The sequence below is a fragment of the Falsiroseomonas sp. CW058 genome (assembly GCF_050563535.1).
Classification (GTDB): domain Bacteria; phylum Pseudomonadota; class Alphaproteobacteria; order Acetobacterales; family Acetobacteraceae; genus Falsiroseomonas.
Window position 1 is genome coordinate 1 of sequence record NZ_JBNXUO010000038.1, and the last position, 42,173, is coordinate 42,173.

43 protein-coding genes are annotated in these 42,173 nt (G+C 74.0%); 23 read left to right on the forward strand and 20 right to left on the reverse strand.

The features are described 5' to 3' along the window. The first annotated feature begins 165 nt into the window (after window positions 1-165). Window positions 166-1,386: an LL-diaminopimelate aminotransferase gene (locus tag ACK8OX_RS21945; RefSeq protein WP_430666393.1), complete on the forward strand. Its 1,221-nt coding sequence runs from the start codon at window positions 166-168 to the stop codon at window positions 1,384-1,386. Between the two features lie 72 nt (window positions 1,387-1,458). Further along, window positions 1,459-2,751, forward strand: a complete 1,293-nt coding sequence (locus ACK8OX_RS21950) for a homoserine dehydrogenase (protein ID WP_430666394.1) — start codon at window positions 1,459-1,461, stop codon at window positions 2,749-2,751. A gap of 39 nt (window positions 2,752-2,790) precedes the next feature. Here ACK8OX_RS21950 and ACK8OX_RS21955 read toward each other — a convergent pair whose 3' ends face one another. Both ACK8OX_RS21955 and ACK8OX_RS21960 read right to left on the reverse strand, forming a co-directional pair. Then, window positions 2,791-3,201 carry a DUF6481 family protein gene (locus ACK8OX_RS21955; protein ID WP_430666396.1) on the reverse strand — a complete coding sequence of 137 codons (411 nt, stop codon included), beginning with the start codon at window positions 3,199-3,201 and terminating at the stop codon, window positions 2,791-2,793. Between the two features lie 184 nt (window positions 3,202-3,385). Continuing rightward, window positions 3,386-4,297, reverse strand: a complete 912-nt coding sequence (locus tag ACK8OX_RS21960; protein ID WP_430666397.1) for a polysaccharide deacetylase family protein — start codon at window positions 4,295-4,297, stop codon at window positions 3,386-3,388. A 141-nt stretch (window positions 4,298-4,438) separates the two neighbouring features. Here ACK8OX_RS21960 and glpX point away from each other — a divergent pair, with 141 nt between their 5' ends. The 4 genes from glpX to ACK8OX_RS21980 are packed head-to-tail and all read left to right on the forward strand — an operon-like array spanning window position 4,439 to window position 7,966. After that, the gene (glpX, locus tag ACK8OX_RS21965; protein ID WP_430666398.1) at window positions 4,439-5,443 is read left to right on the forward strand and encodes a class II fructose-bisphosphatase; all 1,005 of its coding nucleotides are present in this window, start codon (window positions 4,439-4,441) and stop codon (window positions 5,441-5,443) included. A 31-nt stretch (window positions 5,444-5,474) separates the two neighbouring features. Continuing rightward, window positions 5,475-7,259: a single-stranded-DNA-specific exonuclease RecJ gene (gene recJ / locus ACK8OX_RS21970; RefSeq protein ID WP_430666399.1), complete on the forward strand. Its 1,785-nt coding sequence runs from the start codon at window positions 5,475-5,477 to the stop codon at window positions 7,257-7,259. Between the two features lie 51 nt (window positions 7,260-7,310). Continuing rightward, complete coding sequence (locus tag ACK8OX_RS21975) at window positions 7,311-7,628, forward strand: hypothetical protein (RefSeq protein WP_430666400.1); 318 nt, start codon at window positions 7,311-7,313, stop codon at window positions 7,626-7,628. A gap of 23 nt (window positions 7,629-7,651) precedes the next feature. Next, complete coding sequence (locus ACK8OX_RS21980; RefSeq protein WP_430666401.1) at window positions 7,652-7,966, forward strand: hypothetical protein; 315 nt, start codon at window positions 7,652-7,654, stop codon at window positions 7,964-7,966. A 12-nt stretch (window positions 7,967-7,978) separates the two neighbouring features. Here the strand turns inward: ACK8OX_RS21980 and ACK8OX_RS21985 are convergent, their stop codons facing one another. Continuing rightward, the gene (locus ACK8OX_RS21985) at window positions 7,979-9,136 is read right to left on the reverse strand and encodes a cytochrome-c peroxidase (protein WP_430666402.1); all 1,158 of its coding nucleotides are present in this window, start codon (window positions 9,134-9,136) and stop codon (window positions 7,979-7,981) included. An 80-nt stretch (window positions 9,137-9,216) separates the two neighbouring features. Continuing rightward, window positions 9,217-10,248: an LLM class flavin-dependent oxidoreductase gene (locus ACK8OX_RS21990; RefSeq protein ID WP_430666403.1), complete on the reverse strand. Its 1,032-nt coding sequence runs from the start codon at window positions 10,246-10,248 to the stop codon at window positions 9,217-9,219. Window positions 10,249-10,310: 62 nt separating this feature from the next. Here ACK8OX_RS21990 and ACK8OX_RS21995 point away from each other — a divergent pair, with 62 nt between their 5' ends. Then, window positions 10,311-10,787 carry a nucleoside deaminase gene (locus ACK8OX_RS21995; protein ID WP_430666405.1) on the forward strand — a complete coding sequence of 159 codons (477 nt, stop codon included), beginning with the start codon at window positions 10,311-10,313 and terminating at the stop codon, window positions 10,785-10,787. Between the two features lie 44 nt (window positions 10,788-10,831). On the opposite strand, the gene ACK8OX_RS22000 is transcribed toward ACK8OX_RS21995, so the two are convergent. The 3 genes from ACK8OX_RS22000 to ACK8OX_RS22010 form a co-directional block, all read right to left on the reverse strand. Then, window positions 10,832-12,874: a hypothetical protein gene (locus ACK8OX_RS22000; protein ID WP_430666406.1), complete on the reverse strand. Its 2,043-nt coding sequence runs from the start codon at window positions 12,872-12,874 to the stop codon at window positions 10,832-10,834. Window positions 12,875-13,074: 200 nt separating this feature from the next. Next, complete coding sequence (locus tag ACK8OX_RS22005; protein WP_430666407.1) at window positions 13,075-14,250, reverse strand: UxaA family hydrolase; 1,176 nt, start codon at window positions 14,248-14,250, stop codon at window positions 13,075-13,077. Between the two features lie 13 nt (window positions 14,251-14,263). Then, complete coding sequence (locus tag ACK8OX_RS22010; RefSeq protein WP_430666408.1) at window positions 14,264-14,548, reverse strand: UxaA family hydrolase; 285 nt, start codon at window positions 14,546-14,548, stop codon at window positions 14,264-14,266. A 97-nt stretch (window positions 14,549-14,645) separates the two neighbouring features. On the opposite strand from ACK8OX_RS22010, the gene ACK8OX_RS22015 reads away from it, so the two are divergent. Continuing rightward, entirely contained in the window at window positions 14,646-15,527 is an 882-nt protein-coding gene (locus ACK8OX_RS22015) for a branched-chain amino acid aminotransferase (protein ID WP_430666409.1), read from the forward strand. 67 nt (window positions 15,528-15,594) lie between these two features. Here the strand turns inward: ACK8OX_RS22015 and ACK8OX_RS22020 are convergent, their stop codons facing one another. The 3 genes from ACK8OX_RS22020 to ACK8OX_RS22030 are packed head-to-tail and all read right to left on the reverse strand — an operon-like array spanning window position 15,595 to window position 18,081. Further along, the gene (locus tag ACK8OX_RS22020; RefSeq protein ID WP_430666410.1) at window positions 15,595-16,533 is read right to left on the reverse strand and encodes an AEC family transporter; all 939 of its coding nucleotides are present in this window, start codon (window positions 16,531-16,533) and stop codon (window positions 15,595-15,597) included. Window positions 16,534-16,546: 13 nt separating this feature from the next. Further along, window positions 16,547-17,179, reverse strand: a complete 633-nt coding sequence (gene gmk / locus ACK8OX_RS22025) for a guanylate kinase (RefSeq protein ID WP_430666411.1) — start codon at window positions 17,177-17,179, stop codon at window positions 16,547-16,549. After that, window positions 17,176-18,081: a YicC/YloC family endoribonuclease gene (locus ACK8OX_RS22030; RefSeq protein ID WP_430666412.1), complete on the reverse strand. Its 906-nt coding sequence runs from the start codon at window positions 18,079-18,081 to the stop codon at window positions 17,176-17,178. Before ACK8OX_RS22030 ends, gmk begins: the two co-directional genes overlap by 4 nt. A gap of 39 nt (window positions 18,082-18,120) precedes the next feature. Between ACK8OX_RS22030 and ACK8OX_RS22035 the strand changes: the two genes are divergently transcribed. Further along, entirely contained in the window at window positions 18,121-18,906 is a 786-nt protein-coding gene (locus tag ACK8OX_RS22035; protein ID WP_430666413.1) for an SDR family NAD(P)-dependent oxidoreductase, read from the forward strand. Window positions 18,907-18,973: 67 nt separating this feature from the next. Further along, complete coding sequence (locus ACK8OX_RS22040) at window positions 18,974-19,936, forward strand: Bug family tripartite tricarboxylate transporter substrate binding protein (RefSeq protein ID WP_430666414.1); 963 nt, start codon at window positions 18,974-18,976, stop codon at window positions 19,934-19,936. A gap of 8 nt (window positions 19,937-19,944) precedes the next feature. Here the strand turns inward: ACK8OX_RS22040 and ACK8OX_RS22045 are convergent, their stop codons facing one another. The 4 genes from ACK8OX_RS22045 to ACK8OX_RS22060 all read right to left on the reverse strand — a co-directional run bounded on the left by ACK8OX_RS22045 (window position 19,945) and on the right by ACK8OX_RS22060 (window position 23,629). Then, window positions 19,945-20,820: a DMT family transporter gene (locus ACK8OX_RS22045; protein WP_430666415.1), complete on the reverse strand. Its 876-nt coding sequence runs from the start codon at window positions 20,818-20,820 to the stop codon at window positions 19,945-19,947. Beyond that, window positions 20,817-21,803 (reverse strand): endolytic transglycosylase MltG, encoded by a 987-nt coding sequence (gene mltG, locus ACK8OX_RS22050; protein WP_430666416.1) that lies wholly within the window; start codon window positions 21,801-21,803, stop codon window positions 20,817-20,819. Before mltG ends, ACK8OX_RS22045 begins: the two co-directional genes overlap by 4 nt. A gap of 84 nt (window positions 21,804-21,887) precedes the next feature. Then, window positions 21,888-23,171: a beta-ketoacyl-ACP synthase II gene (gene fabF / locus ACK8OX_RS22055; protein ID WP_430666417.1), complete on the reverse strand. Its 1,284-nt coding sequence runs from the start codon at window positions 23,169-23,171 to the stop codon at window positions 21,888-21,890. A 218-nt stretch (window positions 23,172-23,389) separates the two neighbouring features. After that, window positions 23,390-23,629 carry an acyl carrier protein gene (locus tag ACK8OX_RS22060; RefSeq protein ID WP_430666418.1) on the reverse strand — a complete coding sequence of 80 codons (240 nt, stop codon included), beginning with the start codon at window positions 23,627-23,629 and terminating at the stop codon, window positions 23,390-23,392. A gap of 168 nt (window positions 23,630-23,797) precedes the next feature. Between ACK8OX_RS22060 and ACK8OX_RS22065 the strand changes: the two genes are divergently transcribed. Continuing rightward, entirely contained in the window at window positions 23,798-24,322 is a 525-nt protein-coding gene (locus tag ACK8OX_RS22065) for a 2'-5' RNA ligase family protein (RefSeq protein ID WP_430666419.1), read from the forward strand. Between the two features lie 14 nt (window positions 24,323-24,336). Here the strand turns inward: ACK8OX_RS22065 and fabG are convergent, their stop codons facing one another. Beyond that, window positions 24,337-25,077: a 3-oxoacyl-[acyl-carrier-protein] reductase gene (gene fabG, locus ACK8OX_RS22070; protein ID WP_430666437.1), complete on the reverse strand. Its 741-nt coding sequence runs from the start codon at window positions 25,075-25,077 to the stop codon at window positions 24,337-24,339. 43 nt (window positions 25,078-25,120) lie between these two features. Then, a complete protein-coding gene (gene fabD, locus ACK8OX_RS22075; protein ID WP_430666420.1) occupies window positions 25,121-26,080 on the reverse strand; it encodes an ACP S-malonyltransferase in 960 nt (319 codons plus the stop codon). Between the two features lie 243 nt (window positions 26,081-26,323). On the opposite strand from fabD, the gene rpsF reads away from it, so the two are divergent. The 8 genes from rpsF (at window position 26,324) to ACK8OX_RS22115 (ending at window position 33,086) form a co-directional block, all read left to right on the forward strand. After that, entirely contained in the window at window positions 26,324-26,803 is a 480-nt protein-coding gene (gene rpsF / locus ACK8OX_RS22080) for a 30S ribosomal protein S6 (RefSeq protein WP_430666421.1), read from the forward strand. Between the two features lie 6 nt (window positions 26,804-26,809). After that, window positions 26,810-27,097 carry a 30S ribosomal protein S18 gene (rpsR, locus tag ACK8OX_RS22085; RefSeq protein ID WP_430666422.1) on the forward strand — a complete coding sequence of 96 codons (288 nt, stop codon included), beginning with the start codon at window positions 26,810-26,812 and terminating at the stop codon, window positions 27,095-27,097. A gap of 82 nt (window positions 27,098-27,179) precedes the next feature. Beyond that, a complete protein-coding gene (locus ACK8OX_RS22090; protein ID WP_430666423.1) occupies window positions 27,180-28,082 on the forward strand; it encodes a hypothetical protein in 903 nt (300 codons plus the stop codon). Window positions 28,083-28,105: 23 nt separating this feature from the next. Next, window positions 28,106-28,675, forward strand: a complete 570-nt coding sequence (rplI, locus tag ACK8OX_RS22095) for a 50S ribosomal protein L9 (protein WP_430666424.1) — start codon at window positions 28,106-28,108, stop codon at window positions 28,673-28,675. Between the two features lie 206 nt (window positions 28,676-28,881). Beyond that, a complete protein-coding gene (locus ACK8OX_RS22100; protein WP_430666425.1) occupies window positions 28,882-30,402 on the forward strand; it encodes a replicative DNA helicase in 1,521 nt (506 codons plus the stop codon). 41 nt (window positions 30,403-30,443) lie between these two features. Beyond that, the gene (gene alr, locus ACK8OX_RS22105) at window positions 30,444-31,523 is read left to right on the forward strand and encodes an alanine racemase (RefSeq protein WP_430666426.1); all 1,080 of its coding nucleotides are present in this window, start codon (window positions 30,444-30,446) and stop codon (window positions 31,521-31,523) included. Between the two features lie 4 nt (window positions 31,524-31,527). Beyond that, a complete protein-coding gene (locus ACK8OX_RS22110) occupies window positions 31,528-32,313 on the forward strand; it encodes an MlaE family ABC transporter permease (RefSeq protein WP_430666427.1) in 786 nt (261 codons plus the stop codon). After that, window positions 32,310-33,086 carry an ABC transporter ATP-binding protein gene (locus tag ACK8OX_RS22115; protein ID WP_430666428.1) on the forward strand — a complete coding sequence of 259 codons (777 nt, stop codon included), beginning with the start codon at window positions 32,310-32,312 and terminating at the stop codon, window positions 33,084-33,086. Before ACK8OX_RS22110 ends, ACK8OX_RS22115 begins: the two co-directional genes overlap by 4 nt. A gap of 6 nt (window positions 33,087-33,092) precedes the next feature. Here the strand turns inward: ACK8OX_RS22115 and ACK8OX_RS22120 are convergent, their stop codons facing one another. After that, a complete protein-coding gene (locus ACK8OX_RS22120) occupies window positions 33,093-34,736 on the reverse strand; it encodes a sensor histidine kinase (RefSeq protein WP_430666429.1) in 1,644 nt (547 codons plus the stop codon). Window positions 34,737-34,905: 169 nt separating this feature from the next. On the opposite strand from ACK8OX_RS22120, the gene radA reads away from it, so the two are divergent. The 4 genes from radA to ACK8OX_RS22140 all read left to right on the forward strand — a co-directional run bounded on the left by radA (window position 34,906) and on the right by ACK8OX_RS22140 (window position 39,294). Continuing rightward, entirely contained in the window at window positions 34,906-36,360 is a 1,455-nt protein-coding gene (radA, locus tag ACK8OX_RS22125) for a DNA repair protein RadA (protein ID WP_430666430.1), read from the forward strand. Between the two features lie 135 nt (window positions 36,361-36,495). Then, window positions 36,496-37,053, forward strand: a complete 558-nt coding sequence (locus ACK8OX_RS22130; RefSeq protein ID WP_430666431.1) for a CvpA family protein — start codon at window positions 36,496-36,498, stop codon at window positions 37,051-37,053. Window positions 37,054-37,066: 13 nt separating this feature from the next. Next, a complete protein-coding gene (gene purF, locus ACK8OX_RS22135) occupies window positions 37,067-38,536 on the forward strand; it encodes an amidophosphoribosyltransferase (RefSeq protein WP_430666432.1) in 1,470 nt (489 codons plus the stop codon). Further along, complete coding sequence (locus ACK8OX_RS22140) at window positions 38,533-39,294, forward strand: SDR family NAD(P)-dependent oxidoreductase (RefSeq protein ID WP_430666433.1); 762 nt, start codon at window positions 38,533-38,535, stop codon at window positions 39,292-39,294. The genes purF and ACK8OX_RS22140 overlap by 4 nt, the downstream gene beginning before the upstream one ends. Before the next feature lie 9 nt (window positions 39,295-39,303). On the opposite strand, the gene ACK8OX_RS22145 is transcribed toward ACK8OX_RS22140, so the two are convergent. From ACK8OX_RS22145 to ACK8OX_RS22155, 3 genes are all read right to left on the reverse strand, one after another. Further along, window positions 39,304-40,215 (reverse strand): FkbM family methyltransferase, encoded by a 912-nt coding sequence (locus ACK8OX_RS22145; protein ID WP_430666434.1) that lies wholly within the window; start codon window positions 40,213-40,215, stop codon window positions 39,304-39,306. Further along, a complete protein-coding gene (locus ACK8OX_RS22150; RefSeq protein ID WP_430666435.1) occupies window positions 40,212-41,123 on the reverse strand; it encodes an FkbM family methyltransferase in 912 nt (303 codons plus the stop codon). The genes ACK8OX_RS22145 and ACK8OX_RS22150 overlap by 4 nt, the downstream gene beginning before the upstream one ends. A gap of 65 nt (window positions 41,124-41,188) precedes the next feature. Further along, window positions 41,189-42,173: hypothetical protein (locus tag ACK8OX_RS22155; RefSeq protein ID WP_430666436.1), on the reverse strand; the 985-nt coding region annotated here is incomplete at its 5' end.

Genomic DNA, 42,173 nt, shown 5'->3' on the forward strand with positions numbered 1-42,173 from the left:
GCGCCGCTGCCGGAGTTGCTGGCGCCGCCGCCCGCGCCCGCGCCGGACCTGCTCGCGCCCCGCCGCAGCTGAGCGGCGCCGGCGCTCGCGCCATGGGCAAGGGCGGGCTAACAAGCGCCCGGACGACCCGCTATCCTGCATCCCGAACGCAGACGGACGACGACGATGACCGAGGAGTTCCACCGCATCCGGCGCCTGCCGCCCTATGTCTTCGCCGAGGTGAACGGGGCGAAGGCGAAGGCGCGCGGCGTCGGCGAGGACATCGTCGACCTCGGCATGGGCAACCCGGACAGCCCGACGCCGCCGCACATCGTGGCCAAGCTGGTCGAGGCGGTGCAGGACCCGCGCACCCACCGCTATTCGATGTCGAAGGGCATCCCCGGGCTGCGGCGCGCGCTGGCCGGCTACTACGCGCGGCGCTTCGGCGTGAAGCTCGACCCCGAGACGGAGGTGGTGGCCACGCTCGGCAGCAAGGAGGGGCTGGCGAACCTGGCGCAGGCCATCTCCTCGCCGGGCGACACCATCCTGGTGCCGAACCCCTCCTACCCGATCCACCAGTTCGGCTTCATCATCGCCGGCGCCTCCGCGCGGTCCATCCCCTACACGCCGGACGACGCGATGCTGGAGGCGATCGACCGCGCGGTGCGCCATTCCGTGCCGAAGCCCACCGCGCTGATCGTGAACTTCCCCTCGAACCCGACCGCGCTCCTCGCCAGCCGGGAGTTCTACAAGGACCTCGTCGCGATGGCGCGGCGGCACGGCTTGTTCATCCTCTCCGACCTCGCCTATGCCGAGCTGTATTTCGACGAGGCGAACCCGCCGCCCTCCGTGCTCGAGATCCCGGGCGCGAAGGAGGTGACGGTGGAGTTCACCTCCATGTCCAAGACCTACAACATGCCGGGCTGGCGGATGGGCTTCGCCGCCGGCAACCCGCGGCTGATCGCGGCGCTGGCGCGGGTGAAGTCCTATCTCGACTACGGCGCCTTCACGCCGATCCAGGTCGCGGCGGTGGCCGCGCTGAACGGACCGCAGGACTGCGTGGCGGAGATGCGCGAGCTGTACCGCGACCGCCGCGACGTGCTGGTGAAGGGCCTGCGCGCCGCGGGCTGGAACGTGCCGAGCCCCGAGGGCTCGATGTTCCTCTGGGCGCCGATCCCCGACCGCTTCCGCCATCTCGGCTCCGTCGGCTTCTCGAAGCTGCTGCTGGAGAAGGCGAAGGTCGCCGTCGCGCCCGGCCTCGGCTTCGGCGAGCATGGCGACGAGCATGTCCGCATCGCGCTGGTCGAGAACAACCACCGCATCCGCCAGGCGCTGCGCGGCATCCGCACCTTCCTCTCCGCCGACAATGCCGGCCCGGTGGACGGCATGGAGGTGGATGCCGCGTGACCCTGCGATGCCCCCCTTCGATGCCGGGCCCCGTCTCCGGCTGCCTCACCGCCGGAACCGGATGCTGACGCGATGAACAAGCCTCTTGCTGTGGGTGTGGCCGGCCTGGGCACGGTCGGCGCCGGGGTGCTGACCCTGCTTCGTGACAATGCGGCAACCGTCGCGGGCCGCGCCGGGCGGCCGATCGCGGTCACCGCCGTCTCGGCGCGCGACCGCACGCGCGACCGCGGTGTTCCGCTCTCCGGCCTGCGCTGGTACGACGACCCGGTGGCGCTGGCGCACGACCCGAATGTGGACGTGGTGGTGGAGACCATCGGCGGCATCCAGGGCCCGGCGGCCGACCTGGTGCGCGCGGCCATCGCCGCGGGCAAGCCGGTGGTGACCGCCAACAAGGCGCTGCTCGCGGTGCACGGCGCCGAGATCGCGGCGGCGGCGGAGGCGAAGGGCGTCCCCCTCGGCTTCGAGGCATCGGTCGCCGGCGGCATCCCCGCCATCAAGGCGATCCGCGAAGGGCTCGCGGCCAACGACCTGTCACGCGTGCTCGGCATCCTCAACGGCACCTGCAACTACATCCTGACGCAGATGCGCGAGCGCGGGCGCGAATTCGCGGAAGCCCTGGCCGAGGCGCAGAAGCTCGGCTACGCCGAGGCCGACCCAGGCTTCGACGTGGACGGCATCGACGCCGCCCACAAGCTCGCCATCCTCGCCGCGCTGGCCTTCGGCCGCCCGGTGGATTTCGGCGCCGTGCATGTCGAGGGCATCCGCAGCATCTCCGCCCTCGACATCCGCCTGGCCGAGGAACTCGGGTACCGCATCAAGCTGCTCGGCATCGCGCGGCGCGGCGACCACGGGATCGAGACGCGGGTGCATCCCTGCATGGTGCCGATCGCGCATCCGATCGCGCGGGTGGACGGCGTCTTCAACGCGGTGGTGGCGGAAGGCGACTTCGTCGGCCGCGTGGTCCTCGAAGGCCGTGGTGCGGGCGCGGGACCGACGGCTTCCGCGGTGGTGGCCGACCTCATCGACATCGCGCGCGGAAGGCTGACGCCGGTCTGGGGCGCGTCCAACGGCGCGCTGTCGGCGCTGCCCTCGATCCCGATGGAGCACCGCGTCGGCGCCTACTACCTGCGCCTGATGGTGGTGGACCGCCCGGGCGTGATCGCCGATGTCACCGCGGCGCTGCGCGACCACCAGATCAGCCTCGAGAGCATGCTCCAGCGCGGGCGCAAGCCGGGCGAGGCGGTGCCGGTGGTGGTGACCACGCATGACTGCGAGGAGGCGCAGATGCGCGCCGCCCTCGCCCGGATCGAGGCGTTGCAGACCGTGCTCGAGAAGCCGGCGCTGATCCGGATCGAGAACCTGTAGCCCAGGGCGGCGCGGCCCGAAGCGGCCGCGCCCCGCGCTTCAGCCGCGGCGCGCCTTGCGCGCGGCGTAGCGGGCGTCCCGCGCCGCCTTCTGGTCGGCCTTCAGCGTCTCGGCCTGGACGAGTTCGTCGGCCGCGCGCGCAGCCTCGGCGGCCTGCTGCTGCGCCGCCTGCACCTTCCGCTCCTCGGCCTCCACGGCCTGCTGCGCGGCTTCCGCCTCGCGCACCGCGCGGCGTTCGGCCTGCCGCGCCTCCCGCGCCTCGCTGACCGCGACCTGCGCGGCCTGCTGCTCGGCCAGGGCGGGGTCGTCGGCATCCCGCTTCGAGCGGAAGCGCGCCAGCATGGCTTCCTTGGCGCTGCCGGAGGCGTTCATGCGCTGGTTGAAGCTGTCGCCCTTGAAGGCCGGGCTCTGCTGGGGGCGGGAGAGAGGCGTCTTGTTGAATGAGCTCATGCGCCAAGCATAGTCAGTATCCGCGGAGACCGACAGAAAAAACGATCGGGTCCGTCCAGGGAACCGGATCGAACCGCGGAAATCCGCCCGCGAATTCCGCGGTCGCGGTTGCAGAATTCACGCAGGATCGGCGCCGCGCGACCGATGCGGGACCTTGCCGAACCCGCCGGCGATGCCCCGGGGATCATGCCGGCGCCAGCATCTCCGACCCCGGAACCACGCCGCGCGGCAGGGCGGCCACATGGTCGAACATCTCCCCCGGCCGGGCGAGCCAGACCCGGTCCCGATGGTCCAGGATGTGGCGCAGCGCGTCGCGCAGCGGGCGCAGGCGGAAGGGCTGGCCGACCACGAAGCTGTGCAGGACGATGCTGCACACCAGCGGGCGGCGCGCGGACTGCGCCAGCATCTCGTCGAACTGGTCCACCACCATCCGCGCGAAGTCGCGCGCGGTTGCGTGGCGGAAGACGATGGCCGGGCTGTCGTTCAGCTCGATGCCATAGGGGATCGACAGGATCGGGCCGGCGCGGGTGGCCATCCAGAAGGGCTGATCGTCGGCGGGCCAGTCCATCATGTAGCCGAACCCCTCCTCCCTCAGCAGGTCGGGCGTCGCGTTGCTCTGCGCCAGCCAGGGGCCGAGCCAGCCGCGCGGCGCGGCCCCGGCATGGCGCGCGATGCCGTCCCGCGTCTGGCGGATCAGCAGACGCTCATCCTCCTCCCACATGGTGTCCTGGCGTTCGGCGTTGGTGCGGCCATGGCCCACGAATTCGTCGCCCCGCGCGGCGATCGCGCGCCCGATCTCCGGCATGTGGTCCAGCACGCTGCTGTTGCAGTTGTGCGCGGCCGGCAGGCCGAGCTCGTCCAGCATCTCCAGGATGTTCCAGATGCCCACCCGGTTGCCGTAGTCGCGCCAGGCGTAGTTGCGCTGGGTCTGCGGCGCGCCGTGCATCGTGCTGTCGCTGCCGAGGCCGGCGCGGAAGGCGTGGTGCTCGATGTTGGTGAAGACCTGCACCGCCAGCCGCGCCCCGCCCGGCCAGGCATATCCGGGGCGGGAGGTGATGGCGCTCGGCGCGTAGCGCGCATGGCTCGGCAGCTTCATCTGGCGGTCCCTCCCCGGATCGGCGCCGCATGATGCCGCCCCCCGGCGCCGGGCGCGAGGGGCGTGGCCCGGATGCCGGAAGGGGGGCAGCAGACTCCGGCGGCGCTGGTATAAGGAAGGTCGATCCGCAGGAGGAACCCCATGGCCGACCGTCACGACGAGGTCCATGTCGACCGCAACCTCGCCCTCGAACTGGTGCGCGTGACGGAAGCGGCGGCGCTCGCCGCCAGCCGCTGGATGGGCAAGGGGGACAAGAACGCGGCCGACGGCGCGGCGGTGGAGGCGATGCGCAAGGCCTTCGACACCGTCGCCATCTCCGGCACCGTGGTGATCGGCGAGGGGGAGATGGACGAGGCGCCGATGCTCTACATCGGCGAGAAGGTCGGGCTCTACGCCCGCGCCGGCGGCGGGACCGAGGTGGACATCGCGGTGGACCCGCTGGAGGGCACGACGCTGACCGCCAAGGGCGGCCCCAACGCGATGGCGGTGGTCGCGCTGGCGCAGAAGGGCGGCTTCCTGCACGCCCCCGACATCTACATGGAGAAGATCGCCGTCGGCCCCGGCCTGCCCGAGGGCGTGGTCCACATGGATGCGGGGGTCGAGGAGAACCTGCGCAACCTGGCGAAGGCCAAGGGCCGCGACGTGTCGGACCTGGTGGTCTGCCTGCTGGACCGCGACCGCCACAAGGAGATCGTGAAGCGCTGCCGCGCGGCGGGCGCGCGCATCATGATGATCTCGGACGGCGACGTCTCGGGCGTCGTCGCGGTGTCGCAGCCGGAAGCGGGGGTGGACATCTACATGGGCTCGGGCGGCGCGCCGGAAGGCGTGCTCGCGGCCGCCGCGCTGCGCTGCATCGGCGGGCAGATGCAGGGCAAGCTGCTGTTCGAGAACGAGGAACAGGTGGCCCGCGCGCGCCAGATGGGCATCGACGACCCGAACCGCATCTACGGGCTCGAGGACATGGCCCGGGGCGAGGTGATGTTCGCCGCCACCGGCGTCACCACCGGCCCGATGCTGAAGGGCGTGCGCCACTTCGGCACCGGCGCGGTCACCCATTCGATCGTGATGCGCAGCAAGACCGGCACCGTCCGCTACGTGGAGGGCCACCACAACTTCGCGCTGAAGCCCTCGGCCTTCCGCGCGTGACCGCGCGCCCGGTGGCCGGCGGGGCGGGACGATGATGGACGGGGCGGACCGCGACGCCCCCGCGCTCGGCATCGCGCGCAGCGCCACCGGCCGCCGCTGGATCTGGCGGCAGGGCGATGCGCGCGTCGGCCTCGGCATCGCGCAGCGCCTCGGCCTGCCGGAACTGGTGGGGCGGCTGCTGGCGGCCCGCGGCGTCGGCGTGGAGGATGCGCCGCATTTCCTGGAGCCCACGCTGCGCGCGCTGATGCCGGACCCGTCCTCCCTGCGCGACATGGACATCGCGGCGGCGCGGCTGGCCGATGCGGCGCAGCGCGGCGAAAGCGTGGCGGTGTTCGGCGACTACGACGTGGACGGCGCCTGCGCCGGCGCGCTGACCGTGCGGCTGCTGCGCGAACTCGGCTGCCGTGTCAGCCACTACGTGCCGGACCGCATCGCGGAAGGCTACGGCCCGAACGCCGCGGCCATCGCGAAGCTCTGCGACCGCGGCGCGACGCTGGTCGTCACCGTGGATTGCGGCATCGCCGCCCCTGCGGCGCTGGCCGCGGCCGAGGGGCGGGCGGATGTCGTCATCCTCGACCACCACAAGGCGGAAGGGCCGCTGCCGGCGGTGCGCGCGGCGGTCAACCCGAACCGGCTCGACTGCACCAGCGGGTTGCGCAACCTCTGCGCGGCCGGCGTCGCCTTCCTGACCGGCGTGGCGACGCTGCGCGAGCTTCGCCGCCGCGGCGCCTTCGCCGCCCGGCCCGAGCCGGACCTGAGATGCCTGCTCGACCTCGTCGCGCTGGCCACGGTGTGCGACGTGATGCCGCTGACCGGGCTGAACCGCGCGCTGGTCGCGCAGGGGCTGAAGGTGATGGCCAGGCGGGACCGCGCCGGCCTTGCCGCCCTGCTGGACGTGGCGGGCGCGAAGGACGCGCCTTCCGCCCACACGCTCGGCTTCCTGCTCGGCCCGCGCATCAACGCCTCCGGCCGCATCGCGGAAGCCGATCTCGGCCTGCGCCTGCTGCTGGAGGATGACGCGGTCGAGGCGCGCGCGATGGCGGAGACGCTGGATGCCGTGAACAAGCGCCGGCAGGAGGTGGAGGGCGAGGTGCTCGGCGCCGCCCTTGCCGCCTGCGAGAAGCAGGCGGCGCGCGGCCATCCCGTGCTGCTGGTGGTGGGGGAGGGCTGGCACCCCGGCGTGGTCGGCATCGTCGCCGGCCGCATGAAGGAGAAGTTCAACCGACCCGCCTGCGTCGCCGGGCTGGCGGGGGGGGTGGCCAAGGGCTCCGGCCGGTCCGTGCCGGGCGTCGACCTCGGCGCCGCCATCATCGCCGCGCGGCAGTCCGGCCTGTTGGAGACCGGGGGCGGCCACGCCATGGCGGCCGGCTTCTCCTTCCTCGCGGCGCGGGAAGGGGAGCTGCACGCCTTCCTCGACGAACGCCTCTCCCACGCCTCGGACCTGCCGGGTGCGGCGGACCTGCCGGTCGAAGGCGCGCTGGCCGTGGGGGGCGCCACGGTGGAGGTGGCGCAGCAGGTCGCGCGGCTCGCCCCCTTCGGCGCCGGCAATGACGAGCCGGTCTTCGTGATGGCCCGCGCCCGCGTGGTCCGCGCCGACCGCGTCGGCAAGGAAGGCGCCACCGTGCGCTGCTTCCTGGAAGGGGAGGGCGGGAGCGGGCGGCTGAAGGGGATCTGCTTCCGCGCCAAGGAAGGGCCGCTTGCCGCCGCGCTGCTCGGCGGGGGGCACCTGCACCTGGCCGGGCACCTGCGCGCCGAAAGCTGGAACGACAGCGTGACCGCCTGCCTGCATGTGGTGGACGCGGCCCCGGTCGCGTGACGGAACGTCACCGCCCTTGAAGCGCCGGCCGGGGCGGGCAACATGGGCGGCATGGACACGCAGAGACGCCCGCCCGTCCTGGACATGACGCCGGACGGCGAGTTCCTGGAGCCGCCGGGCGCCCGCGGCGGGCCGCAGGCGAAGCCCGCCTCGGCGCTGGACCGCGCGCTGGCGCGCATCGGCGGCGTGGCGCTGCTGGTGGCGCTGGTCGCCGGCGGGCTGGTGCTGGCCGGGGTGGCGCTGCTCTTCGTCGGGCTGGTGCTGCCGGTGCTGGTCGTGGCCGGGCTGGTGGGCGCGGGTTCGCTGTGGTGGCGCCTGCGGCGCGCCCGCAAGCAGGGCGGGCTCCGCTTCGTGGTGATCCGCCGCTGACGGCGAAGCCGCCGCCCTTCCGGGTGGATGAGGCGCGGCTCTACGATGTGGGCGCCGGCGGCGCCGCCTGGACCGCGCACGAGGACCCCGCCCTGGCCGCCCGCCGCCTGGCACGGCTGCGCTGGCTGTTCGGCATCGGCATCGCGGCGAATGCGGCAAGCTGGACGGCGGCGGGCGCCGCTCTGGCGCTCGGCGGCCGCGCCTGGGGCGCGGGCTTCGGCCTGTTGGCGCTGCTCACCCTGCCGCTGCTCGCCCTGCCCGCCCTGGTGGAGGCCGCGGCAACCCGTGCCCTGCGGCGGCGCCACCGGCGGCGGCCGGGGAACTTCCCCCCGGCCTGAACCTCCCGCTGCCTATCGCTGCGGCCCGGGCGTCTGCTGCTGCGACTGCGGCATGGCGCCGGGCGAGGGGCGCGGCGTTTCCGCCGTGCTGGCGGGCAGCACCGGCAACTCGACCCGCGGCTGTTCCCCGGTCAGCGTATGGAGGAAGGCGGTGATCGCATCCACCTCCGCCGGGTTGAGCTGCGCGCCGAGCTGCGCGACGCCCATCACCGCCACCGCCTGCCGCAGGTCCCACACCTTGCCGGAATGGAAATAGGGCATCGTCAGCGCGACGTTGCGCAGCGGCACGGCGCGGAAGACGTATTCGTCGGTGGCGGTGCGCGTCACCTGGAAGCGGCCGCGATCCTCGGGCGGCAGGATCTCGGCGCCCGGACGTTCCACCACGCCGAAGGGGTAGTAGTCCTGCCCGCCGAGGTTCCGCCCGGCATGGCAGGCGACGCAGCCGGTGCTGATGAACAGCTCCAGCCCCTGCCGTTCCTGCGCGGTCAGGATGTTGCGGTTGCCTTCCAGATACTGGTCGAAGCGCGAATTCGGGGTGATCAGCGTCGCCTCGAAGGCCTCGATCGCGCGGGCCAGGTTGTCGAAGCTCAGCGCCTGGGATTCGCCGGGGAAGGCGCGGGTGAAGCGGTCGCGGTATTCCGGGATGCTCGTCAGCACCGCCATGACGAATTGCGGCGTCGCGGCCATCTCGACGCTCGCCTGGATCGGGCCGGTGGCCTGGCTCCGCAGGTCCGCCGCGCGGCCGTCCCAGAACTGCGCGACGTTGAAGACCGCGTTGAGCACGGTGGGCGAGTTGCGGCTGCCGCGCTGCCAGCCATGGCCGATCGAGGTCTCGACGTTGTCGGCCCCGCCCATCGCCAGGTTGTGGCAGGAGTTGCAGCTCAGCACCCCGCTCGCGGACAGGCGCGGGTCGAAGAACAGCATCCGGCCGAGCTCCACCTTCTCCCGCGTCACCGGGTTGCCCTGGACGCTCGGCACCATCGACGGGATGGGTTCGAAGAACTGGCGCGCCTGCTGGTGCAGCGCGTCGTCGTCGAGCGCCGCCGGCCGGGCCTGCGGCTGCGGCTGCGCCTGCGGCGTGGTCGGGCGCTGTCCCTGCCCCTGGGCCAGCACCGCGCCGCCGGCCAGCAGCAGCGCGGCGAAGCCCGCCGCCATCGCCTTGACTGTCATGTCGCCCCTCGTCCCGCTCGTGGCACCTGCGGGCCGGCAACGCGGCGCGCGGCGCCCGCGTTGCCGCGCGGCGGGCGACGTTACGCGGCCGCCGCCAGGGCGGCATTCGCCTCCGCCAGCAGCCGGAAGCTCGCCTGCCGCGCGGCCGGGTCGTGGCAGGGCGTCAGCACCGCCACCTCCGCCGCGCCATGCGCCGCCGCCACGGCGCGCAGCTTCGCCACCACCTGTTCGGGCGCGCCGACAAGGGCGCGGGCGCGGTTGCGTTCGATCTTCGTAAGCTCGTCCGGCGTGCAGGGATGTGCTTCCGCCTCCGCCACGCTCGGCAGCGGCGGGAAGATCCCGCGGTCGCGCGACAGCCGCCAGATCTCGCGCGAGCGGAACAGCCGCCAGGCCTCCGCCTCGGTGCCCGCCGTCAGCGCGACGACCGCGATCGCGCCATGCGGCGCCGCCAGCCGGCCGGGCGTGCCGGGATGGGGGCGGAAGCCGTCGCGGTACAGCGCCATCGCCTCCTCGCTGCCGCGGCCGTCGGTGATGAAATGCGCGAAGCAGTAGGGCAGGCCGAAATAGGCGGCGAGCTGCGCGCCGAAATCCGAACTGCCGAGGATCCAGACCTCCGGCCGCGTCGGACCTTCCGGCTGCGCGGAGACGGCGCGGAAGGGATGGCCTTCCGGCAGCCCGTCGCCGAGCCAGCCCATCAGGTCCTGCACCTGCTGCGGGAAGCGGTCGCCGGCCGCGGCGGCATCCGGGTTCAGCGCGAAGGCGGTGCGCCCGTCGCTGCCCGGCGCGCGCCCGACGCCGAGGTCGATGCGCCCGGGGGCGATGGCTTCGAGCACCTTGAACTGTTCCGCCACCTTCAGCGCGGCGTAGTGCGGCAGCATCACGCCCGCGCTGCCGATGCGGATGCGGCTGGTGGTGGCGGCGATGGCGGCGATCAGGATCTCGGGCGCGCTGCCGGCGTGGCTGGCGCTGTTGTGGTGCTCCGCCAGCCAGTAGCGGCGGTAGCCCCAGCGATCGGCCAGCTGGGCCAGGGCCAGCGTCTCCCGGATCGCATCGGGGGCGGTGCGGCCGGAGGCGATGGTCGACTGGTCGAGGATGGACAGGGCGAGCGGCATGCAGATACCTCTTGCGGCCCCCGATCTTGCGGCGGCACAGCTTTTCCGTCGAGGCCGGGGCGATGCAGCGGGACGACCAGGACTTCATGCGCCAGGCGATCGCGCTGTCACGGCGGGGCATGGCCGGTGGCGCGGGCGGTCCCTTCGGTGCCGTCGTCGTGCTGGACGGGCAGGTGGTGGCGGAGGGGTGGAACCAGGTCACCTCCGCCAACGACCCGACCGCCCATGCCGAGATCGTGGCCATCCGCCGTGCCTGCGCTGCGCTCGGCCGCTTCGAGCTGAAGGGCGCCACCGTCTACACGAGCTGCGAGCCCTGCCCGATGTGCCTTGCCGCCTTGTACTGGGCGCGCGTCGATGCTGTGGTCTACGCGAATGACCGCGCCCAGGCCGCGGAGATCGGCTTCGACGACGAATGGCTGTACCGCGAGGTGCCGAAGCCCATCGAGGCGCGCAGCCTGCCCATGCGCCGCCTGCTCGGCGCCGAGGCGCTGGAGGTCTTCCGGGACTGGGCGGCCAAGCCGGACAAGGTGCCCTACTGAGGGCGCCGCCGGGGCGGGCGGCGCAACGCCCGCCCCGGCGCCGGTCAGATCAGCAGGTCCTGCGGCGGTGCCGGCGGGGACAGGTCGAGGACCGGCATCTCCGGCACCGGCGACGTCTCCGCCACCGCCGCCATGGGTGCGGGCCCGCGGCCCCAGCCCAGCACCACCTCGATGGCGGCGGAAGTTTCCGTGCCGGCCACGGCCCGGGCGGCGGTGTCGGCGGACGGGCCGGAACCGGCAGCCCCGTCTGCCTGGTGCGCAACGCCACGCTCGGCCCGGACAAGGGCCGCGATGGCCGGTCCCGCGGGTCCGGACCCGTCCGGCGGCGACAGGCGCGGGGGGGCTGCCTCAGGCAGCGCCGCCACCCCGTCCTGCGCTGGCGCGACGACATGGTTGTCACCCGCCCCCACCGCAACCTCCGCCACGGCCCGGCCCGGCGGCATGTTGTCGTTGCCCGGCACGGCGGCACCCGCGCCACCCTGGCCCGGAAAACCGCCATCGACTGCCGTCACGACGCCCGCGACGATCTGCCTCGGCGGCACCGCGGGCGCGTTGTCATTGCCCGGCACGGCGGCACCCGCGCCACCCTGGCCCGGAAAGCCGCCATCGACTGCCGTCACGACGCCCGCGACGATCTGCCCCGGCGGCACTGCTGGCGCGTTGTCATTGCCCGGCACGGCGGCACCCGTGCCACCCTGGCCTGGCGCCGTGCCATCGGCAGGCGTCACGGCGCCCGCGATGACCTGCCCCGGCGGCACTGCTGGCGCGTTGTCATTGCCCGGCACGGCGGCACCAGTGCCACCCTGGCCTGGCGCCGTGCCGTCGGCAGGCGTCACGGCGCCCGCGACGATCTGGCCGGGCGGCGTGGGGATGGGATTGCCGGCGGCGGGACCGGCCCCATCCGCGGTGACCTGCCCGGGTGCAGCCGGGTTCGTGCCGCCGGGCCCGGGCATCCCGGCGGGCGCGGCCTCGGCGACCGGCGGAGGCGCGGCGCGCGGCCCGGTCTCCTCGGCCGTAGGCGACCGGCTGCCGCGCCCGGGGCGTTCCGCCGCCACCTCCACCTCCGGCTGTGCGATGACCTCGACCAGCCGTTCCAGGACCGGCGCGACGCGGGCGGGCGGCGCGCGCTCCGCGACCAGGCTGGGCTCGGGCGCGGCCTCGGCCGGGCTCTCCGTCGCCTCAGGGGTCGGGTCCGCGGCCTGGCGCGCTTCCGCCCAGCCGCGCTCGGCGCGGTCCGGACGCTCGCCGAAGCGGGGCAGGGAGGCGACGGCCTCGGCCATGGCGGTCTGCGCGGTGGCGCCGTCCACCGGGCGTGCGGCGGGCGACGCATCGGTCCCCGCGGGACGCGGGGCGGGCTGTTCGGCCGGCAGGCGGGCCGCGGGGGCCGACGGCTCGGCCGGGGCGGCAACCGCGCGTGCCTCGGCGCGTGCCTCGGGCGCGCGGATGTCGGGGCGCGGCGCGCCGGCTGCCACAGGGTCCATCCCCTCTGCCCCCGGCGCCGGGCGTGCCTGAACCTCGACGCCCGGCGCCGCGGCGATGGGCGCGGCCTCCGCCACGGGCGCGCCACGCAGCGCGGCGGGCAGGGTCGCGGCCTCGGCCCGGCCGATGAGGTCGCCCATCGCCCCGAAGCCGGTGGAACTGCCGAGAGCGATGCGGAACGGTCCCCAGAGCGTGGCGCCCGCGCCGGCCATCCCGTCGCTGTCCCAGCCCGGGCCGGGGCGCCAGCCGGGCGAGTAGACGAAGCTGGTATCGGAGGCGAACTGGGCCATCGGCCCGTCGCCGCCCGCCCCGGTCGTCGGGTCCTCCGGCGGGTCGAGCCGCGCGGCCGCCTCCTCCGTCTCGACGGCGCGCTCGATCTGCGTCAGCGCCAGCAGCGCCGCGGCGTAGAGGCTGAGCGTGCCGAGCTCCCGCGAGGTCGGCGCATCGGGCCGGCGCTGGCGCCGCTTCGCGCGGCGCCAGATGACGAGGCTTTCCGCCTCCTCCTTCGCGCTGATCCCGGGCGGGGCCTCGCCCTCCTCGAGGAAGGGGGCATCGGCTGCCTGCCGCCGATGCGCGATGCGGATGCGTCCCCGTCCGATGAAAGCCATGCGCCGTATCCCCTGCAACTGCCGCAAGGAAGCGCGCTTCGGGGGCAATCGGTATACGATTCAGCTTGGTCGTTACGCCCGCCCTGGCCACAGCTGCGTGATCCGTGACCCGGGCCGGTGACAGCGGCGTGGCCGCGTGCCGTACAGACGAAGGGCGCCGGATCGCTCCGGCGCCCCCCGATCCCGCCCCGGCGTGCGGTTCAGGCGCTTTCGTAGAGTCGCGTCAGGCTGAACTCCCGGTGGCCGAGCAGTTCGGCCGCGGTCAGCTCGCCCTCGGCGGTGCGCAGCATGCAGTCCAGCAGCGCCTCTCCCGCGTCGTCCATGTTCATCCGCTTCTGCAGCAGCCCGGTGACGTCGACGTCGATGTGCTCGCTCATCGTCCGCTGCGTGCGGGGGTTCGCCGTCAGCTTGATGACCGGCAGGATCGGGTTGCCGATGACGTTGCCCTGGCCTGTCGGGAAGAAGTGCACCGCGTAGCCGGACGCCGCGCACAGCGTCACCATCTCGGCGGCGGCGGAGGAGCTGTCCATGAACCACAGCCCGGCATGGGTCGGCGCCTCGGCCTTGTCGAGCACGCCGTCCACCGTGCACTTCTTGCCGATCTTCTGGATGTTGCCGAGCGCCTTCTCCTCGATGGTGGTCAGGCCACCCTCGATGTTGCCCTTGGTCGGCTGGCTCTCGGACAGGTCGTTGGTCTTGTTCGCCTCGATCATCCGCTGGTAGCGGTCGAACATCGCCATGAACTGCGCCGCGACTTCCGGCGTCTTGCAGCGCTGCGCCACCAGGTGCTCGCCGCCCGTGATCTCCGACGTCTCGCCGAAGACCAGCGTGTTGCCGTTGGACCAAAGCTTGTCGAAGGCGTTGCCGACGGTGGGGCAGGAGGCGAGGCCGGAGGTCGTGTCGCTCTCGCCGCACTTGGTGGACACCCACAGCTCCACCAGCGGCGCCTTGGTCTTCTTCAGGCGGGAGGCGTGCTTCACCATCCGGTAGGCGGCGCGGGAGGCATTGGCGATCGTGTTGATGTCGCCGTTCTGCTCGATGGCGAAGCCCTCGACCGGCTTGCCCGACTTCGCGATGCCCTCGACGATCCGCCCCGTCCAGCCCGGCTCGATGCCGATGACGACGACGCCCGCGACATTCGGGTTGGCGCCGGTGCCGATCAGCGTGCGGAAATGCAGGTCGAGGTCGGCGCCGAACTGCAGCCGCCCATAGGCGTGCGGGATCGCCAGCGCGCCCTTGATGTTGTTCGCCACCGCCTCGGCCGCCGCGTTGGACAGGTCGTCCACCGGCAGGATGATGACGTGGTTGCGCACGCCCATCCGCCCGTTCTCGCGCCGCCAGCCCTCGAAGCTCGCGCCCTTCAGGTTCATGCCCATGGTCGCCTTCCCCCTACCAGCGCTTGGTCTTGACGTTGTGGACGTGCAGGTGCTCGCCCGCGCCGATCGCCGCCACCGCGCGGCCGATGTCCACGCCGTACTTGATGATGGTGTCGCCCTGCGCGATCGGCTTCACCGCCAGCTTGTGGCCGATCGGGATGTCCGACTTCGCGTCGAACTCGATCATCCTGTCCTGGTCCATGATCCAGCCGTTGAGGCGCTGGCCCGACTTCAGGCCCTCCACCACCACCACGCCCACGCTGTCGCCCTCGTCATGGACGACGAAATGGATCGTCATCGCGCTTCCCCCGCAAAATCCGAGGCGGGCAAACTAGGCGCCGTCCGCGCCCCCTTCAACCTCCCCCCCGGACGTGCTTTCTAGTCGTCCTCGACGGGTGGGGACCAAGATCATGGCCGGCGTCTATTTCTACGATGGCGAATGGCTGACCGAGGAGCCGAAGGTCACCGGTCCGATGGACCATGCCTTCTGGCTGGGCAGCGTGATCTTCGACGGCGGCCGGTCCTTCGGCGGCGTCGCCCCCGACCTCGACCTGCATTGCCGCCGCGCGGTGCGCAGCGCGCAGGCCATGCTGATGAAGCCCACCAAGACCGCGGAGGAGATCGAGGCGCTGTGCCGCGAGGGCATCCGCCGCATGGGCCCGGACGCCGTGACCTACATCCGGCCGATGTTCTTCGTCCGCAAGGGCCTCGGCGCCGCGCGGCCGGACCCGGACAGCACGGACTTCATCCTGGCCATCTATGACAGCCCGCTGCCGCCCTGGAAGGGCTTCTCCGCCTGCCTCGCCCCCTTCCGCCGCCCCGCGCCCGACATGGCGCCGACCGACGCCAAGGCCGCCTGCCTCTACCCCAACGGCGCCCGCGCCGCGTCCTGGGCGGCCGAGCGCGGGTTCGAGGCGGCGCTGGTCTGCGACGCGCTGGGCCATGTCGCGGAATTCGCCCATGCCAACGTCATGTTCGCCAAGGACGGCAAGGTCATCACCCCGGTCCCGAACGGCACCTTCCTGAACGGCATCACCCGCCAGCGCGTGCTGACCCTGCTGCGCGAGGCCGGCGTGCCGGTCGAGGAGCGTTCGGTGAAGCCCGAGGAGCTCGACACGGCGGACGAGATCTTCTCGACCGGCAACTACGGCAAGGTGCAGCCCTGCACCAACTGGCAGGGCCGCGCGTTGCAGCCCGGCCCGCTGGCGACACGCGCGCGCGATCTCTACTTCGCCTGGGCCGAGGCGACCTGGCGGATCATCCCGAAGGCGGCCTGACGCCATCGGATCCCCAGGCACGCGGGCCGGGACCTGCCCATGACGCCGGCCGCGCGGCGCCGGCCCGTCACGGCAGCCCGGCCCGGAACTGCGCGATCAGCGCCGAAAGCGTGAGCACGGAGATGGAGGTGGTCAGCACCACCGCGCTGCCCGACCGGTCGGCCCCCGTCGCGTAGCGGCGCGCCAGGATGAAGGCGTTGGCGCCGGTCGGCAGCGCCGCCATGGTGACGGCCACCGCCTGCTCGATCGGGGTCAGCCCGAAGGCCAGCGACAGCAGGAAGACCAGCGCCGGCAGGACCAGCAGCTTCACCGCGGCGATGGCCAGCGTCTCCCTCCACGCCGCCGCGGCGGCGATGCCCGCCAGGCTGCCGCCGAGGCAGAACAGCGCCAGCGGCGGCGCGGCGCTGCCCAGCAGGTCCAGCGTGCGGCGCACCACGCCCGGCACCGGCAGCCCGAAGGCGGTGAAGACGAAGGCGGCGATCACCGACAGCACCACCGGGTTGCGCCCGATCCCCCGCAGCGTCGAAAGCAGCACCCGCCGCCAGGGCGCCGCCGCGTTCAGCCCGACCTCCGTCAGCACGGTGGCCATGCCCAGCAGCACCATCGTCTGGAAGCCGAGGATGGCGAGCATCGGCGGCACGCCCGGCGGCCCGTAGGCCGCGACGATGATGGGGATGCCCATCATCACCGAATTGCCGAACACGCAGGCCAGCGCGAACATCGACGCCTCCGGCAGGCTGAACCCGCCGAGCCGCCGCGCCCCCGCCGCGGCCGCGGCGAAGACCAGGACGGAGCCGGTCAGCAGCGCGAGCGCGGCGCCGCCCCCGCCCTCATGCGGGCGCGTCCCGCCCGAGAACAGCAGCGCCGGCGCGGCGAGCGCGAAGACGAACAGCGCCATCGCCTTCAGCCCCTCGTCGCCCACCAGCTTCCGCTTCGCCGCGCCATAGCCGAGCGCGACCATCACGAAGACGGGCAGCACCACCTCGAGCAGGGCGGCGACGTTCACGGCGGCGCCGCCCTCACCCGGTCAGCAGCCCGTCCACGAAGCGCGGCAGCCAGGGCTGGCGCGCGCGCGCGCTGCGCGCCGCGTGCAGCACCGCCCGCACCTCCGCCACGCAGCCGTCGAAGTCGCGGTTGACGAGGACATGGTCGAAATCCTCCCAGTGCCGCATCTCCTCCCGCGCCACCGCGAGGCGGCGGGCAATCTCCTCCTCGCTGTCCTGGCCGCGGCCGCGCAGCCGCCGCTCCAGCTCCCCCATCGAAGGCGGCAGCAGGAAGATGCCCACCACATCGGCCGGCATCTTCGCCTTCAGCTGCCGGTGCCCCTGCCATTCGATGTCGAACAGCACGTCGCGCCCCTCGGCCAGCGCCGCCTCCACCGGGGCGCGCGGCGTGCCGTAGCGGCGGCCGAGGAAGCCCGCATGTTCCAGGAACTCGTCGCGCGCCGCCATGGCGGCGAAGTCGTCCGGCGTCTTGAAGTAGTAGTGCACCCCCTCCTGCTCGGCGGGACGCGGGGCGCGGGTGGTGGCGCTGATCGACAGCTGCAGGTCGGGCTCCGTCTCGAGCAGCCTGCGCGACACGCTGGTCTTGCCCCCGCCCGGGGCGGCCGCGAGGACCAGGCAGACGCCGCGGCGCATCCCCGCCCCGCTCATTCCACGTTCGCCGCCTGCTCGCGCAGCCGCTCGATCGCGGCCTTGAGGTCGAGCCCGATGCGCGTCAGCGCCGTCCCCGCGCTCTTGCTGCACAGGGTGTTGGCCTCGCGCACGAATTCCTGGGTGAGGAATTCCAGCTTGCGGCCCACCGCCTCGCCCGAGGCCAGCAGGCTCCGCGCCTCGTTCACATGGGCGGAGAGCCGGTCCAGCTCCTCCCGCACGTCGGACCGCTGCGCCAGCAGCGCGACCTCCTGCGCCAGCCGCTCCTCCGGCACGCGGGCGCGCAGGTCGCCCTCGCCCAGCAGGGCGGCCAGGTTCTCCAGCAGCCGGGCGCGCTGGGCTGCGGGCTGGCCCGCGGCCTCGGCCGCCGCGGCCTCCCGCAGGGCCGCGATCTCGTCGAGCAGGGCGGCCAGGATGGCGGCAAGCTGCGCGCCTTCCCGCGCGCGGGCCTCCGCCAGCCCGTCCAGCGCGCGGGCGAAGGCGGCGGCAAGGGCAACGCGGCGCGCCTCCTCCGCCGCATCGTCGGGTTCCGCCGCCTCGGCGCGCAGCACGCCGGGCAGGGACAGCACGGCCTCGGCCCGCGGCGCGGGGGCGCCGGGGATGCGGCGCGCGACCTCCACCGCCAGGGCGATCGCCTGTTCCAGCGCCGCGGGGTCGGGGGTCAGCCGCGGCGCCCGTTCCTCCCGCCGCAGGGTCAGGGTGGCGGAGACGTTGCCGCGCTTCAGCCGCTTCCCCGTAGCCTCCCGCAGCGCCGGCTCCAGCGCGTCGAGCCCCGAGGGCAGCCGCAGCCGCAGGTCGAGGCCGCGGCCGTTGACGCTGCGGAGTTCCCAGACGAAGGAGGCACCATCCGGCAGCGTGCCGCCCTCTCGGGCGAAGCCGGTCATCGAGGCGAGCTTGCTCATGGGGGTGGTTTCTCCCCCGCGGCGGGCGGGAGGGCAAGCGTGCCGGCATATCCCTGGACATCGGTTCTGGTCACCGGCGCCTCCTCCGGCCTGGGCCGGGCGCTGGCGGAAGGCTGCGCGGCACCGGGGGTGGTGCTGCACCTGGCGGGGCGCGATGCCGGGCGGCTGGCCGCCGCCGCCGAGGCCTGCCGCGCCCGTGGCGCCACGGTGCGGGACGCGGTGCTGGACGTGACCGATGCCGCCGCCACCGCCGCCTGGGTGCGCGGCGCCGGGCGGCTCGACCTCGTCATCGCCAATGCGGGCATCTCCGGCGGCACCGGCACTGCGACCGAACCGGCGGAGCAGGCGGCCCGCATCTTCGCCACCAACGTCACCGGCGTGCTGAACACCGCCCTGCCGGCGATCGAGGCGATGGCCGCGCAGGCGCCGGGGGCAGGGGGGCTGCGCGGGCGCGTCGCCGTCATCGCCTCCCTCGCGGCCTTCGTCGCGGCGCCGGGGGCGCCGGCCTATTGCGCGTCGAAGGCGGCGGTGCAGCGCTGGGCGGAGGCGCTGGATGCCAGCGAACGCGCCCGCGGCATCCGGCTGCACGCGGTCTGCCCGGGCTATGTCCGTACGCCCATGACGGCGCGGAACCCCTTCCCGATGCCCTTCCTGATGGAACCCGCGGAGGCCGCGCGCCGCACCCTCGACGGCATCGCGCGGGGGCGGCTGCGGGTGGCCTATCCGCTGCCGCTCTACCTCGCGGCGCGGCTGGCGGGCGGGCTGCCGCCGGGCTGGCGGAACCGGCTGATGCGGGTGCTGCCGGCGAAGCAGCAGGAGGGCTGACCCCGCCTTGACCGGCGGCGCCGCGCGCCGTCTTTTCCCGGCGCGAAGAAGGTTCCGGGAGACCGCCATGCACCTCACCCGCCGCGCCGGCCTCGGGCTCGCGTTCGCCGCGCCGCTAGCGGCCCGTGCGCAGACGCTGCCCGCCGCCATCACCCTCGTCGTCGGCGCCGCCCCGGGCGGCACGACCGACACGCTGGCGCGGGAGGCGGCGGAGACGATGCGCGAGCGGCTCGGCCGCAACGTGGTGGTGGAGAACCGCACGGGCGCGGGCGGCAACCTCGCGGCCACCGGCGTCGCCCGCGCCGCGCCGGATGGCGGCACGCTGCTCGTCGCCTTCACCAGCCACACGCTGAACGCCGCGCTGATGCGCCAGCTTCCCTATCGCCCGGTGGAGGATTTCACGCCGGTCGCCCTGCTGGCGCGGCTGACGAGCAACGTGCTGGTCGTCGGGCCCTCCGTGCGGGAAGCGGACCTGCCCGCCTTCCTCGCGGCCGCGCGCGCGACGCCGGACCGCTACAGCTTCGCCATCGGCGGCGTCGGCAGTTCGCTGCACATGCAGACCGTGCTGTTCCGCAGCGCGCTGCGCCTGACCGGCCCGGACATCCCGCATCGCGGCACCGCCCCGGCGCTGCTCGACGTCACCGGCGGGCATGTGGACGCGATGTTCGCGCCGCTCGACGTCGCGGCGCCGCTGCTGCGGGAGGGACGGGTGCGGCCGCTCGCGGTGACCGGGGAGGCACGGCTGCCGGCCTTCCCGAACGTCCCCGCCCTGCGTGAAGCGGCGCCGGAGGTGGGCACGGCCGCCGCCTGGTTCGGCGTGCTCGGCCCCGCGGGGATGCCCGCGCCGGTGGTCGCCGCGCTGCACGAGGCGATCACAGCGGCCACCCGCACGCCGCGCTTCGCCGAACGCGTGGCAAGCGGCGGCGGCGAGATCCCGGCCCTCTCGCCCGCCGCCTTCCGGGACTTCCTGGCGCGCGACGCCGCGATGTGGATCGAGACGGCGCGGCTCGGCAACATCCGCCCGGAATAGGCGGCACCTCACCCCTGCGGGCGGGAGGTGGCGAGCCACACCCCCGCCAGCACGATGGCGCCCCCGGCCAGCGCCGCGCCCGACGGCCATTCGCCGAGCAGCGCGGCGCCGAGCGCCGCGGCGAAGGGCGGCTGGAGGTAGCCGACCATCCCCGCATCCGTCGCCCGCGCGCGCGCCAGCAGCATCAGGAACATCGTCAGCGGCAGGGCGGAGGCGAAGACGCCGAGCAGCGCCAGCACGCCGATGACCCAGCCCGGCTGCGCATAGGCCGCGCCGGGGTCGAAGGGCAGCGACAGCAGCCCCGCCACCCCGCCCGACACCATCTGCTGGCCGAGCGCCAGCTTCGCCGGCGCCCGCGGCCTGACCTTCCGCGCATAGACGGTGCCGAGCGCGTAGGACACGCCCGACAGCAGGATCAGCACCCCGCCCGTGAAGCTCGCGCTGCCGGAGAGGGCGGCGGGGCCGAGGATGACGGCGATCCCCGCGAAGCCCAGCAGCAGCCCCGCCACGCCGCGCGGCCCCGGCCTTTCGTCGCGCAGCAGCGGCACCGCCAGCAGCGCCACCAGCAGCGGCGTCGCCGCATGGATCAGCGCCGCCGGCGCCGCCTCGATCCGGTGCAGCGCCAGCGCGGTCAGCAGGTTCGGCACCCAGCCATTGGTGGTGCCGAGCACGAGGGCGTGGCGGATGGAGGCGCGTTCGCCGCCGAACTGCCGCGTCGCCGCCAGGAAGGCCACCACCGCCACCGCCGCGAAGCCGCCCCGCATGGCGGCGAGCGCCAGCGGCGGCATCTCCGCCGCCACCATCCGCAGCAGCGGGAAGGAACTGCCCCAGAGCGCCCCGATGACCACCAGGCGCCACCAGAGCGGCCAGCCCTGCAACGTCATCGCGTGCCGCTGCCGTTCCTCTGGCGCTCCACCTCGCGCCAGCGCGCGACGTTGCGGTTGTGCTCCTCCAGCGTGCGGGCGAAGGCGTGGCCGCCGGTGCCGTCGGCGACGAAATAGACGAACTCCGTCGCCTCCGGCCGCGTCACGGCGCGCAGCGCGTCGCGCCCGGGGCTGGCGATGGGCGCGGGCGGCAGGCCGCGGATGCGGTAGGTGTTGAAGGGGTGGTCGCGGTCGAGGTCGGCGCGCGTCAGCGGGCGTTCCAGCACGCCGCCATCGGCGGCGGCGTAGGCCGCCGTCGGGTCGGATTGCAGCATCATGCCCCGCCGCAGGCGGTTGACGAAGACGCCCGCCACCAGGGCGCGTTCCTCGGCCTTGCCGGTCTCGCGCTCCACGATGGAGGCGAGGATCAGCGCCTCCCGCGGGGTCTGGATCGGCAGGTTGGGGGCGCGGGCGGCCCAGATCTCGGCCAGCGCCGCCTCCATCGCCGCCGTCGCGCGGCGCACCACGGCGGCGCGCGTGTCGCCCCACTGGTAGGCGTAGGTCTCGGGCAGGATCGCGCCTTCCGACACCTCCGGCATCTCGCCGGTCAGTCCCTCGGCGCGTTCCAGCACCGCGGCGATCTGACGGGCGGTCAGCCCCTCGGGGATGGTCAGGCGGCGCTGCACGGGGCGGGCGTTGCGCAGCACCTCGAACACGTCGCGCAGCGAGGCGCCGGCGGGGAAGGTGAACTCGGCCGCCCGCAGCGCCCCTTCGCCCCGGGTCAGCCAGGCGGCGGCGAGGAAGGCGCGGGGGTCGGCGATCACCCCGCGTTCGGCCAGGGCTTCCGCGATGGCGGTCATGCCGCCGCGCGGCACCACGACCTGCGCCGGCTGGGCCAGCGGCCCGGGTGCGGTCCAGGCGGCGCGGGCGTACCACCAGGCCCCGCCGGCGGTGCCGGCGATCAGCAGCAGCAGGATGAGGAGAGCGGCCAGGCGGCGGGACATGGGTGAGGAAGTCCTGCCCTGAGCGGCGGCCGGTCGCAAGCCGCCCCGTGCCGTCCGGCCCGGGGCGGGCGCATCACGCCGCCGTCAGGCGGCCCGCTTGAAGATGATGCTGGCGTTGGTGCCGCCGAAGCCGAAGCTGTTGGACAGCGCCACGTCGATCTTCCGCTCCTGCGCGGTCAGCGCCACGCGGTCGATCGGGCTTTCGCGCGACGGGCTCTCCAGGTTCAGCGTCGGGGGCGCGATGCCGTCGCGGATCGCGAGGATGGAGAAGATGCCCTCCACCGCGCCCGCCGCGCCCAGCAGGTGGCCGATGGCCGACTTGGTCGAGGACATGGCGAGGTTCCGCGCCTCCTCGCCCCACAGCCGCTCCACCGCCTGCAACTCCAGGTCGTCGCCCATCGGCGTCGAGGTGCCGTGCGCGTTGACGTACTGGATGTCGGCCGGCTGCAGCCCGGCGCTGCGCAGCGCCGCCTTCATGGCGCGATAGGCGCCGTCGCCGTCCTCGGTGGGGGCGGTGATGTGGTAGGCGTCGCCCGACATGCCGTAGCCGATCACCTCGGCGTAGATCTTCGCGCCGCGGGCCTTCGCGTGCTCCAGCTCCTCGAGCACGACGACGCCCGCGCCCTCGCCCATGACGAAGCCGTCGCGGTCCTTGTCCCAGGGGCGGCTGCCCCGGGTCGGCGTGTCGTTGAAGGAGGTGGACAGGGCGCGGGACGCACAGAAGCCCGCCATGCCGATCTCGCTCACCGCCGCCTCGGCGCCGCCCGCCACCATCACGTCGGCATCGCCGAGCGCGATGAGACGCGCCGCGTCGCCGAGCGCATGGACGCCCGTGGCGCAGGCGGTGACGACCGAGTGGTTCGGCCCCTTGAGGCCGTATTTGATCGAGACATGGCCCGAGGCCAGGTTGATCAGCGCGGAGGGGATGAAGAAGGGCGAGAGCCGACGCGCCTTGCCCGCCGCGACGATCTGCGACGCCTCGTAGATGGTGGGCAGCCCGCCGATGCCGGAGCCGATCATCACCCCGGTGCGGCAGCGGGCCTCCTCCTCCTCGGGCAGCCAGCCGGAATCCTGCACCGCCTCCTCCGCCGCGACGAGCGCGAGCTGGATGAAGCGGTCCATCTTCTTCTGGTCCTTGACCGGGATCCACTCGTTGACGTCGAGCTTGCCCTCGGCCCGGGTGCCCACCGGCACCTGGCCCGCGATCTTCGCCGGCAGCTGGCTGACATCGAAGGACTGGATGGCATTGAGGCCGGATTCCCCGGCGACCATGCGCTTCCAGACATTCTCGACACCGAGCCCGAGCGGGCAGGCGATGCCCATGCCCGTGACCACCACGCGCCGCGGCGCCGTCAGATGACCGAACACGCGCTGTCCCCTATCCTCGACCTGTCCCATGCAACCTGCCGCGCGATGCGCCGGCCCCGGCGCACCCGGTCGGCCCGCGCCGCGGGCCCGCCGCCGCACCGGGCGCCGCCGCGGAGGCGGCGGGGCCGGATGCGGGCGAATGCCCGCCGCCCGGCGGTCCGGCGGCGCAGGGACGGCTGGCGTCCGTGCGGCCGGGGCCGGGGGAGCGGGCCGAAGGCTCAGGCCGCCTTCTGCTTCTCGATGTAGTCGATCGCGTCCTTCACCGTGGTGATCTTCTCGGCCGCGTCGTCCGGGATCTCCACGCCGAAGGCCTCCTCGAACGCCATCACCAGCTCGACCGTGTCGAGGCTGTCCGCGCCGAGATCGTCGATGAAGGACGCCTCCGGCGTCACCTTCGCCTCCTCGACGCCGAGGTGCTCCACGACGATCTTCTTCACCTTGTCGGCGGTGTCGCTCATAGCCGCGATCTCTCCTGCTGCGGTCCTGCCGTGCCCGGGCGTGCGCGGCCGCCCGGGGGTGGGTCCGGGGGCGCGGGCCTTAACATGGAAGCGTCACTTGGCCTAGGCCCGCGCGGCGCGCAAGCGGGGGCGGGTGGGAAAGCACGCGGGCGGGCCAAGATGGGGGGGATGGCTGGCCCGGATGCCACGGCACCCCTGATCCTCACCCTCGCCCTCGACCCCGCCGCCTTCGCGCGGCTGGATGCGGAGAGGCGGGCGCATTTCCCGCCCGGGCGGAACCTCATCCCGGCGCACCTGACCCTGTTCCACCACCTGCCGGGGGCGGAACTGCCCGCGGTGGCGGCCCGGCTGGCGCAGGTCGCGGCCGCCACGCCGCCGCTGGCGCTGCGCGTCGCGGGGCTGCGCTTCCTCGGCCGCGGCGTCGCCTACGAGATCGAATCGCCGCCGCTGCGGGCGCTGCGGGCCGGGCTGGCCGAGGCCTGGCGGGACTGGCTGACGCCGCAGGACCGGCAGGGTTGGCGGCCGCATGTCACGGTGCAGAACAAGGCCGCGCCGGACGCCGCGCGGGCGCTGTTCGAGGAGATGCGCGCGGACTTCGCGCCCTGGGCGGCGGTGGGGGAAGGCCTGCTGCTGTGGCATTACCGCGGCGGCCCGTGGGATGCGGCGGGGCGCTTCGGCTTCCGGCCGGTCTGACCGGCCGGGGTCCTTCAGACCATCGCCATGCCGCCATTCACATGCAGCGTCTGGCCGGTGACCCAGCCGGCCTCGGGGCTGGCAAGGTAGACCACGGCCGCCGCCACATCCTCCGGCGCGCCCATCCGGCCGGTCGGGATGCGCGACAGCAGGGTGGTGCGCGCGGCCTCGGGCAGCGCGTCGGTCATGGCGGTCTTGACGAAGCCGGGCGCCACGACGTTCACGGTGACGCCGCGCGTCGCCACTTCCTGCGCCAGCGACTTGCTCATCCCGATCAGCCCCGCCTTGGCGGCGGCGTAGTTCGCCTGGCCCGCATTGCCGGTGACGCCGACGATCGACGCGATGGAGACGATGCGCCCCGACCGCCGCTTCATCATCCCCCGCAGCGCCGCGCGGGCCAGCCGGAAGGGGGCGGTCAGGTCCACCTCCAGCACCGCGTTCCAGTCGGCATCCCCCATCCGCAGCGCCAGCATGTCGCGCGTGAAGCCGGCATTGTTCACCAGGATGTCGAGCGACCCCAGCGCGCCCTCCACCTTCTCCACCAGGGCGGCCGGCGCCGCCGGGTCGGCCAGGTCGGCGGGCGCGACCAGCACGCGCCCCCCGCCCAGCGCCTCCGCCACGCGGGCAAGCTCGGCCTCGCGCCGGCCGGTCAGCGCCACGCTCGCGCCGCGGGCATGCAGCGCGGCGGCGATCGCCTCGCCGATGCCGCCCGTCGCGCCGGTGACGAGGGCAACCTTGCCGGTCAGGTCGAACATCATCGGTGGTCCTTGTCGGGATCGGGCGGCGCGGCGGCCGCGCTCAGAGGGTCTTCAGGAAGGCTTCGATGTCGGCGGGCGTGCCGATGGCCTCGGCCTTCGCCTCGGGCGCGAGCCGCTTCATCAGCCCGGTCAGCACCTTGCCCGAGCCCACCTCCACGAAGCGGTCGCAACCCATGGCGGCCATCGCCAGGATGCATTCGCGCCAGCGCACCGTGCCGGTCACCTGCCGCACCAGCAGGTCGCGGATCGCGGCGGGGTCGGTCGCCTTGGCGGCGGTGACGTTGGCGACCACCGGCACCACCGGCGCGGCCATCGCCGCGCGCTCCAGCGCCTCGGCCATCGCATCGGCGGCGGGGGCCATCAGCGCGCAGTGGAAGGGGGCGGAGACGGGCAGCTTCATGGCGCGCTTCACGCCGTCGGCCTTGGCGCCCTCGATCGCGCGGTCCACGGCGGCGGCCGCGCCGGAGACGACGATCTGCCCGCCGCCATTGTCGTTCGCCACCTCGACCACCTCCGCCTTCCCGGTCTCGGGGTCGGCGGCGGCGGCGGCGCAGATGCGGCGCGCCTGGTCGATCTCGGCGCCGAGCAGCGCGGCCATTGCGCCGGTGCCGGGCGGCGTCGCCTTCTGCATCGCCTCGCCGCGCAGGCGCAGCAGGCGGGCCGCGGTCGGCACGTCGAAGGTGCCGGCGGCGGCAAGGGCGGAATACTCGCCGAGGCTGTGGCCGGCGACGAGCGCGACGCGGGTGGCGAGGTCGAAGCCGCCCTCCCGCTGCAACACGCGCAGCACGGCGAGGCTGACGGCCATCAGCGCGGGCTGGGCGTTGGCGGTCAGCGTCAGCTCCTCCGCCGGGCCTTCGAACATCAGCTTCGAGAGCTTCTGCTTCAGCGTCTCGTCCACCTCCTCGAACACCTCGCGGGCGGCGGGGAAGGCGGCGGCGAGGTCCCGGCCCATGCCGGGGGCCTGGCTGCCCTGGCCAGGAAAGGTGAAGGCGAGCGCCATGGGGGGATCGTGACCCTGCGGTGTGACGGGTCCGCGGGCCTAGGGCGGGGAAGGGGGCGCGTCAAGCGGCGGAAAGCGCGGCCGGGGGCGGAACGCCCTTGCCCCCGCACCCCCTCCCGTGCTTTACGCCGCGCTCCCCTGCCGGGACCCGAGGCATCGGTCCCGGCTATGCCCGCTTGCGCGCGTCCCATGGCATGGTGCCGATGGACCGCCCCCGGGATGAGACAGCCGAAGGGAGTACCGATGCCCCTGTACGAATGCGTGCTGATGGCACGCAACGACGTCACGCAACAGCAGGTCGAGGCGATCGCCGACCAGATCGAGGCCACCCTCAAGGAGGGCGGCGGCGAGGTCCGCAAGCGCGAGTACTGGGGCCTGCGTGGCCTAGCCTACCGCATCAAGAAGAACCGCAAGGCGCATTACATGCTCCTTGGCGTCTCCGCCCCGCCCGCCGCCCTGCAGGAGGTCGAGCGCCAGCTCGGCCTGCACGAGGACGTGCTGCGGACGCTGACGCTGCGCGTCGAGGCGATCGAGGAGGGGCCGTCCGCCATCCTCGCCCGCCGCGGCGAGGACCGCGAGCGCGACCGCGGCTTCCGCGGCCCGCGCCCGGCCGGCCGCTTCGGGTCCGGCCGCGGCCCCGGCACGGGGCGCGAGCGCGACGACCGCGAGGAGTTCCGGGCGCGCCCGCGCGAGGAACTCGACATGGGCGTGGACGGGGAGTGAGCCGAGATGTCCGACCGTACTGACGACGCGACCCTGAACCCCGCCGCCCGCCGCCCCGCGGTCGGCGCGCGCCGCCCCTTCTACCGCCGCCGCAAGTCCTGCCCCTTCTCCGGCCCGAACGCGCCGAAGATCGACTACAAGGACGTGCGCCTGCTGAGCCGCTTCCTGTCGGAGCGCGGCAAGATCGTGCCGAGCCGCATCACCGCGGTCAGCGCGAAGAAGCAGCGCGAACTGGCCAATGCCATCAAGCGCGCCCGCTTCCTCGCGCTGCTGCCCTACGTCATCAACGACTGACGGACGGGGGCCGGAGGGCAACCGGGCGATGGCGACGGAAGGCCAGGATGGGCCGGTCGGGACCGGGCCGGGCGGCGGGGGGATGACCTCCGACCCGCGCTGGCTGGCCGCGGCCGCCTGCGGCCTCGGCGCCGCCACCCTGGCGCTCTGGGCCTTCCGGGCGCTGCCGGGCGGGGCCGTCGCGCTGTGGCTGTCGCCGCTGCCGCTGTTCGCAGCCGGCATCGGCTTCGGCATGGCGGCGCTGGCGGCCGCGCTCGCGGTCGCGTCGCTGGCGATCCTGTTCTCCGGCAGCGCGCTGGCGCTCGGCATCTTCCTGGCCGCCTTCGGCGTGCCGGTGGCGATGCTGGTGCTGGCGGGCGACCGGCGCGGGCGGATCGACCTGGCGCTGCCCTTCGCGCTGCTCGGCATCATCCCGGCGGGCGGCATCCTGCTCGCGGCCCTCATGCTCGGCGACGAGCCGGGCGGGCTGGAGGGCGCGATGCGCGGCGCGGCGGAAGCCGGGCTGCGGCGGATGGGCCTGCCGGCGCATGACGGGCTGGTGGCCGATCTCGTCCGCGTGAAGGCGGCGGCGATCGGCTTCTGGGTCTCGATGGCGCTGCTGGTCAACGCCGCCGCGGCGGGCGCCCTGCTGGCGCGCACCCGCGTCATCGCCGGCGCGCCGGCCTGGCGCGAGGCGCGGCTGCCGGCCTGGTACGCCGTGCTGCCGGGGCTGGCGCTGCTGCTGTGGCTTGCCGCCGACGACGAGGCCGACGCCGTCCAGCTCTCCCTGCTGCTGGCGCTGATGGTGCCGATCTTCCTGCACGGCCTCGCCGCCTTCCATCGCGCCACGCGTGCGCTGCGGGGGCGGACGATGGTCCTGGGCGGCGCCTATGCCGCCCTGATCGTCATGTCGGTGCCGGTGGCGCTCTCCGTCACCGGCTACGGCCTCTACGACATTCTCAACGGAACCCGGGCCCGGCGCGGTGCGCCGCCGCCGACCCCCTGAACTCAAGCCGATAAGGTGCGGCCATGATCGAAGTCATCCTGATGCAACGGGTCGAGAAGCTCGGCCAGATGGGCGAGCGCGTGAAGGTCCGCCCGGGCTACGCGCGCAACTTCCTCCTGCCGCAGGGCAAGGCGATCCGCGCGAGCAAGGACAACCTGGCGCGGTTCGAGCGCGAGCGCGTCCAGCTCGAGGCGCAGAACCTCAAGCGCCGCGAGGAGGCCGAGCGCGTGGCCGAGCGGGTGTACGGCCTGTCGGTCGTCATCATCCGCTCCGCCGGCGAATCGGGCAGCCTCTACGGCTCCGTCTCCGGCCGCGACATCGCCGATGCCTGCAAGGGCTCGGGCCTCACGCTCGACCGCAGCCAGGTCCAGCTGGAGCAGCCGATCAAGACGCTCGGCATCCACCAGGTGCGCGTCGCGCTGCACCCGGAAGTGGTGATCCCGGTCGGCGTGAACGTCGCCCGCTCCCAGGAGGAGGCCGAGAAGCAGGCCCGTGGCGAGGATGTCCGCGCCGCCGAGCTGGCCGAGGAGGAGGACCTGGAGGCCGAGCTCGCCGCCGAGCTTGCCGAGCTGGGCGCAGCATCGGAACGCTGAAGGCCGCGCGGCCCGCATCCGGGCCGCCAACGATCGAAGGAGGGGGGAGGGGGCTTCGCGGCCACCTCCCCCTTTCCGCATGCGCCCCGCCGGGCATGGCCCGGCGGCCACAGCGGGGCGCCACGGCCACACTACCCCCGTTATCCACAGCCATCCCCAGCGGAGGGGAGGCGCGCGGCCCCCGCCCGCCGCGCTAGACTGCTGCGATGAACACCTTCGGACCTCCACCGGGCTCCCTGGGCGACGGCCTCCTCGGCCTGTCGCAGCGCCTGCCGCCCGCCAACCTGGAGGCGGAACAGGCGCTGCTCGGCGCGCTGCTGGCCAACAACAAGGCCTATGAGCGCGTCAGCGAATTCCTGGCGGCGGAGCATTTCGCCGATGCCATCCATGGCCGCATCTTCGCCGCCATCCAGCGCCGGGTGGAAGCGGGGCAGCTGGCCGATGCGGTGACGCTGCGCGCCGAGTTCGAGCACAACGGCCTGCTCGACGAGGTGGGCGGCCCGGCCTACCTGGCGCAGCTGCTGGGCGCGATGGTCGGCGTCATCAACGCCGGCGAATACGGGCGCGTCATCCACGACGCCTGGCTGCGCCGGCAGCTGGTGGACATCGGCGAGACGGTGGTGAACCGCGCCTTCGGCGCCGAGCCGGAGCTGGATGCGCGCCAGCAGCTGGAAGCGGCCGAGCAGAACCTGTTCGACCTTGCCAAGGACAACGGCGCGGAAGGCGGCTTCGTCAGCTTCGAGAAGGCGCTGGCGACCGCGGTGCAGCACGCGGCGGCCGCCTTCTCCAACCCCGGCGGCGTCTCCGGCCTGTCCACGGGGCTGCGCGACTACGATGCGAAGACGGGCGGCCTGCACAAGTCGGACCTGCTGATCCTCGCGGGGCGGCCGGCCATGGGCAAGACCGCCCTGGCCACCAAGATCGCCTTCGGCGCGGCACGCGCCATCCTGCAGAAGGCGCGGGAGGCGGACCCGAACGCGGTGCCGCGCGGCGGCGTCGCGATCTTCTCGCTCGAGATGAGCTGCGACCAGCTCGCGACGCGACTTCTCTCGGAGGAGGCGCGGATCTCCGGCGACCGCATCCGCCGCGGCGACATCGCCCAGCGCGACTTCGACCGCTTCGTGGAGGTCAGCCGGGAATTGCAGGCGCTGCCGCTCTACATCGACGACACGCCGGCCATCACCATCAGCGCGCTGCGCACCCGCTGCCGGCGCCTGCAGCGCACGCGGGGGCTCGACCTCGTCGTGGTGGACTACCTTCAGCTGATGCGCCCTGCGGCCGGCACGAGGCCGGAAAGCCGCGTGCTGGAGATCAGCATGATCACCCAGGGGCTGAAGGCCATCGCGAAGGAGCTGTCGATCCCGGTCATCGCGCTGTCGCAGCTCTCCCGCCAAGTCGAGAGCCGGGAGGACAAGCGGCCGCAGCTGTCGGACCTGCGCGAATCCGGATCGATCGAGCAGGACGCGGACATGGTGATGTTCATCTACCGCGACGAATACTACCTGGCGCAGCGCCAGCCGAAGGAGCTGACCTACGACAACGCCGAGAAATACGGCGATGCGCTGGACAAGTGGCAGCGCGACATGGAACAGGCGCACAACAAGGCGGAACTGATCATCGCCAAGCAGCGCCACGGCCCGACCGGCACCATCAAGCTGTTCTTCGAGAGCGAGTTCACCCGCTTCGGCGACCTGGATACGCAGCATGATGGCGGGTATGGGGACTGAGTGACCCCCTGCCGCCTCCCCGTCCCGGGGACCGCCCCGCCATGACCCTGCCCGGCCAGGCCGTCCTCCGCATCGACCTTGGCGCCGTCGCCGCCAACTGGCGCGACCTGCGCGACCGCCACGGCGCGCCGGTGGCGGGCGTGGTGAAGGCGGATGGCTACGGGCTCGGCGCCGCCGCGGTGGCGCGGGCGCTGCGGGAAGCGGGCTGCGGGACCTTCTTCGTGGCGCACCTGTCCGAAGGGCTGGCGCTGCGGCAGGCGCTGGGCGCCGGGGCGGCGGTCGCGGTGCTGAACGGCTTCCCGCCGGGCGCCGACGGCGGCGCCGGCCTGCTGCCGGTGCTGAACCACCTCGGCGACATCGCCGCCCATGCCGCCGCGGCCGCCGGCGCGGCGCGCCCGGCCATCCTGCATCTCGACACGGGGATGAGCCGCCTCGGCCTCGATGCGCGCGAACAGGCGCTGCTGGCGGAGGAGCCCGCCCGGCTGCGGGGTCTCGACCTGCGCTTCGTCATGACGCATCTCGCCTGCGGCGACGAGCCCGCGCACCCGCTGAACGCGCGCCAGCGCGACCGCTTCACGGCGGCGGCGGCGCGGATCGCGCCGGGCGTGCCGCGCAGCCTGGCCAATTCGTCGGGCATCTTCCTCGGCGCCGACTTCCGCTCCGACCTTGCCCGTCCGGGCTGCGCGATCTACGGGATCAACCCCGTGCCGGGCCGGCCGAACCCGATGCGCCAGGTGGCGCGGGTCGAGGCGGAGGTCCTGCAGCTGCGCGACGTGCCGGCGGGCGACACGGTGGGCTATGGCGCGTCCTGGACGGCGCCGGGGCCGCGGCGGATCGCCACCGTTGCCGCGGGCTATGCCGATGGCTACCTTCGCGCCCTGTCCGGCCGGTCCCTGGGGATGCTCCACGGCCGCGCCGTGCCTCTGGTGGGCCGGGTTTCCATGGATCTGACGACCTTCGACGTGACCGACGTGCCGCAGGCACGCCCCGGCAACCGCCTGCTGCTGATCGGCGGCGAGGGCAACACGCCGGACGACATCGCCGCGCGCTGCGGCACGATCGGCTACGAGGTGATGACCGCGCTCGGCCGTCGCTACGCGCGCTCCTACGAAGGCGCCTGACGCCTTGGACCGCACCCTCGACCTGACGGCGGCGCTCGGCCGCGTGGTGATCGGCGCGCTGCGCGGGGCGGGCGCCGTCGCGCTTTTCGCGGCGGAGGCGGCGAGCCACCTGTTCCGCCCCCCCTTCTACGGGCGCCTGTTCCTCAAGGCCTTCATCGAGATCGCCTGGTTCAGCCTGCCGGTGGTGGCGCTGACCGCGGTCTTCACCGGCATGGTGCTGGCGCTGCAGTCCTATACCGGCTTCGCCCGCTTCAACGCGGAAGGCGCGGTGGCCAATGTGGTGGTGCTGTCCATCACCCGTGAACTCGGCCCCGTGCTGGCCGGGCTGATGGTGGCGGGCCGCATCGGCGCGGCCTTCGCGGCGGAAATCGGCACGATGCGCGTGACCGACCAGATCGACGCGCTCGGCACCCTGTCCACCAACCCGATGAAATACCTCGTCACGCCGCGGCTGCTGGCGGGGACGCTGGCGCTGCCGCTGCTGGTGGTGGTGGCCGACATCCTCGGCGTGATGGGCGGCTGGCTGATCGGCACGCAGCAGCTCGGCTTCGCCTCGGGCGCCTATCTCAAGGCCACCTTCGACTTCCTCCAGATCTGGGACGTGGTTTCGGGCCTGGTGAAGGCGGCGGTGTTCGGCTTCATCGTCACGCTGATGGGCTGCTGGTGCGGCTACACCAGCGGCGGCGGCGCGCAGGGCGTGGGGCGGGCGACCACCTCGGCGGTGGTCGCAAGCTCCATCCTGATCCTCGCGACCGACTACATCCTGACCGCGATCTTCTTCAGCCGATGAGCGGGCAGGGCATCAAGATCCGCCTGCGCGGGCTGACCAAGGCCTTCGGGCCGAAGGTGGTGCTGGACGGCGTCGACCTCGACATCCGCGCGGGGCATTCGATGGTGATCCTCGGCGGGTCGGGGTCGGGCAAGTCGGTGACGCTGAAATGCATCCTCGGCCTGATCACGCCCGATGCGGGGGTGATCGAGGTGGATGGCCGCGACCTCGCGACGCTGAACCGCCAGGGGCGCGAGGAGGTGAACGACCGCATCGGGATGCTGTTCCAGAACGGCGCGCTGTTCGATTCGCTGCCGGTGTGGGAGAATGTCTGCTTCAAGCTGCTCGCGCAGCGCCGCATCACCCGCCGCGCCGCGCGCGACAAGGCGGCGGAGGTGCTGGCGCAGGTGGGCCTCGCGCCCTCCGTCGGGGACCTCTCGCCGGCCGAGCTGTCGGGCGGCATGCAGAAGCGCGTCGGCCTGGCGCGCGCCATCGCGGCCGAGCCCGACATCATCTTCTTCGACGAGCCGACGACGGGCCTCGACCCCATCATGGGCGCGGTGATCGACGGGCTGATCGTGGACTGCGTGAGGCGCCTCGGCGCCACCGCCGTCAGCATCACGCATGACATGGCGAGCGCCCGGCGCATCGGCGACGACGCGGCGATGATCCACAAGGGGCGCATCGTCTGGACCGGGGCTGCCGCGACACTCGGCGCCACGGGCAACCCCATGGTGGACCAGTTCGCCCGCGGCGAGCGCGAGGGGCCGATCCAGATGGAGCTGCGGCGGTAGCGCCGCTCAGGGCCGCAGCGTCAGCCCGATCCGAACGGCCACGCCGTCCCGCCGCCATTCCGTCGCGACCTCGCCCGCGGCGCCGGCCAGGGCGCGGCGCAGCAGCTGGCTGCCGAAGCCCTCGCGCGTCGGGGGTGCCTCCACCGCCGGGCCGCCGCTCTCGGTCCAGGTGATCGCAAGCCGCGACGGCGCGGGCAGGGACCAGGTGACGCGGACCCGCCCTTCCGGCACCGACAGCGCGCCGTATTTCGCGGCGTTGGTCGCAAGCTCGTGCAGGACGAGGCCGAGCGCCACCGCCGTCTCGGCCGGCAGCATCACCGCCGGTCCCTCCAGCCGCACCCGCCCGATCCCGCCGCCGCGATAGGGCGACAGCACGCTGTCCAGCAGCAGGGACAGCGGCGCGGTCACGCCCGGCTCCTCCAGCAGCAGCGTGTGGGTGCGCGCCAGCGCGCGCAGCCGGTCGCCGAACTGCGCGGCGAAGCCCGCCGGGTCCTGCGTCGTCCGCGCCGAGAGGGTGGCGAGCGACTGCGCGGTGGCCAGCAGGTTCTTCACCCGGTGGTGCAGCTCCCGCACCAGCAGGTCGCGCTGCCTCTCCGCCGCGTCGCGGCGCTCGGCGGCCTCGGCCAGCGCCTCGCCCACCGCATTCACCTCGGCCACCCCGGTGTCGAGCTGGGGCGGGGCGCGGCGGTCGGCGAGGGCGAGGGCGGCGTCGCGCAGGCTCTCGATCGGCCGGCCGATGCGCCGCGCCGCCAATGCGGTGCTCGTCAGCCACAGCGCCACCACCGCCAGCAGCCCGGGCGCGAGCGCCAGCAGCGACCGGCGCAGCGGCGACCCCAGATCCTCCTGCAGGATGCCGATGCCGACGGCGAGCCCGCTGAAGCCCGACACGGCATGCGCGACGGTCACGTTGGCGCCTGCCGCGCTCCGGCCCCGCCACAGCCCGTCCGACGCATCCAGGATCGCGCGCCGCGCCTCGGGCGGCATGGCCCGGCCGACGAAGCGGTCATGGTCCTGCCAGCGCGCGGCGATCACGCCCTCGGCGTCGACCAGGGCGGGGAACTGCCGTTCGGTGAAGCGCGCCCCGCCGGCCTCCAGCGCCCCGCGCAGCGCCTCCGCCGGCACGCCGAGCGAGAGGAAGCCGCCCGGCATGTCGGTCCAGCACGGCGCGGGCTGCACCAGCAGCACCGCATGCCCGCCCGCCGCCGCATCCTCCACCAGGCGGGAGACGGGGCGCGCCGCGGCCGCGGCGGCGCGCGCCGCATCGCCCGCGGCGGCGCCAAGCGCCTGCCCCTGCGGGCGCGCATCCCGCAGCACCCGGCCATCGGCGGCATGCAGCGCCAGCAGTGCGTCGCCGCCCTGCGGCAGGGCATCCAGGCAGGCGTCCGGCGTGTCGCCCACCATCGCGACACGCCGCAGCCAGGCGAGCCGATCGACCAGCAGCGCATCCACCGCGCGCAGGCTGCGCCAGGCATCGGACTGCGCCACCATCTCCAGCTTCAGCCGTTCATGCGCGACATGAACCAGCAGCAGCGCCGCGCCGAGGGCGAACAGGGGAAGCAGCAGCGCGAGGCTCTGCAGCGCGAGCAGGCTCCGCAGGGTCCGAGCCTTGCCGGCCGGCATGCCGGTTGGGTTGGAGGTGACTGCGGCCATGTCCGGCCAGCATGCACCCAATGGCCGCCGGTGCGGAGCGTGGAACCCCCGGTCACCCGGCACGCTGCCCACACGAACCCGTGATCTCGGGCGGAGCCTGGAGGTTCCGCCGCGCCACGGGCTGCGCTATGAAGCTGCGTTCCCGTTTCGTGCCAAAGGACCGCCTGCCGTGGCGAAGGACCGCACCCGCTTCGTCTGCCAGGCCTGCGGCGCCCCCGCCCCGAAATGGCAGGGCCGCTGCGATGCCTGCGGCGAGTGGAACACGCTGGTCGAGGAAGTGGCCGAGGCCCGCGGCCCCGGCCCCGCCGCCAAGGCCAGCGGCGGGCGGCGGGTGGAATTCGTCGGCCTGAAGGGCAGCTCCGCGCCCCCGGCGCGGATCATGACCGGAATCGCGGAGCTGGACCGCGTGCTGGGCGGCGGGCTGGTGCCGGGCTCGGCCGTGCTGGTCGGCGGCGATCCGGGCATCGGCAAGTCCACCATCCTGCTGCAGGCGGCCGCCCGCATCGCCCGCGACGGACGCCGGGCGCTGTATGTGAGCGGCGAGGAGGCGGTGGAGCAGGTGCGGCTGCGCGCCGCGCGGCTCGGCGTCTCGGACGGGTCGGACAAGGGGCGCTTCGGCCTGGCCGCCGCGACCAGCCTGCGCGACATCGCGGCCAGCCTGGAGGGCGAGCCGGAGGCGGCGCTGGTGGTGATGGATTCCATCCAGACCGTCTGGCTCGACGCGCTCGATTCGGCGCCCGGCACGGTCAGCCAGGTGCGCGCCTGCGCGGCGGAACTGATACGGCTCGCCAAGACCCGCGGCTTCGCGATCGTGCTGGTCGGGCATGTGACGAAGGAGGGCACGCTGGCCGGCCCCCGCGTGCTGGAGCACATGGTCGACGCCACGCTCTATTTCGAAGGCGACCGCGGCCACCAGTTCCGCATCCTGCGCGCCGTCAAGAACCGCTACGGCGCGACCGACGAGATCGGCGTCTTCGAGATGACGGAGCGCGGCCTGGTGGAGGTGCCGAACCCCTCCGCCCTGTTCCTGGCGGAACGCCGGGGCAACGTCTCCGGCAGCGCGGTCTTCGCGGGGGTGGAGGGGACGCGGCCGGTGCTGGTGGAGGTGCAGTGCCTGCTCTCGCCCTCCGCCGGCGGCAGTCCGCGGCGGCAGGTGGTGGGGTGGGATTCGGGGCGGCTGGCGATGCTGCTGGCGGTGCTGGAGACGCGCTGCGCCATGGGCATCGGCATGAACGACGTCTACCTGAACGTGGCGGGGGGGCTGCGCATCAACGAACCGGCGGCCGACCTCGCGGTCGCCGCCGCCCTGGTCAGCGCCGCCACCGACCGCCCGACCGACCCGGAGGCCGTCTATTTCGGCGAGGTGGGGCTTTCGGGCGAGGTGCGGCAGGTCGCCCAGACCGAGACGCGGCTGCGGGAGGCGCAGAAGCTGGGCTTCGGCGCCGCGACGCTGCCGCGGCGCGTGGCCCGCGGCTCCGCCCCGCCCGCCGCCATCCCCGGCCTGCGCCTGACCGAGATCGGCCACCTGGCCGACCTGGTGGCGGGCTTCGCGGCGGAGACGGTGCGGAAGAAGAAGCCGGCGGGCGCGAAGGAGGGCGCGCCGAGGGACCCGGCGCCGGCCTGAAGGCGGCCCACGCGCCACCATGACACCCGGCGCCCCGCCCGCTATACCCCCCGCGCGACAGGTCGTCCCTCAGTCCGACCTCGACCGCCGCGGCCCCCCGCCGCGCATCCGGTCCGACTGAGACACTGGGGCGCGATGACCTGGGTCGATGGCGTGGTCCTGGCGGTTCTGCTGGTCTCGGCAGGGCTGGCCTATTTCCGCGGTGCCGTGCGCGAGGTGCTGGGCATCGGCGCATGGGCGGGCGCGGTCGTGCTCGCCATCCTGGCGGAGCCGGCGGCGCAGCCGCTGGCCGCGCAATACGTCCAGCCCCCCTGGCTGGCCACCGGCATCGCGGTCGGCGCGGTGTTCCTGGTGGTGCTGGTGGTCCTGAAGATCCTGATCGCCTGGCTGGCGGGGCGGGTGCAGCGTTCCGCCCTCGGCGGCGTCGACCGTGCGCTCGGCCTCGTCTTCGGCCTCGCGCGGGGTGCGTTCATCGTGGTGCTCGCCTATATCGTGGGCGGGCTGGTGATGCCGGCGGCCGACCACTGGCCCGAACCGGTCCGCCAGGCCCGCAGCCTGCCGCTGGCCGCCGACGGCGCCCGCTGGCTGGTGGACCGCCTTCCCGCCGATTTCCGCCCGCGCCTGGCCGAAGGCGCGGTGAGCCGCGACCCGAGCATGGACCAGCTGCTCCGCCCCGCGGCGCGCAGCCGGTAGCAGAAAGAACGCCATGGACGACCTCCGCCTGGACCGATGGGCCGATGACGACCACCCGCACGAGGAATGCGGCGTGGTCGGCGTATGGGGCAGCGCCGACGCCGCGGCGCTGACCGCGCTCGGCCTGCACGCCCTGCAGCATCGCGGGCAGGAAGCGGCGGGCATCGTCTCGCTCGCCGCCGGCGGGCAGTTCCACGCCCACAAGGGCCGCGGGCTGGTGGGCGACAACTTCGGCGACGCGCAGGTCATCGCCGGCCTGCCCGGGCGCGCCGCGCTCGGCCACAACCGCTACGCGACCACGGGCGAGACGGCGCTGCGCAACGTCCAGCCGCTCTACGCCGATTTCGAGTTCGGCGGCTTCGCCGTGGCCCACAACGGCAACCTGACCAACGCGCATGTGCTGAAGCGCGCCCTGGTGCGCCGCGGCTGCCTGTTCCAGTCCACCACCGACAGCGAGGTGTTCATCCACCTCATCGCCATCAGCCTCTACACCACCGTCACCGACCGGCTGATCGACGCGCTGAAGCAGGTGCAGGGCGCCTACAGCCTGGTCGCGCTGCACAACGGCGCGCTGATCGGCGCGCGGGACCCCATGGGCGTCCGCCCGCTGGTGCTCGGCCGCCTCGCGCAAGGCGGCTTCGTGCTGGCGTCGGAGACCTGCGCCCTCGACATCATCGGCGCGGAATTCGTGCGCGACGTGGAGCCGGGCGAGATCGTGCTGATCGACGATGCCGGCCTGCGGTCCGTCCGGCCCTTCGGCAAGACGTCGAGCCGCTTCTGCATCTTCGAGTACATCTACTTCGCGCGCCCCGATTCCACGGTGGAAGGCACGCCCGTCTACGACACGCGCAAGCGCATCGGCGCGGAACTCGCCCGCGAAAGCGCGGTGGGCGCCGACGTGGTGGTGCCGGTGCCCGATTCCGGCGTGCCCGCCGCCATGGGCTACGCGGCCGAGGCCGGGCTTCCCTTCGAACTCGGCATCATCCGCAACCACTATGTCGGCCGCACCTTCATCGAGCCGACGGACCAGATCCGCAACCTCGGCGTGAAGCTGAAGCACAGCGCCAACCGCGCGACGCTGGAAGGCAAGCGCGTGATCCTGGTGGACGATTCCATCGTGCGCGGCACCACCAGCCGCAAGATCGTGGAGATGGTGCGCCAGGCCGGCGCGACGGAGGTGCACATGCGCATCTCCTCCCCTCCCACCACGCATTCCTGCTTCTACGGCATCGACACGCCGGAACGCGGCAAGCTGCTGGCCGCCAAGCACGACATCGAGGAGATGGCGCGCATCATCGGCGCCGACAGCCTCGCCTTCATCTCGCTCGACGGGCTCTACCGCGCGCTCGGCCGCGCCGGGCGCGACCCGGCCAGCCCCGGCTATTGCGACGCCTGCTTCACCGGCGACTACGCAATCCCGCTGACCGACCAGCAGGACAATTCCGAACGCCCTCCCTCCCTCCTCCAGGCCGCCAACCAGTGACAGCAACCGCAGGTGCCGCGCCCATCGCCGCGGCCGATGCCCCCCTGAAGGACCGCGTCGCCCTCGTCACCGGCGCCTCGCGCGGGATCGGCGCGGCGCTCGCGCTCGAACTCGCCCGGCTCGGCGCGCATTGCGTGCTGGTCGCCCGCACCCAGGGCGGGCTCGAGGAGGTGGACGACGCGATCCGCGCCGCCACCGGCCGCGGCGCCACGCTGCTGCCGCTCGACCTCCAGAAGGACGCGGACAAGCAGCTCGACCTCATCGGGCCGTCGATCTTCGAACGCTTCGGGCGGCTCGACATCCTCGTCCACAATGCGGGCGTGCTGAACAAGCTGACGCCGGTCGCGCATATCGAGCCGCGCGACTGGGCGGAGACGGTGGCGGTGAACCTTTCGGCCGCCTGGCGGCTGATCCGCAGCTGCGACCCGCCGCTCCGCGCCTCCGACGCCGGGCGGGCAGTGTTCCTCACCACCGGCCGCGTGCGGCGCCCGCGCGCCTACTGGGGGATGTACGGCGCGACCAAGGCGGGGATGGAGCACCTGGTGCTGACCTGGGCGCAGGAGGTCGAGAAGACCGCGCTGCGCGTGAACCTCGCCGATCCCGGCGTGGTCGCGACCAAGATGCGGATGCTCGCCATGCCGGGCGAGGACCAGGACCGCCTGCCCCAGCCCGGGGACGTGGCCCCCGGCCTCGCCGCGCTCTGCCTGCCGTCGGAGACGCGGCACGGCGCGCGGGTGGAGATCGCGCCGGGGGCGTGACGCCGCGGGCTACACCCGCCCCGCGGTCAGCACCAGCATCGTGTCCTCCCGCCGGCCGAGCATCTCGTTCGCGTCGACGGGGCGGACCCGGCCGTCGAGGCGAAGCTCCCGCAGGGCGAAGCGGGCGGTCATCTCCGCCACCAGGCGCGCCGGCTCCCGGCAGCGCAGGGCGTTGAATTCCAGCAGCACGGTGATGCCGGGGTTGGCGTCCAGCACGCCCTGCATCCCGGCCCAGACGGCCTCCTCCGCGCCCTCCACGTCGACCTTGATGAAGTCGACGCGCGGATCCTCCATGTCGTCGAGCCGGAGCGTCGAGACGGCGACCTCCATCACCTCCAGCATCTCCACCGGCTCTGCCTCCCCAGGCTCCACCAGGCGGCCGTTCTTCGGGTCGTCCAGATGGGCGCGGAAGCGCAGCGTGCCGCGGCTGCGGGCGGTCACCGCGGCGCGGATCACGGCAGCGCGGTCCGCCATGCCGTTCAGCGCCAGGTTGCGCTCCGCCAGCAGCGCCAGGCGGGGATTGGGCTCGAAGGCGGTGACGCGGCCCGCCGGCCCCACCGCATCGGCCATCAGCACGCTGAAATAGCCGAGATTGGCGCCGACATCCCAGGCCACCTGCCCCGGGCGCAGGCGGCGCGCGACGAAGGCGGTGGTCCAGTATTCCCAGAAGCCGTCCAGCATCAGGTGCGGCGCAAGGCCGAGATCGCGGCTGTCCACCAGCATCTTGTAGCGGCCGAGCACGCGGCTCAGCACCGTGTGCGCATCCAGCGGGACGTTGTGGCAGCGTGCGCGGATCGCGGCGCTCACCGCCCCGCGCCCGGCCGCGAGGTCCGCCAGCGCCAGGAGCTTCGTCCCGCGCGCCAACGAGGGCGGCCGGCGCAGCAGGGGAAGCCGCGACAGCAGGCCGGGCCAGCCGGTCATGCCGGGTTGCCCCGCGCCGCGACGACGTTGCGGATGCCGCCCTCGAAGGCCGCGAGGGCGGCGGCGGGCAGGGGCTCCAGCGCACCGCCCGCACCCACCAGCCAGAAGCGGAAGCCGAGCGCGGCGAGGTGCGCCGCCACCTCCGGCGCCGGGGTGCCCTGGCCCGCCAGCATGGCGGGCGCCCATTCCAGCAGCAGCCGGGCATCGGGCGAGCGTTCCAGCAGCCGCCGCATCCCCCGCAGCGCGCGGCCCTCCATCCCCTCGATGTCGAGCTTCGCGACGCCGAGCCGCGTGGCGGGGTCCGGCAGCAGGTCGTCCACCGCCACCATCCGCGTGGTGATGGCGTGCCGCCCATCCGCGCGCGGGCCGGCGCCGGGGATGGCGGCATCGAGGAAGCCGCCGCCCGACCACTCCGGCTCGAACAGCAGCGTCGCCGCGCCCGCGGCATCCCCCACCGAGGCGAGGTGCAGCGTCACGCGGTCCGCGAAGCCGTTCACCGCGACGGAACGCCGCAGCAGCCCGGCATGGCGGGGGTTGGGCTCGAAGGCATGCACCTGGCCTGCCGGGCCGACCGCCGCCGCGGCGGTCAGCGCGAAGACGCCGAGATGCGCGCCGAGGTCGAGCACGGTGTCGCCCGGGCGCAGCATGCGTTCGAAGGCGCAGAGCTCGTCCGGTTCCCACGCGCCATGCGTCATCAGGTGGGGCGCGATGTCGGTGCCGCGCGTGTCGAGGTAGAGCATGATCCGCCGGTTCAGCAGCGCCAGCGCGGTGTGGTCGCCGAGATAGGTGGCCTGGGCGAATTGCCGGGGGGGCGTGCGCGCGGCGAGGAAGGCGATCGCCTCCTCCAGCCGCTTCTCGAGACGGGCGATGCGCGCGGGGAGGGTGAGGAGATCGGCGAGGCGAGCCATGCCGGCCGGACCCTAGACCATGCGCGGCGCCGGCAGAAGCGCCGGCGCCGGCCTGCCCGCGGGCGTCACGCCCCCGCGGCGCGCGGCGCCTGCGGGGCGCGCCAGACCTGGGCGCCGCTGCGCGTGGCGAATTTGGGCCGGCGCAGGTCCAGCACGGCCGGCTGCTCCGCCAGCAGCGTCCAGCCCGCCGCCGACAGCAGGCGGATCGCCGTCATCTCGTCGAGCCGCCCATGCGTCGCCAGCGACAGGATGCGCACCCGCTCCGTCAGCAGCGGCATCGCCCCTTGCAGCAACGGCACCAGCGTGCCGGCCGGCGCGACCTGCACCCAGTCCCAGGACGGGGCCTCGGCCAGGATGTCCTGCACGGAGGCGCCGCGCGCGGGGCGGGCGGCGGGTGCGGGGCCGATCTCGGCCTGCTGGAAGCGATGCGCGGCGGGGTCGATGCCGTTGGCGGCCGCGTGTTCCAGCAGGGCGGCGAAGCGGCGGGGATCGGCCTCGCTGGCCTGGAGGACAGGCGTCAGCCCGCGCCGGCGGGCGGCGACGGCGCCGGCCAGCAGCAGGTCGCCGCGCCCGGCGCCGATGGAAAGCGCGTGCCAGGTGCCGGCCGCCGCGGCGACGCTGCGGGCGAGCCCCGCCCATTCGGCCGCGCGCGCGCGGCTGTCGCCGGCCACCGGGGCGGGCAGGACCTTGCCGGCCCCGGCCGCGAGGTCCGGCGCGATGCCGAGCGGCGTGCGCAGGCCGAACCAGTCCACGATGAAGCCGGGCTCCCCGGCAGCCCCGGCGCCGAGCGCCTCGATCGCCGCGAGGTCGGCCGCATCCGGCCCGCGCGCGGCGGCGTCGCGCGGCGGCGCAGTGGCGGGGGCGGAACCAGGGGCGGAACCAGGGGCGGCACCGGCCAGGATCGCCTGCCTCAGCGCGGGCAGGTCGGGCAGCCGGCCGAACAGCCGGAATTCGCGGGGCGTCGGCGCCCGGTCCAGCAACAACTCGACGGCGAAGCGGATCTGCTCCTCGGAGGGCGGCTGGCGCGGGCGTCCGGCCGCGGCTGGCGGG

What these genes read in the sequence shown, in the direction of transcription:
- ACK8OX_RS21945 (WP_430666393.1), top strand. Translation starts at nt 166, where the DNA reads ATGACCGAGGAGTTCCACCGCATCCGGCGCCTGCCGCCCTATGTCTTC.
- ACK8OX_RS21950 (WP_430666394.1), top strand. Translation starts at nt 1,459, where the DNA reads ATGAACAAGCCTCTTGCTGTGGGTGTGGCCGGCCTGGGCACGGTCGGC.
- ACK8OX_RS21955 (WP_430666396.1), bottom strand. Translation starts at nt 3,201, where the DNA reads ATGAGCTCATTCAACAAGACGCCTCTCTCCCGCCCCCAGCAGAGCCCG.
- ACK8OX_RS21960 (WP_430666397.1), bottom strand. Translation starts at nt 4,297, where the DNA reads ATGAAGCTGCCGAGCCATGCGCGCTACGCGCCGAGCGCCATCACCTCC.
- glpX (WP_430666398.1), top strand. Translation starts at nt 4,439, where the DNA reads ATGGCCGACCGTCACGACGAGGTCCATGTCGACCGCAACCTCGCCCTC.
- recJ (WP_430666399.1), top strand. Translation starts at nt 5,475, where the DNA reads ATGATGGACGGGGCGGACCGCGACGCCCCCGCGCTCGGCATCGCGCGC.
- ACK8OX_RS21975 (WP_430666400.1), top strand. Translation starts at nt 7,311, where the DNA reads ATGGACACGCAGAGACGCCCGCCCGTCCTGGACATGACGCCGGACGGC.
- ACK8OX_RS21985 (WP_430666402.1), bottom strand. Translation starts at nt 9,136, where the DNA reads ATGACAGTCAAGGCGATGGCGGCGGGCTTCGCCGCGCTGCTGCTGGCC.
- ACK8OX_RS21990 (WP_430666403.1), bottom strand. Translation starts at nt 10,248, where the DNA reads ATGCCGCTCGCCCTGTCCATCCTCGACCAGTCGACCATCGCCTCCGGC.
- ACK8OX_RS21995 (WP_430666405.1), top strand. Translation starts at nt 10,311, where the DNA reads ATGCAGCGGGACGACCAGGACTTCATGCGCCAGGCGATCGCGCTGTCA.
- ACK8OX_RS22000 (WP_430666406.1), bottom strand. Translation starts at nt 12,874, where the DNA reads ATGGCTTTCATCGGACGGGGACGCATCCGCATCGCGCATCGGCGGCAG.
- ACK8OX_RS22005 (WP_430666407.1), bottom strand. Translation starts at nt 14,250, where the DNA reads ATGGGCATGAACCTGAAGGGCGCGAGCTTCGAGGGCTGGCGGCGCGAG.
- ACK8OX_RS22010 (WP_430666408.1), bottom strand. Translation starts at nt 14,548, where the DNA reads ATGACGATCCATTTCGTCGTCCATGACGAGGGCGACAGCGTGGGCGTG.
- gmk (WP_430666411.1), bottom strand. Translation starts at nt 17,179, where the DNA reads ATGAGCGGGGCGGGGATGCGCCGCGGCGTCTGCCTGGTCCTCGCGGCC.
- ACK8OX_RS22030 (WP_430666412.1), bottom strand. Translation starts at nt 18,081, where the DNA reads ATGAGCAAGCTCGCCTCGATGACCGGCTTCGCCCGAGAGGGCGGCACG.
- ACK8OX_RS22040 (WP_430666414.1), top strand. Translation starts at nt 18,974, where the DNA reads ATGCACCTCACCCGCCGCGCCGGCCTCGGGCTCGCGTTCGCCGCGCCG.
- ACK8OX_RS22045 (WP_430666415.1), bottom strand. Translation starts at nt 20,820, where the DNA reads ATGACGTTGCAGGGCTGGCCGCTCTGGTGGCGCCTGGTGGTCATCGGG.
- mltG (WP_430666416.1), bottom strand. Translation starts at nt 21,803, where the DNA reads ATGTCCCGCCGCCTGGCCGCTCTCCTCATCCTGCTGCTGCTGATCGCC.
- ACK8OX_RS22060 (WP_430666418.1), bottom strand. Translation starts at nt 23,629, where the DNA reads ATGAGCGACACCGCCGACAAGGTGAAGAAGATCGTCGTGGAGCACCTC.
- ACK8OX_RS22065 (WP_430666419.1), top strand. Translation starts at nt 23,798, where the DNA reads ATGGCTGGCCCGGATGCCACGGCACCCCTGATCCTCACCCTCGCCCTC.
- fabG (WP_430666437.1), bottom strand. Translation starts at nt 25,077, where the DNA reads ATGTTCGACCTGACCGGCAAGGTTGCCCTCGTCACCGGCGCGACGGGC.
- fabD (WP_430666420.1), bottom strand. Translation starts at nt 26,080, where the DNA reads ATGGCGCTCGCCTTCACCTTTCCTGGCCAGGGCAGCCAGGCCCCCGGC.
- rpsF (WP_430666421.1), top strand. Translation starts at nt 26,324, where the DNA reads ATGCCCCTGTACGAATGCGTGCTGATGGCACGCAACGACGTCACGCAA.
- rpsR (WP_430666422.1), top strand. Translation starts at nt 26,810, where the DNA reads ATGTCCGACCGTACTGACGACGCGACCCTGAACCCCGCCGCCCGCCGC.
- ACK8OX_RS22090 (WP_430666423.1), top strand. Translation starts at nt 27,180, where the DNA reads ATGACCTCCGACCCGCGCTGGCTGGCCGCGGCCGCCTGCGGCCTCGGC.
- rplI (WP_430666424.1), top strand. Translation starts at nt 28,106, where the DNA reads ATGATCGAAGTCATCCTGATGCAACGGGTCGAGAAGCTCGGCCAGATG.
- ACK8OX_RS22100 (WP_430666425.1), top strand. Translation starts at nt 28,882, where the DNA reads ATGAACACCTTCGGACCTCCACCGGGCTCCCTGGGCGACGGCCTCCTC.
- alr (WP_430666426.1), top strand. Translation starts at nt 30,444, where the DNA reads ATGACCCTGCCCGGCCAGGCCGTCCTCCGCATCGACCTTGGCGCCGTC.
- ACK8OX_RS22115 (WP_430666428.1), top strand. Translation starts at nt 32,310, where the DNA reads ATGAGCGGGCAGGGCATCAAGATCCGCCTGCGCGGGCTGACCAAGGCC.
- ACK8OX_RS22120 (WP_430666429.1), bottom strand. Translation starts at nt 34,736, where the DNA reads ATGGCCGCAGTCACCTCCAACCCAACCGGCATGCCGGCCGGCAAGGCT.
- ACK8OX_RS22130 (WP_430666431.1), top strand. Translation starts at nt 36,496, where the DNA reads ATGACCTGGGTCGATGGCGTGGTCCTGGCGGTTCTGCTGGTCTCGGCA.
- purF (WP_430666432.1), top strand. Translation starts at nt 37,067, where the DNA reads ATGGACGACCTCCGCCTGGACCGATGGGCCGATGACGACCACCCGCAC.
- ACK8OX_RS22145 (WP_430666434.1), bottom strand. Translation starts at nt 40,215, where the DNA reads ATGACCGGCTGGCCCGGCCTGCTGTCGCGGCTTCCCCTGCTGCGCCGG.
- ACK8OX_RS22150 (WP_430666435.1), bottom strand. Translation starts at nt 41,123, where the DNA reads ATGGCTCGCCTCGCCGATCTCCTCACCCTCCCCGCGCGCATCGCCCGT.